The 40,447-nt window shown below is 65.1% G+C and carries 46 protein-coding genes, 2 tRNA genes and 1 pseudogene; 14 read left to right on the plus strand and 35 right to left on the minus strand.

Annotation, left to right across the window (positions count from 1 at the left end; genetic code table 11):
* The 10 genes and pseudogenes from VB716_RS13720 to VB716_RS13765 all read right to left on the minus strand — a co-directional run.
* Nucleotides 1-177 (minus strand): annotated as a pseudogene (locus tag VB716_RS13720) (low molecular weight phosphotyrosine protein phosphatase); the annotation flags it as partial.
* The gene (locus VB716_RS13725; RefSeq protein WP_323270762.1) at nt 170-853 is read right to left on the minus strand and encodes a HEAT repeat domain-containing protein; all 684 of its coding nucleotides are present in this window, start codon (nt 851-853) and stop codon (nt 170-172) included. The gene VB716_RS13725 and the pseudogene VB716_RS13720, both read right to left, overlap by 8 nt.
* A gap of 12 nt (nt 854-865) precedes the next feature.
* Nucleotides 866-1,714: a HEAT repeat domain-containing protein gene (locus tag VB716_RS13730; protein ID WP_323270763.1), complete on the minus strand. Its 849-nt coding sequence runs from the start codon at nt 1,712-1,714 to the stop codon at nt 866-868.
* Between the two features lie 145 nt (nt 1,715-1,859).
* Nucleotides 1,860-2,348, minus strand: a complete 489-nt coding sequence (gene cpcA, locus VB716_RS13735) for a phycocyanin subunit alpha (protein WP_197158794.1) — start codon at nt 2,346-2,348, stop codon at nt 1,860-1,862.
* Nucleotides 2,349-2,432: 84 nt separating this feature from the next.
* The gene (locus VB716_RS13740) at nt 2,433-2,951 is read right to left on the minus strand and encodes a phycocyanin subunit beta (protein ID WP_197158795.1); all 519 of its coding nucleotides are present in this window, start codon (nt 2,949-2,951) and stop codon (nt 2,433-2,435) included.
* A gap of 398 nt (nt 2,952-3,349) precedes the next feature.
* Nucleotides 3,350-4,201 (minus strand): phycobilisome linker polypeptide, encoded by an 852-nt coding sequence (locus VB716_RS13745; RefSeq protein WP_323270764.1) that lies wholly within the window; start codon nt 4,199-4,201, stop codon nt 3,350-3,352.
* A gap of 339 nt (nt 4,202-4,540) precedes the next feature.
* Nucleotides 4,541-5,029: a phycocyanin subunit alpha gene (cpcA, locus tag VB716_RS13750; protein ID WP_197158794.1), complete on the minus strand. Its 489-nt coding sequence runs from the start codon at nt 5,027-5,029 to the stop codon at nt 4,541-4,543.
* 84 nt (nt 5,030-5,113) lie between these two features.
* Nucleotides 5,114-5,632, minus strand: coding sequence for a phycocyanin subunit beta (locus VB716_RS13755; protein WP_197158795.1), 519 nt, complete (start codon nt 5,630-5,632; stop codon nt 5,114-5,116).
* Between the two features lie 405 nt (nt 5,633-6,037).
* Entirely contained in the window at nt 6,038-6,289 is a 252-nt protein-coding gene (locus tag VB716_RS13760) for a phycobilisome linker polypeptide (RefSeq protein ID WP_197158796.1), read from the minus strand.
* A 35-nt stretch (nt 6,290-6,324) separates the two neighbouring features.
* A complete protein-coding gene (locus tag VB716_RS13765; protein WP_197158797.1) occupies nt 6,325-7,170 on the minus strand; it encodes a phycobilisome rod-core linker polypeptide in 846 nt (281 codons plus the stop codon).
* Between the two features lie 271 nt (nt 7,171-7,441).
* On the opposite strand from VB716_RS13765, the gene VB716_RS13770 reads away from it, so the two are divergent.
* Entirely contained in the window at nt 7,442-7,918 is a 477-nt protein-coding gene (locus VB716_RS13770) for a hypothetical protein (protein WP_323270765.1), read from the plus strand.
* 5 nt (nt 7,919-7,923) lie between these two features.
* On the opposite strand, the gene VB716_RS13775 is transcribed toward VB716_RS13770, so the two are convergent.
* From VB716_RS13775 to psbB, 14 genes are all read right to left on the minus strand, one after another.
* Nucleotides 7,924-8,700 (minus strand): phycobilisome rod-core linker polypeptide, encoded by a 777-nt coding sequence (locus tag VB716_RS13775; RefSeq protein WP_197171775.1) that lies wholly within the window; start codon nt 8,698-8,700, stop codon nt 7,924-7,926.
* 158 nt (nt 8,701-8,858) lie between these two features.
* Nucleotides 8,859-9,461: a chromophore lyase CpcT/CpeT gene (locus VB716_RS13780; RefSeq protein WP_323270766.1), complete on the minus strand. Its 603-nt coding sequence runs from the start codon at nt 9,459-9,461 to the stop codon at nt 8,859-8,861.
* A gap of 11 nt (nt 9,462-9,472) precedes the next feature.
* Nucleotides 9,473-9,787: a hypothetical protein gene (locus VB716_RS13785; protein ID WP_231605567.1), complete on the minus strand. Its 315-nt coding sequence runs from the start codon at nt 9,785-9,787 to the stop codon at nt 9,473-9,475.
* The gene (locus VB716_RS13790) at nt 9,765-10,076 is read right to left on the minus strand and encodes a hypothetical protein (RefSeq protein WP_197158802.1); all 312 of its coding nucleotides are present in this window, start codon (nt 10,074-10,076) and stop codon (nt 9,765-9,767) included. The genes VB716_RS13785 and VB716_RS13790 overlap by 23 nt, the downstream gene beginning before the upstream one ends.
* Nucleotides 10,077-10,368: 292 nt before the next feature.
* Nucleotides 10,369-10,441, minus strand: a tRNA-Phe gene (locus VB716_RS13795).
* An 8-nt stretch (nt 10,442-10,449) separates the two neighbouring features.
* Nucleotides 10,450-10,962: a ComF family protein gene (locus tag VB716_RS13800; protein ID WP_197171783.1), complete on the minus strand. Its 513-nt coding sequence runs from the start codon at nt 10,960-10,962 to the stop codon at nt 10,450-10,452.
* A gap of 287 nt (nt 10,963-11,249) precedes the next feature.
* Nucleotides 11,250-11,531, minus strand: coding sequence for a DUF2470 domain-containing protein (locus VB716_RS13805; protein WP_323270768.1), 282 nt, complete (start codon nt 11,529-11,531; stop codon nt 11,250-11,252).
* Nucleotides 11,532-11,717: 186 nt separating this feature from the next.
* Nucleotides 11,718-13,001, minus strand: a complete 1,284-nt coding sequence (locus tag VB716_RS13810; protein WP_323270769.1) for an FGGY-family carbohydrate kinase — start codon at nt 12,999-13,001, stop codon at nt 11,718-11,720.
* Nucleotides 13,002-13,091: 90 nt separating this feature from the next.
* Nucleotides 13,092-14,363, minus strand: coding sequence for a methionine adenosyltransferase (metK, locus tag VB716_RS13815; RefSeq protein ID WP_323270770.1), 1,272 nt, complete (start codon nt 14,361-14,363; stop codon nt 13,092-13,094).
* Between the two features lie 31 nt (nt 14,364-14,394).
* On the minus strand, nt 14,395-15,228 hold the full coding sequence (locus VB716_RS13820; RefSeq protein WP_197158806.1) for an HAD family hydrolase: 834 nt from the start codon (nt 15,226-15,228) through the stop codon (nt 14,395-14,397).
* Between the two features lie 50 nt (nt 15,229-15,278).
* Nucleotides 15,279-16,352, minus strand: a complete 1,074-nt coding sequence (locus VB716_RS13825) for a 30S ribosomal protein S1 (RefSeq protein ID WP_197158807.1) — start codon at nt 16,350-16,352, stop codon at nt 15,279-15,281.
* A 115-nt stretch (nt 16,353-16,467) separates the two neighbouring features.
* Complete coding sequence (gene nrdR, locus VB716_RS13830; protein ID WP_323270771.1) at nt 16,468-16,971, minus strand: transcriptional regulator NrdR; 504 nt, start codon at nt 16,969-16,971, stop codon at nt 16,468-16,470.
* 202 nt (nt 16,972-17,173) lie between these two features.
* Nucleotides 17,174-17,269, minus strand: coding sequence for a photosystem II reaction center protein T (locus VB716_RS13835; RefSeq protein ID WP_006042122.1), 96 nt, complete (start codon nt 17,267-17,269; stop codon nt 17,174-17,176).
* Between the two features lie 24 nt (nt 17,270-17,293).
* Complete coding sequence (psbB, locus tag VB716_RS13840; protein WP_197158809.1) at nt 17,294-18,853, minus strand: photosystem II chlorophyll-binding protein CP47; 1,560 nt, start codon at nt 18,851-18,853, stop codon at nt 17,294-17,296.
* A 203-nt stretch (nt 18,854-19,056) separates the two neighbouring features.
* On the opposite strand from psbB, the gene VB716_RS13845 reads away from it, so the two are divergent.
* Both VB716_RS13845 and psbM read left to right on the plus strand, forming a co-directional pair.
* A complete protein-coding gene (locus VB716_RS13845) occupies nt 19,057-19,542 on the plus strand; it encodes a 2Fe-2S iron-sulfur cluster-binding protein (protein WP_323270772.1) in 486 nt (161 codons plus the stop codon).
* Nucleotides 19,543-19,626: 84 nt separating this feature from the next.
* Nucleotides 19,627-19,734, plus strand: a complete 108-nt coding sequence (gene psbM / locus VB716_RS13850; protein ID WP_197158811.1) for a photosystem II reaction center protein PsbM — start codon at nt 19,627-19,629, stop codon at nt 19,732-19,734.
* A 361-nt stretch (nt 19,735-20,095) separates the two neighbouring features.
* Here psbM and VB716_RS13855 read toward each other — a convergent pair whose 3' ends face one another.
* Nucleotides 20,096-20,944 carry a universal stress protein gene (locus VB716_RS13855; RefSeq protein WP_197158812.1) on the minus strand — a complete coding sequence of 283 codons (849 nt, stop codon included), beginning with the start codon at nt 20,942-20,944 and terminating at the stop codon, nt 20,096-20,098.
* Nucleotides 20,945-21,015: 71 nt separating this feature from the next.
* On the opposite strand from VB716_RS13855, the gene VB716_RS13860 reads away from it, so the two are divergent.
* From VB716_RS13860 to VB716_RS13880, 5 genes are all read left to right on the plus strand, one after another.
* On the plus strand, nt 21,016-21,507 hold the full coding sequence (locus VB716_RS13860; RefSeq protein ID WP_323270780.1) for an acyl-CoA thioesterase: 492 nt from the start codon (nt 21,016-21,018) through the stop codon (nt 21,505-21,507).
* 224 nt (nt 21,508-21,731) lie between these two features.
* On the plus strand, nt 21,732-22,865 hold the full coding sequence (locus tag VB716_RS13865) for a DNA-processing protein DprA (protein WP_322757647.1): 1,134 nt from the start codon (nt 21,732-21,734) through the stop codon (nt 22,863-22,865).
* Nucleotides 22,866-22,920: 55 nt separating this feature from the next.
* Nucleotides 22,921-23,826 carry a peptide chain release factor N(5)-glutamine methyltransferase gene (gene prmC / locus VB716_RS13870; RefSeq protein WP_323270773.1) on the plus strand — a complete coding sequence of 302 codons (906 nt, stop codon included), beginning with the start codon at nt 22,921-22,923 and terminating at the stop codon, nt 23,824-23,826.
* A 37-nt stretch (nt 23,827-23,863) separates the two neighbouring features.
* A complete protein-coding gene (locus VB716_RS13875; RefSeq protein ID WP_322758878.1) occupies nt 23,864-24,451 on the plus strand; it encodes an L-threonylcarbamoyladenylate synthase in 588 nt (195 codons plus the stop codon).
* Nucleotides 24,452-24,455: 4 nt separating this feature from the next.
* Entirely contained in the window at nt 24,456-24,611 is a 156-nt protein-coding gene (locus VB716_RS13880; protein WP_197158816.1) for a hypothetical protein, read from the plus strand.
* Between the two features lie 87 nt (nt 24,612-24,698).
* On the opposite strand, the gene VB716_RS13885 is transcribed toward VB716_RS13880, so the two are convergent.
* Both VB716_RS13885 and VB716_RS13890 read right to left on the minus strand, forming a co-directional pair.
* Nucleotides 24,699-26,423 (minus strand): sensor domain-containing diguanylate cyclase, encoded by a 1,725-nt coding sequence (locus VB716_RS13885; RefSeq protein WP_323270774.1) that lies wholly within the window; start codon nt 26,421-26,423, stop codon nt 24,699-24,701.
* 109 nt (nt 26,424-26,532) lie between these two features.
* Nucleotides 26,533-28,305, minus strand: a complete 1,773-nt coding sequence (locus tag VB716_RS13890) for an EAL domain-containing protein (RefSeq protein ID WP_323270782.1) — start codon at nt 28,303-28,305, stop codon at nt 26,533-26,535.
* A 175-nt stretch (nt 28,306-28,480) separates the two neighbouring features.
* Here VB716_RS13890 and VB716_RS13895 point away from each other — a divergent pair, with 175 nt between their 5' ends.
* Nucleotides 28,481-28,837 (plus strand): STAS domain-containing protein, encoded by a 357-nt coding sequence (locus VB716_RS13895; RefSeq protein ID WP_323270775.1) that lies wholly within the window; start codon nt 28,481-28,483, stop codon nt 28,835-28,837.
* Nucleotides 28,838-28,936: 99 nt separating this feature from the next.
* Here VB716_RS13895 and VB716_RS13900 read toward each other — a convergent pair.
* The 4 genes from VB716_RS13900 to minD all read right to left on the minus strand — a co-directional run bounded on the left by VB716_RS13900 (nt 28,937) and on the right by minD (nt 30,460).
* Nucleotides 28,937-29,008: transfer RNA gene (locus VB716_RS13900), tRNA-Thr, on the minus strand.
* A gap of 30 nt (nt 29,009-29,038) precedes the next feature.
* Nucleotides 29,039-29,260, minus strand: a complete 222-nt coding sequence (locus VB716_RS13905; RefSeq protein ID WP_197171801.1) for a response regulator transcription factor — start codon at nt 29,258-29,260, stop codon at nt 29,039-29,041.
* Nucleotides 29,261-29,337: 77 nt separating this feature from the next.
* Nucleotides 29,338-29,637, minus strand: coding sequence for a cell division topological specificity factor MinE (minE, locus tag VB716_RS13910; RefSeq protein WP_197158824.1), 300 nt, complete (start codon nt 29,635-29,637; stop codon nt 29,338-29,340).
* Nucleotides 29,638-29,641: 4 nt separating this feature from the next.
* Nucleotides 29,642-30,460, minus strand: a complete 819-nt coding sequence (minD, locus tag VB716_RS13915) for a septum site-determining protein MinD (protein WP_197158825.1) — start codon at nt 30,458-30,460, stop codon at nt 29,642-29,644.
* 128 nt (nt 30,461-30,588) lie between these two features.
* Here minD and VB716_RS13920 point away from each other — a divergent pair, with 128 nt between their 5' ends.
* The 3 genes from VB716_RS13920 to VB716_RS13930 are packed head-to-tail and all read left to right on the plus strand — an operon-like array spanning nt 30,589 to nt 32,863.
* A complete protein-coding gene (locus VB716_RS13920) occupies nt 30,589-31,611 on the plus strand; it encodes a phospholipase D-like domain-containing protein (RefSeq protein WP_323270776.1) in 1,023 nt (340 codons plus the stop codon).
* Complete coding sequence (locus tag VB716_RS13925) at nt 31,611-32,234, plus strand: chromate transporter (protein ID WP_323270777.1); 624 nt, start codon at nt 31,611-31,613, stop codon at nt 32,232-32,234. Before VB716_RS13920 ends, VB716_RS13925 begins: the two co-directional genes overlap by 1 nt.
* The gene (locus VB716_RS13930; RefSeq protein WP_323270778.1) at nt 32,234-32,863 is read left to right on the plus strand and encodes a chromate transporter; all 630 of its coding nucleotides are present in this window, start codon (nt 32,234-32,236) and stop codon (nt 32,861-32,863) included. The genes VB716_RS13925 and VB716_RS13930 overlap by 1 nt, the downstream gene beginning before the upstream one ends.
* On the opposite strand, the gene VB716_RS13935 is transcribed toward VB716_RS13930, so the two are convergent.
* From VB716_RS13935 to ctpZ, 3 genes are read right to left on the minus strand one after another with little or no spacing between them, the layout of a single operon-like run.
* Nucleotides 32,853-33,599 (minus strand): septum site-determining protein MinC, encoded by a 747-nt coding sequence (locus VB716_RS13935; RefSeq protein WP_197171804.1) that lies wholly within the window; start codon nt 33,597-33,599, stop codon nt 32,853-32,855. The two genes, VB716_RS13930 and VB716_RS13935, sit on opposite strands and share 11 nt — an antisense overlap.
* A 27-nt stretch (nt 33,600-33,626) precedes the next feature.
* On the minus strand, nt 33,627-34,877 hold the full coding sequence (locus tag VB716_RS13940) for an HD domain-containing protein (RefSeq protein WP_322758877.1): 1,251 nt from the start codon (nt 34,875-34,877) through the stop codon (nt 33,627-33,629).
* Entirely contained in the window at nt 34,877-36,172 is a 1,296-nt protein-coding gene (gene ctpZ / locus VB716_RS13945) for a carboxyl-terminal processing protease CtpZ (protein ID WP_416223848.1), read from the minus strand. The genes VB716_RS13940 and ctpZ overlap by 1 nt, the downstream gene beginning before the upstream one ends.
* Before the next feature lie 50 nt (nt 36,173-36,222).
* On the opposite strand from ctpZ, the gene petB reads away from it, so the two are divergent.
* Both petB and petD read left to right on the plus strand, forming a co-directional pair.
* Nucleotides 36,223-36,897 carry a cytochrome b6 gene (gene petB, locus VB716_RS13950; RefSeq protein WP_197158829.1) on the plus strand — a complete coding sequence of 225 codons (675 nt, stop codon included), beginning with the start codon at nt 36,223-36,225 and terminating at the stop codon, nt 36,895-36,897.
* Nucleotides 36,898-37,059: 162 nt separating this feature from the next.
* Complete coding sequence (petD, locus tag VB716_RS13955) at nt 37,060-37,542, plus strand: cytochrome b6-f complex subunit IV (protein WP_197158830.1); 483 nt, start codon at nt 37,060-37,062, stop codon at nt 37,540-37,542.
* Between the two features lie 134 nt (nt 37,543-37,676).
* Here petD and VB716_RS13960 read toward each other — a convergent pair whose 3' ends face one another.
* A complete protein-coding gene (locus VB716_RS13960) occupies nt 37,677-39,125 on the minus strand; it encodes a glycoside hydrolase 100 family protein (protein ID WP_197158831.1) in 1,449 nt (482 codons plus the stop codon).
* Nucleotides 39,126-40,447: the final 1,322 nt, after the last annotated feature.

Here is a 40,447-nt window from a genome sequence, read left to right on the forward strand (position 1 = left end):
GGCCCGCATCCTGGGGTCGGCCTGCCGGCCCACGTGCCAGCCGCCGGTGCCGGCCGAATCCACCACAACGGCCTGCTCCAGACCCTCGCGGGCCAGCAGATGCAGGAACACCCCCTCCGCAGCGGGGGAACGGCAGATGTTGCCGAGGCAGACGAACAGCAGACGCGGTTCAGCCATGCCGCGCCTCCAGACGGTGCAGGGCCTGCTCCGCCCGCAGTCGCACCACGGCCGCGGCCTCGGGAGGGCTCTGCCGGAGGCCCTCCAGCGCCTGGCGCAGCCGTGGCCGAAGCTCCGACGTGGGGTGCAGCCGGGCGGCCAGGGATTCCAGTCCCACCACCACCGCGTAGCGCACCACCCATTCGCCGTCGCCGCAGCTCGCCTCCAGGGCCCGCAGGCAACGCTCCGCGAGGGCGGTTCGGGGAGCTTCTTCCAGCCCCTGCATCTGCAACTGACCGAGTCCCCGGGCCGCAGCACGGCGCACGCTCGGTCCGATGTCCTGAGCCAGGGCGTCTTCGAGCACCTCCAGGCCCCGCACATCGCCGATGCCGGCCAGGGCCCGCACGGCCCAGGCGCGAGCGCCGTAGTTGTAGCCATCCAGGTTGTCGAGGATCGGCTCGACGGCCTGGGGTCCCAGGGCGATCAGGCCATCCACCGCGGCCACGGCGGCGCCTGGATTGTTGAAGCCGAGCACATCCACCAGGCAGGGGGCGGCGGCCGGGTGGGCGGCGGCGGCGAGGGCCTGGGTGGCCTGCAGCAACTCCAGAGCAGTGCTGGCCTGTTGCACCCGCTCGATCAGCTCGTGCGGGAGCAGGAGAGCGGTGGTTTCGCCCGTTGTTGAAGGGGAGATCGTCATCGGTTCAGGCTCTCAGAGCAGGGCATCCATCGCCTCCAGCACCGCCGCAATCTCAAAATCCACCTGGGTGGCGGGATCGTCGCCCTGCTCCACCAGGCCCCGCAAGGCAATCAGCTTGAGGCTGTTTTCCGCCAGGGTGGTGGCAATGGGCTGCAGGGCAGGCCGCCAGCCTGCCGCTCCCAGATCCATCAGGGCGGCGCGGCGCACCTGCAGCTGGGGATGCTGCAGCAGGACGACCAGCTGTTCCCCCCAGTGGGCCTCGCCGGTGAGCTGCAGCAGGGCTCGGCAGGCCGCGCTGCGAATCAGCGGACGTTCGTGCTCCACGAAGGGACGGATCACCGCCACCACCTCGTCGCTGGCCACACCGATGTCGCCCAGGGCCTCAAGCAGGGCCTCGCAGGGTTCCACCAGGCGGGGGCTGTTGCTCTGCTGGGCGCCGGCCCTCGCCGGTCCACTGGCCAGGCGTCGCCGCAGGGGCTCGACGGCAACGGCGGCCCTCAGGTCACCAAGGGCTCGTGCCGCCGCCTCCCGCAGACCGTCATCGGGGTCGTCCAGGGTCTCCAGCAGGTCGCCGATGGCCGGTGTGGCGGCTGAGCCGAGCTTGCCTAGGGCCCGGGCGGCGTTCCGTGCCACCGCGTTCTCCTCCACACCGGCTCCCGGGTCACGGGGGCGCCGCTGCTGCAGGGCGAACTGCAGCAGCGGCACGGTGTCGGGATGGCTGCTGCGCGCCCGCCCCAGCCACCAGGCGGCGTAGTACTGGGCCGAGGGATCGTCGCTGCACCGGAGGCGCCGCAGCGCTTCCGCCTCGTCGATCGGTTCGCCCTCCACCGGGATGGCCTGGGAATCGCCGCTGCCGCTCATGGCCCGCAGACTGCTGGTCAGATGCTGCCGATGCTGACAGCCGCAGCCTCCTGGCGAGGGGCCTGCGCAACAAAAAAGCCCCCCGTGAGGAGGGCGTTGGATCCTGGAGCGAACGAACCGAAGGGAACGAAGGCTCGGATCGGGATCAGACGAGGGCCGAGATGGCGTAGTCGATGTAGTTGTTGGCGATGACGCCGGCGTCGCCGGAGACGCCGTGGTTGGCCTTGATGTAGTTCAGGGCTTCGACGTACCAGGAGGGGGACAGTTCGAAGGTGCGGTTGATCTCATCGAGACCGGCGATCAGGTACTCGTCCATGGGGCCGGTGCCACCAGCCACGAGGCAGTAGGTGACCATGCGGAGGTAGTACCCGATGTCACGGGCGCACTTGGCCTTGCCACGGGCGTCAGACGCATAGTTGGTTCCCTGCATCTGGGTGGTGTAGGGGAACTTGCTGTAGACGGCCTGGGCAGCACCGTTCACCAGCTCATCGGCTTTGGCGGTGAGGGCCTTGGCAGCCTCAAGGGCATTCTTGGCGCGCTCGAAACGACCGAAAGCGGCGTTGAGCTCGGTGTTGGAGAGGAAGCGGCCCTGGGAATCAGCGGCGGCGACGGCTTCGGTAAGGGGGGTCTTCATTGAAGGGATTGAAGAAGAAGGGTGGACCTAAATCAGGAGGCTGCTGCCGAGGGCAACAGCCAGGGATCAGCGGAGCTGGTCGCCTCAGGCGACAGCAGCAGCGGCGCGATCGAAGTAGGTGCCGATCTCGCTCATCAGAGCGGAGCAGTCGCCGGGGGTGATGCCGTTGCGATCGTTGGCGATGCTGATGGCGGCGTCCTTCATCTTGCGGATGCCTTCAGCCACGGAAGCGCCAGGGACGCCCAGGGCGAGGTAGGTCTCACGCAGGCCGTTGAGGCAGCGATCTTCCAGCACGGAAGCGTCGCCGGTGAACACGGCGTAGGTGATGTAGCGGAGAACGATCTCCATGTCGCGCAGGCAGGCAGCCATGCGACGGTGGGTGTAAGCGTTACCGCCGGGGGCGATCAGGGCAGGCTGTTGATCGAAGAGATCGCGAGCTGCGTTGGTGACGATCTTGGAAGCGTTGGAGGTGATCCGGTTGACGGAATCCATGCGCTTGAAGCTGTCAGCAACGACCGACGACAGAGCGTCGATCTGACCAGCGTTCAGGAATTCGCCGCGGGCATCAGCCTGCGCAACAACCTTGGTGAAGGCGTCGAACATTAGTTAAAGCTCCTGTGCTCGACCTGTGAAGTCGGGACTGGGTGGGAAGGGGAAAAAGAGAGATGCGATGACCACATCCTCGATGAAATGAAATCCTGGCTTCGCTGACTGAAGCTCGGATCCATTTCCGGAAGTGCCACTGCGCCGCTGGAGGTGAACTCCTGTTCTGCGAGTGGATTCCTGAAGCTCGCGGGACAACCGCCCCTTGAACCTCCGCCATTTTGATCAGAATCCCCGGAGATTCCGGGATGCTTTACAAAGGGTCACCGCATGCGCCGCAGGGGGTCCACTCTTCGCCTTGCCTGGATCTGTGCTGTGGCCAGCAAAAAGGCCCGGAGCGTAAAGCTCCGGGCCGATCAGGATCGCGGGGTCTGGGTTGGACCGGAAACTCCAGGCGCTCAGTTCACAGGGGTGATGCTGGCGACGCGGCCGCCCTGGCGATGGATCCTCTGCTGGGCTTCCAGCATCTTGTCGAAGGTCACAAATCGCACGGTGCTGCTGCGCTTGTGCAGGCGGTAGTTGGTCAGTCCAGTGACTTCAATCCGATACACCCTGGCTTTCTGGCCGATCCCCTGGGCCATCTGGGTGATCGATTCATTGGCGACCTGGGTGGGCTGGTAGGCGCTGCCCCTGGCGTTGGGGCTCACCACCGGCAGGGCCCGATCCTGATGCAGGGCTTTGCCGAGGCGGAAGTTGGTGCCGGCGGTATCACCCTTCACGGAGGCGGCGGCACCACGGGCCAACTGCATCAGCCAGGAGAACTGCCGACCTTCCTGGCCGGCTGAGTAATCCCAGCCGTGGAGGTAAGGCACCACTTCTTCGCCAAAGCGTGCTTGATATTCGGAGCTATCGATGTAGGAATCGATTTCGGCGTCATACCCGTGCTCCTGCAGGATCGTGAAATGAGCCAGCATCTCGGCTTTGTTCTGGGGTGCGCGACCCAGAAGATGCTTGAAGTTCAGCTCAATGAAGTGATAGGGATTGCAGTTCTCAAAGAAACGCTTCCGGTAGAGGCCGCTCTTGGCGATCGTGCGCACCAGCTCCCGCACGCTGAGGTAGCCATTGCGAAACAGCGACTCTGCTCCGGCAAGGCGCTCGGATTCCATGACGTACTGGTGGCCCAGCACCTGCTGATAGACGGCCCGGATCAGGGTCGTCTTGTCGGCATCGGAGGCGTTGGACCAGTTTTCCTTGTTGCGGTCGTTGGCAAACCGATCGATGCCGAGATACGGAGCATTGACAAGCGTCATGGGGGAGGTGGCAATCTGAAGGGAGAGTGCAGCACACGCTGGGCGCACATTAGAAATCCTATGGTGATTCTTAGCGGTTCTAAGGAGTCAGCTCGAATCTTTACAGCCCTGTTGTGGCCTTGTTCGGATCGTGGCATCGCCGGTGGAAGCGGCATCCTGGAAGGCCTCTCCGTTTTCGGCTTCATTCCAAATCGGTTGCATCATTGCCTACGCAGTTGCCTACGCAGTTGCCTATGCAAATGGCCTGTGTCATTGGTTGCGCAACAAAAAAGCCCCCCGTGAGGGGGGCGTTGGATCCTGGAGCGAACGAACCGAAGGGAACGAAGGCTCGGATCGGGATCAGACGAGGGCCGAGATGGCGTAGTCGATGTAGTTGTTGGCGATGACGCCGGCGTCGCCGGAGACGCCGTGGTTGGCCTTGATGTAGTTCAGGGCTTCGACGTACCAGGAGGGGGACAGTTCGAAGGTGCGGTTGATCTCATCGAGACCGGCGATCAGGTACTCGTCCATGGGGCCGGTGCCACCAGCCACGAGGCAGTAGGTGACCATGCGGAGGTAGTACCCGATGTCACGGGCGCACTTGGCCTTGCCACGGGCGTCAGACGCATAGTTGGTTCCCTGCATCTGGGTGGTGTAGGGGAACTTGCTGTAGACGGCCTGGGCAGCACCGTTCACCAGCTCATCGGCTTTGGCGGTGAGGGCCTTGGCAGCCTCAAGGGCATTCTTGGCGCGCTCGAAACGACCGAAAGCGGCGTTGAGCTCGGTGTTGGAGAGGAAGCGGCCCTGGGAATCAGCGGCGGCGACGGCTTCGGTAAGGGGGGTCTTCATTGAAGGGATTGAAGAAGAAGGGTGGACCTAAATCAGGAGGCTGCTGCCGAGGGCAACAGCCAGGGATCAGCGGAGCTGGTCGCCTCAGGCGACAGCAGCAGCGGCGCGATCGAAGTAGGTGCCGATCTCGCTCATCAGAGCGGAGCAGTCGCCGGGGGTGATGCCGTTGCGATCGTTGGCGATGCTGATGGCGGCGTCCTTCATCTTGCGGATGCCTTCAGCCACGGAAGCGCCAGGGACGCCCAGGGCGAGGTAGGTCTCACGCAGGCCGTTGAGGCAGCGATCTTCCAGCACGGAAGCGTCGCCGGTGAACACGGCGTAGGTGATGTAGCGGAGAACGATCTCCATGTCGCGCAGGCAGGCAGCCATGCGACGGTGGGTGTAAGCGTTACCGCCGGGGGCGATCAGGGCAGGCTGTTGATCGAAGAGATCGCGAGCTGCGTTGGTGACGATCTTGGAAGCGTTGGAGGTGATCCGGTTGACGGAATCCATGCGCTTGAAGCTGTCAGCAACGACCGACGACAGAGCGTCGATCTGACCAGCGTTCAGGAATTCGCCGCGGGCATCAGCCTGCGCAACAACCTTGGTGAAGGCGTCGAACATTTAGTTAAAGCTCCTGTTCTCGACGTTCAGTGTCGGGATGGTGAATGGTCGAGGCGTGATTCCACGCACTCTGGTCAGCTGATCGGAGCCGCTCTTGGCGAACCCCTGTCAACAAGACCTGACCATTGTTGGACCCTGACCCCACCTGAATGAGGAGTGATTCACAAACGGTCACCACTGGCCAGATCGGCTGCGGTGCAGTGGCTCTGCTCCAGGGGGCGGGTTGGTCGGTTCGTGGTGGACAGCCGGACCTGACTGTCTTTGTATCGCAATGAACGTTGTGTCTCGCCATGGGATGGGTGCTCCGATGGGGATGGCCAGATCCGCGCAGCAAAAAGGCCCCCGTCAGGGGGCCTTGGGGCCGGGCAGTGCAGGGCACTGTTCGGATTGCAGCATGCGGAGGATTCAGCCTTTGGCTTTCTTGCGGGGCGCAGCTCCGCCGGCGCCGGGCAGGTCGCCGCCATTCACTGACACACTCGTCACCTTTCCGCCCATGCGGTTAACCATCTGAAGGGTCTCATTCATGCGGGTGTAAGGCACCTGCATGACGCAATCAGCGCTGCGTACGAAATCATTCTGAGCGAGCCCGGTCACCTGGATGGTGACCTGACGGCCGCTACTGAAGCTCGTGCCCCGGGAACCGGCAGAAACTTTCATGGTGGTTCAAACAGCGAGGGAATGGAAGTAAGCGATCAGTTCACCGGGGTGATGCTGGCGATGCGACCGCCTTCCCGGTGGATCTGCTGCTGGTACGCCAGCAGTTTTGCGAAGGGAATGAAACGCACGCGATTGCTGCGCTTGTGCAGACGGTAGTTGCTGAAGCCGGTGATCTCCACCCGGAAGGTGCGTCCTTCCTCGGACGCGCCTACACCCATGCGGGTCACGCCATCGGCCTGCACCTTCCGGAACACGGAGCCTTTGGCGTTGGGGCTCACCACCGGAACGGCAGCTTCGGAGTGGACGGCGGGGTTGAGGCGGGACTGATTCTTGAGGATGTCACCCTTGACCGAGGCCGCAGCGCCGCGGCTGAGCTGCAGCATGTAGGAAAACTGCAGGCCCTGCTGGCCAATGGAGTAGTCCCAGCCATGCAGGTAAGGAACCATCTCCTCACCGAAGCGGTTCTGGTATTCGGCGCTGTCGATGTACGAGTCAATCTCGGCGTCGAAACCCTGCTCCTGGAGAATGGTGAAGTGCTCCAGCATCTCTGCTTTGTTCTGGGGAGCGCGACCGAGCAGGTGTTTGAAATTCAGCTCGATGAAGCGATAGGCGTTGCAGTTCTCGAAGAACTTCTGGCGGTACAGGCCACTTTTGGCCACCTGACGCACGAACTCACGCACGCTCAGGTAGCCGCGCCGGAACAGGGATTCGGGACCCTCAAGGCGCTCGCTTTCCATGATGTACTGGTTGCCGAGCACCTGCTGGTAGACGGCCCGGATCAGGGTGGACTTATCCACCTCCGTTCCGTTCGTCCAGTTCTCCTTGTTTCGTGCATTGGAGAAGCGCTCGATGCCCAGGTAGGCAGCGTTGGCGAGAGTCATGGGCGTGAGGGGCCGGGGGGCGGAAGCGGACAGGCAGAAGACGGTGCCGAGGACGTCATCGGCAGACGTCCGGTGGCGTGGGAAGCCGCTGGCGGTTCTGACCAAGAGGCTTCAGCCGGATCCTATGGGGGCGGTTTCTCTCTCCGGGCTGGCTTTCAGAATCGTTACAAATGTTTCGCCCGCTCTGGCTGGCTCTCTGCCTGCGGCCTATCCCCTCTGGCCAGCCTGGGCAGGGCCGATACCATCCGCCCACATCTGCGAACTCCTCGTGATGGCAAAGGCTCCCGAGGCTGCCGATCCCGCCCTGCGACTTGCCGAGCAGCTTCAATCCCTGTCGCAGGTCGCTGAGACGCTCACCTATCGCCTTCTCGATCTGGAAGAGCGGCTGAATGCCCAGGAAGCCCGCAGCCTGGAGCGGCTGCAGGCTGAGAGCGCGGCGGCGGTCCATCAAGCCGAGGAAACGGAACTGCGCCTGCTGGAGACCGAAGATCGGCTGGAGCGACTGGAAATCCTGCTGGGTGGGGAAGAGGCGCGATCCAAGGCCGCACCCCCCGCCAGGCTGCAAGTGGTTCCTGCCGCAGTGGCCAGCCCGTCAGCCGCCAAGCCAGACACGGTCAGGCCAGAACCTGCCAGTGCTGATCAGGTGGTGATGCTCACCCCTGATCCCTGCCCGCCTGATCCGTTCCCGGCGGAGGAGGAACAGGCCTTCATGGATGACGAGGTTCCTCTGGCGCAACAAACGGCCTGATCCGTTCAGGGACCGGTGCTCAGCATGGCTCCGGCGGTGGTCAGCAGCACCCGGCCCACTTCTAGAGCACCCACGGCGGCCAGTCCCAGCCAGAGTCGCTGGGCCCATTCCGGAGGCTTGCCGCCCTTCCAGGACGGCGAGGTGATTTCGCCGGAAAAACGTGCTCCCGAGCCCAGTCCGCCGGCTGGGGCCCGGCGGTTCGTGGCTTCGCGCCAGTACTGGTCGTAACGCGGTGCCTGCTGGTTGAAGGGAATCGCGCCGATGGCGCGTCCTGGCAGCACCCGGTTGCGCTGATAGGGAACTTCGTCAAGACCAAAGGCCTCGAGATATTCCTGGGAGTCGAGCAGGGTGTCGATCAGGCCTGGAAGACCCTGTTCAGCGATCAGAATCGAGAGGGCAATCTGTTCCTGCTGGCCATGCACCGGCCGTCCCAGAACGCGGCCCACCATCTGCTCAACCACGCGGTAGTTGCTGTTGCAGCGGTAGAAGCCATCTCGGAAGGTCTGCGACAACAACAAGCCGCGAATGAAGTCGCGCGTGTTGATCAGGCCGTTGCGCAGCCGCGATTCCAGCGCCGCATCGCGGTCGACCCGGAAGGCATGAAAGAAGATCTGCTGATAGGCCCGCTCAATCAGAGCATCGACCTCTTCCCGGCTACGAGCGGCGGTTTCACTGGGCAGTCGCTGTGCCAGTCGCCCGGCATCCTGCTCGCTTCCTGTGGTGAATCCCTGGACTCTCGCGTTGATCGCGGTGGGGTTGGTGCTGAGAAGGGGCAGTGCCATGCCTGGTGAGAATAACGTGCTGAACGGTATGGGGCTTCTGGCGGAAATGGGTCCGTTCGGCGCGGCTTATTACATCGCTTCACGATTTCAAGATTGATGTCGCTCTTCTATGTTTCGTGAACCTTGTCCAGGGCTGACAGGACAGGCCCCCACAGTATTCAGGTCCGGAAGGTGTCGCCCCAGGAGGAAGGAATCTCGGCGCTGTAGTCGTGGGTGCGGCTGAATTCAAACGGGCCTGCCAGCGACCCCCACAGCTGTTCGTGGGTGCTGGGGTCATGGCCACGGTCAATGGTGCGCATGCCGCGGCTATCGATGTCAAAGCTGCTGACCAGGTAGGCGGTGCTGCCCTTGCGTTCCACCAGGCAGCGGCAACCCGGCTCCACCTCGCCCACGAATCCTTCGCCCTGTTCGCGCACCACGTAATTGCAACCTTCCAGGGGAAGCAGATCGTCGGCGACGATCTGGTCGCGTCGCTCGGCGTCGTCGATGGCACCCCAGAAGCGACGTTCATCGCGCAGGGCCTGGTTGCGGATGATCAGGCTTCCCTGCCGCTGCTCAGCCTGCAGCACCCGGATCCGGTACGGGACTGCCGGCGCAATGGCGTACGACTGCTCCAGCAGCAACGATCCCGGGGCCAGCTGCGGCAAGGGCCGGAAGTGGACCAGGATGTGGGCGTAGAGGGGGGGGTTATCGAATGCCTGGGCCTGATTGCTGAAGCCGGCGCTCAGCATGGCCACCAGCCGACCGAGAGAGCTGCTCATGACGTCAGACCTTACAAACCCAGGAGGCGAATCCGAAAGTCAGCCACCTGGCGGGCCATGGCCGGGCGGCTGATCATGAAGGGGTGGTCGCGGAGCTGGTCGAGCACCAGGTCAATCCTGTGGTTGGCGTCCTCTGGGCTGTTCCCCAGGGCCTTCCAGGCGGCATCGAAGCTCTGGGCGAAACTGTCGGCGTTGTCATACAACCGATCGGTGGCCAGTGGCGGTACGGGCATCAGCCTCGGCAGCAACCATCCCATTGTGCCCGTGCACCACGTGGCTGTTCCGGCGTCGGTGAAGCCTGCTTCAGCCGCCTGCTTGCGGGACATGGCGGGAGGCTTTGGGTTTGTCCAGGGCCTGGGGGCGATCGGCGGGGTCGCGGCGCAACTCCCGCTCCAGCATCTGAATGCGGCTCTCGCGTAGGCAGAACTTGCAGCCCCCGGTGGTCTGCAGATGCTTTTCCGGCGTGATCGTGATCAGCTTCACCGGGTGCAGACTGCAGCGGATCTTGATGGGTGTCTTGTAGCTCTTGTACACGATGTCGCGATAGTCGTAGCGCTGGCCGAAGCGGGTTCGTGCCCGTGCCAGGAAGGTCTCCTTATCGATTGGACTTCCCATGGTTCAGGGCTGCCTCTGCGGCATCAGGTGAAGACGGGCCGGTGCTGCTGGCCGGCAGGCCTCCAGGCTGCGAAGCCCCCGAGGTGGCGTCATGGGCAATTTTGTCGTGCTGTGAGAGGCGTTGTGGGTGTCGCGCTCCACGGGTCAATGGGTTGAATCAGGCTGAAGCCGTGGCGCTGAGGTCCAATGACTCCCTGCCAAGGGAGATCGGCGGCGATGGGGACTGTCTGTCCCTGGGTGGGGATCATCAACGCTTCCAATCGAAAGCGGTCGGAGTTGACTTGAAATGTGATGCCAGGACCCAGATTTGAACTGGGGACACGGCGATTTTCAGTCGCCTGCTCTACCAACTGAGCTATCCCGGCCCGTCGCCTCAGCGACCCGCAGATCTTAGATCACCACCCAACGCCGGCGTTCGGGCCAGGCAGAGCAGGCCGGCGACGCGCCAGCCACTCTCCTCCAGGGCGGCGGCGGCGGCGCAGGCGGTTGCTCCTGTGGTGAGGATGTCGTCGATCAACAGCACCGGCTGGCGCGGCCCCGACTGCACCGGTCTGACCTGGCTGCAGCGGAAGGCACCCGCCTGGTTGGCCAGCCGCAGGGCGCGGCCCAGGTGGTGTTGCCCCAGGGTGGGGCGGCTGCGCTCCAGGAGTGCTTGGCTGCGGCAGGCGAGCAACCGCTGCAGTTCGTCGCAGATCAGCGCCGGCAGGGGATTGCTGCGCCGTTTCCAGCTGGGAATGGCGACCAGCAGTGGCGGCTGCTTCCAGAGCGGCAGGCCCAGGCTCATCTGCTGCAACAGGCCGGCGATGGCGTCGCGGCTGGTGGCGCCATCGGCGTGCTTGCGCAGGTTCAGCAGCAGCTGGCGCAGCGGGCCGTCGTAGCTGCCCACTGCCCACCAGGGCAGTGGAGCACTCTCGTGCAGGCAGGGAAACCGCAGGTCCAGGCGCTCCTGGCAGGGGGCGCAGGGCCAGTGGTGCTGATCACCGCGGCTCTCATCGGTGCTGGCCCGGGCACGGCGGCAGAGGGGGCAACAGGGACGGCTGATCAGGTTGAGCGCCCGCTGGATCGGATCGGGCGGCGACAGCTGGGGGGAGGCACGATGGGAGGTGACCAGAACGGCAGCTGCCGGCGGCAGGCGAACTGGCGAAAGGATTCCCCAAGGCGGACCCAGCGGGTTCAGGCTTTGGTGTCCTGCTTCGGCAGGGCCCGCAGCATGGCCACCAGGGTGCGATGGGCATCCTCGCTGTCGCTGAGCTGGTGATCAAAGGCCACCTCCACCCTGGCTCCGTCCACCTCCAGCCGCATCGCATCGGGGTTCACCGCCAGCAGGCGGGCCTCGGTCGCTCCGCTGATACCGGCGTAGTGCCGGGCATAGGACAGCACCGCTTCGGCATGGTCTTCGTTCATGTGCTTGCAGATCCGATCGCTCACGGCGGTGGTGAGGGGGTCGGCGGCCATGGGACAACAGGTGGGTGGGGTCGGCCTGATTCTGGCGCTCGCGCCGGGCCCCTTCCCGGCCGGTTTCACGTCAGGCGGCACCGAAGCGCTGCCACAGCAGCAGGCCCAGGCGGATGGCGCTGAAGCCCACGTATCCCGCCAGCACCGCAAACAGGGCCATCGAGATCACGGTGCGCAGTCGTTCGTTCATGGGGCATCAGTGGGGGACGGGCCCAGTCTCAGACCCTGCCGGGCCAGGCGCGCCATGCCGAGGGCGGCCGACAGCGCCGGCCGGTTCAGCACGGTTCGGCCCAGCCGTTGCTGGCGCAGGGCACGCCACTGAGGATTGCGGGCCCCTCCCCCCAGCGTGATCACCCGCCGCACCGGAGGCAGGCCGAGGGTTTCCAGCCGTTGCCAGCCGGCCTGCTCAATCGCCGTGAGCCCCTCCAGCAGGGCCTGCAGGTAGAGCGCATCGCTCACAGGGCGGGGATCGAGCCGAGGCCTGAGCTCCGGATCGTCCACGGGAAACCGTTCGCCCGTCCCGGGCAGGGGCAGCAGGTTGAGGCCGCTGGGCCGCCCTGGATCGATCTGCCGGCTGAGGGCCGCGATCGTGGCGTCGTCGAAGAAGCGGCGCAGGATGCCCGCGCCCGCATTGGAGGCTCCCCCCACCAGCCAACGCCCCCCCAGCCGGTGGCAGCTCACCCCAGGCGCCCGGACCGGCACGGCACTGAACTGTTTCAACACCAAGGTGGTGCCCAGCACCGTGATGCCGTCGTCCGGGGCTGGGTCGGCGGCGAGCACCCCGGCGTTGCTGTCGGTGCTGCCGGCGATCACGAGGCAGCTGGCGGGCAGATCGAGGGCTGCCGCTGCGGCCGGCGCCAACGGGCCCAGGCGGGTGCCACTGGGCCGGATCTGAGGCAGGGCAGGGCTCCAGGCCTGCTGGTGGATCGCTCCGGCCCAGTGCCCGTCTCCTGTCGCCGAGTCTGGCAAGTGCCAGCCGAGGCGGAGGTTGTTGCCTTCCTCGCCCCAGCGCCAGTCGTTCAGCAGCCAGCCCATCAGCCAGTCGGCCTGATGACGCAGCCAAAGATCCGCAGGCCCGTAGCCCGCTGCTGCCGCTTGATCCAGCAGGCGCAGGGCCCGGGCCAGGCTGCCGCTGGGACTCGCTGCGGCGGTGCAGTCTGCGGCCAGGGTGGCTGATGCGACAGCTTTGTCTGGACAGGCCTGGTGGTACGGCAGCGCCTGGCCCAGCTGGCCTGCTGGCGGCTCACCATCGGGATGGCAGAGCAGCAGCGTGCCGGAGGTGCCGTCCACGGCAATCGCGCCGATCCGCTGGCGCCATGGCCGTGGCAGCCGATCCACCAGCGCGATCAGTCCGCTGCGCCAGCCGCCGGGATCCGGGAACGGAGCGGGGTAGGCGCAGGATTCGTCGGCCTGTCGCTGGCCGGCCCCATCGATCAGGGCAATCCGTAGGCCGCTGCTGCCCAGGTCCACGCCAAGCGACCAGTCCTGTGGGACTGGATCGTTGCCAGGCTCTGGCCTGTCGATGGGAGGATTCCGCGTTGACGACCGCTGAAGCCTGGATCAGGCGGCCGCCGCCACCAGATCCCGGGTGGCATGCTGGATCGTGGTGGCAATCGCGGCCACGTCTTCCCAGGGAAGGTTGAGATCCGTGCGGCCGAAGTGGCCGTAGGCGGCCACATCCTGGTAGAAGCGGCCGCCACGCTGAGCGGGCAGCTCCCGCAATCGGAAGGTTTCGATGATGGCGCCGGGGCGCAGATCAAAGTGTTCCTGCACCAGCGCCGTGAGGTTCTCGTCGCTGATGCGGCCGGTCCCGAAGCTCTCCACCAGGATGCTCACGGGGCGGGCCACGCCGATGGCGTAGCTGAGCTGCACTTCCACCTTCTTCGCCAGACCGGCGGCCACCAGGGCTTTGGCCACGTAGCGGGCCGCATAGGCGGCGGATCGGTCCACCTTGGTGGGGTCCTTGCCGGAGAAGGCACCACCGCCGTGGCGGGCATAACCGCCGTAGGTGTCCACGATGATCTTGCGGCCGGTGAGGCCCGCATCACCCTGGGGGCCGCCCACCACGAACTTGCCGGTGGGATTGACCAGGAAGCGGGTGGCTGGACCGTCGTCGGTCGCTTCCTTGCGGGGCTGGAGTGTCAGGCCGGCGGTGGCGGGAAGCACCACGTGATCCCAGAGATCAGCGGCAATACGCTCGCGCAGGGCGTTCTCCTCGCTGATGCCGTCGATCTCGGCGGTGTGCTGGGTGGAGATCAGCACGGTGTCGATGGCCACCGGCTGATTGTTTTCATACACCACGCTGACCTGGGTTTTGCCGTCGGGCAGCAGGTAGCCGATGGTGCCATCGTGGCGCACCTCCGCCAGGCGCCGCGCCAGCCGGTGGGCCAGGCTGATCGGCAGCGGCATCAGCTCCGGGGTTTCGTCACAGGCGTAGCCGAACATGATGCCCTGATCGCCGGCACCCACCAGATCCAGCGGATCACCGTCGTGGTCATCGGCTTCGTTCACGCCCTGGGCAATATCGGGCGACTGCTGATCAAGGGCCACCAGCACGGCGCAGCTGTTGGCATCGAAGCCGCCGGCGCGGGCGCCCTCGTAGCCGATCTCCTGGATCACACCGCGGACCAGGGTGTTGAAGTCCACCCGGGCGGTGGTGGTCACTTCACCGGTGATCAGGCAGAGGCCGGTGTTCACCACCGTTTCGCAGGCCACCCGTGAGGCGGGGTCCTGGGCCAGTAACGCGTCGAGTACCGCATCGCTCACCTGATCGCAGATCTTGTCGGGATGCCCCTCGGTTACCGATTCAGAGGTAAAGACGTAACGGCTCATCCCACGCTGGCTGATGGATCAGTCGAGCAGCTTATTCGGCAGTGCTGCAGCCTGAAATCGCGCTGCTCACAACGCTCGCCCCGTCCGTCCCCATGACGGCCAGTTCAGACCAGTGCTGCAGCTGGGGAAACAGGGGGTCCAGTGGTGGTCGTCGTTGCCAGCCGGCGGTGTACCCAAGGGCGGTGGGGAGCCCTGCCGCCAGAGCCATGCGCAGATCACTGTTGGCGTCTCCGATCAGCAGGCACTCGGCAGGCTTCACCCGCAACAGGTCGCACAGCCCATGCACCGCACCAGGATCCGGTTTGCAGGGCTGGTGATCGGCGCTCCAGCTGGCCGAAAAGAAGCCGCTCAGCCCGTTGTGATGCAGGAAATGGTGGATACCGGCGGTTCCGTCATTGCTGATCACACCGCAACGCAGGCCGGCGCCAGAGAGCGCCGTCAGCAGCTCCATCAGTCCGTTGGTGGGGAGCGCAGCGGCGGCACCCTCCCCATGCAGCCCATCGGTGTCGCTGAACACGGCATGCGCCAGCGCCAACGCCTCGGGCCAGCCGACCCCCACCTGGGCCAGGGCGGTGGCGGTGGAGATCAGATTGTGTTCGCGCGAAGCCACGGCCGTGGTGCCGGCCGGATGCACACCGTGTTGATCGAGTCCGTAGGCCCGGCGCAGCAGGGTCTCCAGTTCGGTGCTGCTGCCATCGTGGACCCGCTCCGGATGGACGGCGTTCAGGCGCTGCACCGCATGAAAAACCCTGGCCTCGGCCAGGGTGATCAACAGCGGTTCACTGTGGCTGAGGGTGCCGTCCTTGTCGAACAGCACCGCCGCGAAGCGGCCGAGGGGCTGGCCGCGCAGCGTCAGGTGGGCCATGGGCAAGGGGACGGATGCTGCGCGGTCAAGCAGAACGGAAACGGGGTGGCTCAGTCGAGGGTGACGCCCATGGGCTCGTTGTCTTCAGCCTGCTCGAGCAGCATCTGCTTGTAGCGGGCCGCCATTTCCTCGGCCTTGTCGAACACCTTCTGGGGGTCGGTGAGCATGTCGCCGGGTTCGGGCTCGAGGGCTTTGGTGGAGAGGGAGATCCGCCCACGCTCGGCGTCGAGGTCGATGATCATCACCTTCATCTGGTCGTTCACATTCAGCACCGTGTGAGGCGTCTCAATGTGCTCGTGGCTGATCTCGGAGATGTGCAGCAGGCCGCTGACGCCACCGATGTCGATGAAAGCGCCGTAGGGCTTGATGCCACGCACGGTGCCGATCACCACTTCGCCAACCTCGAGGCGATTCATCTTGCGCTCCACCAGGGCGCGGCGATGGCTGAGCACCAGGCGGTTGCGCTCCTCGTCCACCTCCAGGAACTTGAGGGGGAGGAAGTCGGCCACCAGCTCTTCTTTGGCCTTGCGGGTGCTGATGTGGCTGCCGGGGATGAAGCCGCGCAGACCTTCGACCCGTACCAGGGCACCACCGCGGTTGGTGGCGAACACCTCGGAGTGAATCGTGGCGTCTTCCTTCTGCAGCTGCCGCACCCGCTCCCAGGCACGCTGGTACTCGATGCGACGGATCGAGAGGGTGAGCTGGCCGTCTTCGTTCTCCTCGCTGAGGATGAAGAATTCGCGCACCTCCCCGGGTTCGAGCACATCGCTGAGTGCCTCGACCCGGTTGATCGACACCTCCTGCAGGGGCATGAAGGCAGCGGTCTTGGCGCCGATGTCGATCATGGCGCCCTTGGGCTCCATGGCGAACACGGTGCCGTTCACCACGTCACCGGGCTTGAAGTTGTAGTCGTATTTGCTGAGCAGTGCTGCGAATTCGTCCAGGGTGAAGCCCACGCCATCCAGGTCGCGGCTCACGGCACGGCTGCTGGGGTCATCGGCACTGGGCACCTCTTCCGGAATGCCCAGATCGAGTTCGGTGTCGGCGGCGAAGGCCTGATCCACGTCTGCAGCGATCTCGGCCGTGCTCTCCAGAGCGCTGGCTTCGGAAGGGGTTACGGTCATGTTGAAACGGCGGTCTGCCGGCGGCAGATGGGAAGGGAGCGTTGCGTCCGCCCGCCAGCGAAACCAACGCAATCTCCCAACCTACAGGCAGGTCGCCCCGTTCTGCCTTTCAGGGTCAGTTCACGGCCGCCAGGGAGGCCGGCTGCCGCGCTTCGGTGCTGCTCGTATCCCGTCGGCTGAGCCCATCGAGGGCCGCCACAAAATCGCTGATGCCCTGGAACTGGCGGTACACGGAGGCGAAGCGCACATAGGCGACCTCGCTCAGATCCCCCAGGCGTTGCAGGGCCAGTTCCCCGATCTCGGCACTGGGAACCTCGCGTCCACCCCGCTGCTGCAGGTGCACTTCGATCTCCTCCACCACACTCTCGAGGCAGGCCGGTTCGATACCGGTCTTCTCGCAGGCGCGGATCAGTCCATGCAACACCTTGTGGCGGCTGAAGATCTCACGACCGCCGCTGCGCTTCACCACGGTGATCGGTACGGTTTCGACCCGCTCATAGGTGGTAAAGCGAAAGCTGCACTCCAGGCATTCGCGGCGGCGTCTGACGCTCCGCCCGACATCGGCCGCACGGGATTCGAGCACCCGACTGTCCGTGTGTTGGCAGGAGGGACATTGCATCCCTGAAGGTGCGACGCGTATTTCTTTAGCTTAGACAGCGATCCTCTGATTCGGCAATAGCCAGCGGGGCGACAGATGCTGCCCGGTGTTGCAACAGTCACGGAACATTGCTCCAGATCGCATGGCTTTGCCAGGTGCTGCCAAGAAAAAACCCCCGCCGTGGCGGGGGTTGGAAAGCGACCCTGGAGCCGCAAGTGGACTCTCACTTACCGATCTTCGGGGGATCGCGGAAGGCGATGGCGAAGAACAGGGTGGCGATGGCCAGCGTGAGGATCAGGATGTAAGCGAAGCTCTCCATGGGTTACCTCGAAGGAACTGGCGGTCAGCTGAGCGGGGAGCCGGCAGGAGGTGCATAGCCCTCCGGCAGACGACGGGTGGAGCGGTCTCCCAGTTTCTGGAAGAGACCGAATTCCACCTGCTCGCCGAGATCGGGGTCGATGCCGGCGAACACATCGCGGTAGAGGGTGCGGGCACCGTGCCAGATGTGACCGAAGAAGAAGAGCAGTGCAAAGGTGGCATGGCCGAAGGTGAACCAGCCACGCGGGGAGCTGTGGAAGGTGCCATCGGAGTGGTAGCGCTCGAGGTCGAATTCGAAGGCTTCACCCAGTTGGGCCTTGCGGGCCAACCGCTTGACGTCTGCAGGATCGGTGTAGGTCTGGCCGTTGAGTGCGCCTCCATAGACCGTGGCGGTGACTCCGGTCTGTTCGAAGGAGTACTTGGCTTCAGCCCGGCGGAAGGGGATGTCAGCGCGGACGATGCCGTCCTTGTCCTGGAGAACCACAGGGAAGTTCTCGAAGAAGTTGGGCAGGCGGCGCACTTCGAGATCACGGCCCTCCTTGTCGGTGAAGGAGATATGGCCCAGCCAGCTGGTGGGCAGGCCATCGCCATTCACCATGGGACCGACGCGGAACAGACCACCCTTGGCAGGGCTGTTGCCGACGTAGTCGTAGAAGGCGAGTTTCTCAGGAATCGCGGCATAGGCTTCGGCCTTGCTGGCGCCGTTGTCGAGTGCGGTCTGAACCCGACGGTTGATCTCGGTCTTGAAGTAGCTCTGATCCCACTGATAACGCGTGGGGCCGAACAGTTCGACAGGGGTGGCAGCGGAGCCGTACCACATGGTCCCTGCCACCACGAAGGCTGCAAAGAACACGGCGGCAATGGCACTGGCCAGCACCGTTTCAATGTTGCCCATCCGCAGAGCCTTGTAGAGGCGTTCCGGGGGTCGGGTGGTGATGTGGAAGATGCCGGCGATGATCCCCACAATGCCGGCGGCGATGTGGTGAGCAACGATGCCACCCGGGTTGAAGGGGTTGAAGCCCTCTGGGCCCCAGGCGGGTTGAACAGCCTCCAGGTGGCCAGTGACGCCATAGGGGTCTGAGATCCACATGCCTGGACCGAAGACGCCGGTCAGGTGGAAGGCACCGAAGCCGAAGCAGCCGAGGCCGGCCAGCAGCAGGTGGATCCCGAAGATCTTGGGCAGATCCAGGGCCGGTTCACCGGTGCGTGGGTCCTGCCAGATCTCGAGATCCCAGAAGGTCCAGTGCCAGATGGCGGCGAGGAAGAGCAGTCCACTGAAAATGATGTGTGCCGCAGCCACACCCTCGAAGCTCCAGAAGCCTGGATCCACACCGGTTTCACCGGTGATGCTCCAGCCACCCCAGCTGCCGGTCACGCCTAGACGCGCCATGAAGGGCATCACGAACATGCCCTGGCGCCACATGGGGTTGAGCACCGGGTCAGAGGGATCGAAAATGGCGAGCTCATAAAGCGCCATGGAGCCGGCCCAGCCGGCAACCAGAGCGGTGTGCATGAGGTGCACGGCGAGCAAACGGCCCGGGTCGTTGATCACGACCGTGTGCACCCGATACCAGGGCAATCCCATGGGGGTTAGGTCCGGGGAAACAGGGAGCTGGCCGTCGCCCATCCGTCGATGGGGTTGGCCAGCAACGATTGACCCATTGGCTGAAAAGCCATTGAGACGATCAGTGCTGGTGATCGTAAGGGTTGTTCCCGGCCGGGCGGGAGCCTGAGTTACGGAGCGCAACTGCCGGTTTCAGAATGGGGGCTGAGCTGGATAGAAGCCCCATGCCCGTGATCCGATTCGTGCGTGAAGGTCAGGATGTGGAGTGTTACCCGGGTGAGAACCTGCGCGAGGTGGCCTTGCGCCAGGGGCTGGAGCTCTATGGCCTCAAGGGCAAGCTGGGCAACTGCGGCGGATGCGGCCAGTGCATCACCTGCTTTGTGGAGATCGTGGAGGGTCCGGAGAAGCCGTCGGCCCTGAGCCCGCTCACGGCGGTGGAAGAGCAGAAGTTGCGCCGCCGGCCCCAGGGCTGGCGACTCGCCTGTCAGACCCTCGTGAACCGCTCGGTGCTGGTGCTGACCCGCCCCCAGGTGGGTCTTCCCGATCGCGACGCTGTGCTGGCGAAGGTCAGCCAGCAACCACTGCCCGAGGGGCCCACCGCCTGGCCCGCTCCACCCGAGCCGATCGAATCCCCTGAGGAGATCGCAACGGAAGGCGCCGAGGCTGACGGCAACTTGGCTGACCTTCCCAGCGATCCGCTTGAGGGCTGAGAGGGCTGCATCACAACGAGCGATGAAGGGGCCGAAAAGAGTGCCGAATGGCGGTGATACCCTCCCAGGATCTCCAACACTGCCATGGAAACCAACGATCTCGGTTTCGTCGCCAGCCTGCTGTTTGTTCTGGTGCCCGCGGTGTTTTTGATCATTCTTTACATCCAGACCAGCAGTCGTCAGGGCGGCTGATCGGTCTTTGGGGTGATCTGAGCCTTAGTTCAAGCTGTCTTCAGGCGTCAGCAGGCCTGGCTGGCTCTCTACCAGCCAGGCCTCTGGCTTGCTTGGAGCCTTGATGCCCGTTTTGCCACTGGCATAGCTCTGGCGGTGGCCGAGGTTGCACGCCCTGGGTGGCCATGCTTGTTCTGGCCCCCGATTGGCGCTGGTTCCCTTGTCTGGTCTCTATCTGCTCGGGTCTGAGGAAGCACCGCTCCTGGTTTGCCGGCTGTCTTTCCGGACTCCTGCTGTGGCCCCGCTCAGTGCATAACTGCTCACGAAGAGGCAAGCGCTCAGCAGCAGAGGCCACGGCTGATCAATCCGACGGGCTCTGGTCTCAGCGGCGCCCTTCCGGTTCGCGAACCAGCAGCACCGGGGCTGGTGCGTGCACGCGGATGTAATCGCTCACCGAACTGCCCAGCAGTCTGTCGAGGTCGACAAGGGCTTGCGCCACCAGGGGTCTGCGGTCCTGGGAGGCGATCACCAGCAGATCTGCCTTGGCTTCCTCGGCGGCCGCGCAGACGGTGCGGCCGATGTCACCGGTGCGGTGCAGGGTCTGCATCTCGACGCCAAAGCCCCGGGCACGCAGCACGGCCTTTTCCAGCACCTCGTCCACCGGGCTCTTGCCGCCCCGCGATGGCGTGATGTCGTGCCGGGTCACGTGGACGCCGATCAGGCTGCCACCGGGGATGTCGCGCACCAGTTCACAGGCCATGCGCAGGGCGTCATCGCCGACGCCGGTTCCGTCCACGGTCACCAGAACGCGGTTGACGTGGCGCACATAGAGGTCGTCCCGCACCAGCAGCATCGGGCGGGTGGAGAGCTGGAAGACGTACTGGCTGGCGCTGTTGCTCAGGATCGACTGCAGACGTCCCAGGCCGCGGGAGCCCATCACGATCAGATCGGCATTGAGCTCATCGGCCACCTTCAGCACGGTCTGCTTGGTGTCCCCCTGGCGGATGATCGTGTTCACATCGCCGGGGTTGAGTCCAAGCCGCTGCACCGCTTCGGCCACGATCCCCGCAGCTTTCTGCCAGTGCTCCTGGAAGTCTTCGCCGGCCTGCTCGGGCACCACATGCAGCAGGTTGATCCGGGCTTGTCGGCAGGGGGGGATGTCGCGCAGCATGCGCACCATCTCCTCCACATGACCCTTGCCGGAATCGGCGATCAGAAGATTGCGGAACACAGGACAGGTCCAGCTCTGCGGCAGCCTATGGCCGATGGATGGGCAGACAGGGCCCCCTGGTGCAGACCGTGATGCAGAGACAAATCCCCGCCTCCGGGATCGAGACCGGCACCGCCCCCCATCGCGGATGGTGTCTGCGCCGTCGGGTTCTGCCCCAGCACACCGATCACGCTGGCGTGATGTGGCATGGCGCCTATCTGGCCTGGCTTGAGGAGGCGAGGGTGGAGGCGCTGGCGGCGGCAGGCCTGGCGTACCGGGATCTGGCGGCGCGGGGGCTGGAGCTGCCGGTGGTCTCGTTGACGATCGACTACCGCCAGGCCCTGTTGCATGGCGACACGGTGGAGCTCTGGAGTGAGGTGTTGCCCCGCAGTGGCGTGAGACTTCCCTGGCACAGCCGTTTTCTGGGTCCGGCGGGAGGACTTGCCGCCGAGGCGCGGGTCGAGCTTGTGCTGGTCGATCTCTCGGCAGGCCCGGAACGTCGCCGGCTGCTGCGTCGCCTCCCGGATGACCTGCACAAGGCGATCGAGCGCCTGGAGCTGGGCCCGAACCAGGTCGGTCGGTAGTACGTTTGTTCTCAGCGGCGAGCGGTTCGTTGGGGAAGTTGGTGACCGTTGTGTTTGGCGGCCCTGGCAAGCCGCCCCGAGCGTCAGGGGTGGCGGAGGTGACTCAAGCGGAGGTCCCGGCCGTTGTACGTCCTCGGCCTCTGCCTTCTGAGCAGCCTTCCTCAGAGCCTCTTTCTCCCGCAGAGCAGGCCTCGCCCCAGTCGTTCGCCTCGGGCGAGCGACTGATGGGTTGGCCGGCGCGCCGGCGGCTCTGGTGGCGGCTCTGGTGCCGCTGCCCAGGCCTGGGCTGGCAGCGATTGCAGGCTCTCGAGCAGGGCTGCGGGTCCCTGGAGGAGGCCTGGTGGGCGCCCCGCCGGCAGTTGGAGGCTCTACCCGGCTGGGGTGCTCGGCTCGCCGAGCAGGTGGTGGCCTTTCGGCTCTCCTGGGGAGACGATCCCCTTCTGCATCCGGCTTTGCACCGCCGCGAGGATCGCCGCCTGCTGCTGCCCGGCGATCCATCCCTGCCGCCGGCCGTGCGTTGGCTGGAGCGTCCGCCCCTGGCCCTGCACTGGCGCGGGAGGGGCAGTCTCTGGGCGCCGCTGCGGCGTCGACAGGCGGTGGCGGTGGTGGGCACCCGGCGGCCGTCCCTGCATGGCCTCAGCATGGCGCGGCAGCTGGGGGAGGCCCTGGCGGGAGCGGGCTGGCCAGTGGTGAGCGGCCTGGCTGAAGGCATCGATGGAGCGGTGCATGACGGTTGCCTGCGCGGCTCAGGAGCGCCGGTGGCGGTGCTGGGAACACCGCTGGACCGGGTCTATCCGCGCCATCACGACCGGCTCCAGCATCAGGTGAGCGAGCGGGGCCTGCTGGTCACCGAACAGCTTTCCGGTGCGGCGGTGCGTCCGGGCCATTTCGCCGAACGCAACCGCCTGCAGGTTGCCCTGGCCGCTGCCGTGGTGGTCGTGGAGTGCCCTGAGCGCAGTGGTGCCCTGCATTCGGCCGAACGGGCCTGGCGGGAGGGACTGCCGCTCTGGGTGGTGCCGGCCGATACGGGCAAGGCGTCTGCCGCCGGCAGCAACCGGTTGCTGGCCCGCGGCGCGACGCCGCTGCTGGAGCCCGGCGATCTGATTCGCCAGCTGGGGCCCGGCCCCCTGGCCCGCAAAGGCGCCGGGCTCCCCACAGCGATCGGCAGCGGGGCTTCGGCAGTCATCTGCTCGGAACCGGCCAAGGCCCTGCTGGAGGCGGTGGGGGCCGGTGCCTCGCTGGAGCAGCTTTGCCAGCGCCTCGACCGCCCGGCTGATCAGCTGGTCACCGCCCTGCTGCAGCTCGAACTGGCGGGGGTGCTGCAGGCTGAACCGGGCCTCTGCTGGCGACCCAGCTGAGGGGCGCAGCATCCTGGAACCAGTCGAGGCCGGCCGCGTCGCCGCTTGCCGTTGCGTGGCTCCGTCCAACCCCTTGCGCGTCAGTGCCACGGCCTTGCTGGAGTGGCGTCGCCGCTGCCTGGGGCAGGGAGGCCATGCGGCCGACCTCGACTGGTTGCTCGATCTGGCCGGAGGGGTGGCCTGGTCTGAACTGCAGGCCCTGCGGCTTCACCCAGACCGGCAGCTGACCCTGAGCCTTTCGCTTGAGGATCTCGCCGGGCTCTGGAACCAGCACCTCGCCACGGCCGTGCCCCTGCAATACCTGGTGGGCCTTTGCCCCTGGCGCGATCTGCAGCTCCAGGTCGCGCCAGGGGTGCTGATCCCCCGCCAGGAGACCGAGTTGCTGGTGGAGCTGGCCCTGGCGCTGAGCCCGCCAACTGACTCCTCCTTGCTCTGGGCTGATCTCGGCACCGGCTCGGGCTGCCTGGCCCTGGCCCTGGCGCGTGCCTGGCCCGCCAGCCTTGGTCTGGCGGTGGACCTGAGCGCTGAGGCCCTGGCGATCGCTCGCAGCAACTGGCAGCTTGGTGGCGTCCAAGAGCAGATCACCCCCCTGCAGGGCCACTGGTGGGAGCCGCTGCGGCCCTGGTGGGGTCGCCTCGATCTGGTGGTGGCCAATCCCCCCTACATCCCGAGCGCGGTTGTCGACACGCTCGATCCGGTGGTGCGCGATCACGAGCCCCGCCTGGCTCTTGATGGCGGTATTGATGGTCTGGCGGCCCTGCGCTGCATTGCCGCCAACGCTGCTGAGGCCCTGGCACCCGGTGGCCTGCTGCTGCTGGAGCATCACCATGATCAGAGTGCCGCCGTGCTGGCCCTGCTCGTCGCAGCCGCTCTGCAGGATGTGGAGGCAGCGGCGGATCTGGAGGGGAATCTCCGTTTCGCGCTGGCCCGGCGTGCCCCACAGCCGCCAGCTGCCCGCTAGACCCTTGGCCGTCGCGGTTTCCGTCCGCCATCCCGCCATGCCCCTGTTCGATGCCCCTGCCCTGGCGGCGCGATTGCAGCAGGGGGGCGCGGCCCTCCTCCCCACCGATACCCTGCCTGCCCTGGCGGCACGACCTGAGCACGCCGGCCAGATCTGGCGTCTCAAGCACCGGCCCCCGGACAAGCCGCTGATCCTGATGGCGGCGGATCTGGATCAGTTCCGCCGCAGCCTGCCTCTGGTCTGGCAGGAGGAGTGGCTCGCCCTGGCCAAGCAGGGCTGGCCGGGGGCCCTCACCCTGGTGCTGCCCTGCCGCGGCGCCCTGGTGGAGGCGCTCCATCCCGGCGGCCCCAGCCTCGGGCTGCGGGTGCCCGACTGTGCGGCCACCCGCTCCCTGCTGCGCTTGAGCGGCCCGCTGGCCACCACCAGCGCCAATCGCTCAGGGGAACCGGCGGCCACCACAGCAGACGAGGCGGCTGATCAGTTTCCGGATTTGCCCGTGCTGGCTCCCCTGCCTTGGCCGGCGGCATCGGGGCAGGCCAGCACCGTGGTGGCCTGGAGCGAACCAGGAGGCTGGAAGGTTCTGCGGCAAGGTGCTCTACTGCCCTCAGCGCTGCGGCACCCCTGACACGATGGCGATTCTGGCCCTGGTGGTGGTGCTGACCATGGCCGTGGTGCACTGGTTTCTGACCCCGCTGATGGGAATTGGCACCGAGCTGTTCAACCTGGCCCCCCTGGGTTGGTTGGTGCTGGCCGCCGCTGTCTGGCTGTTTGCAGGCGAACGCTGACCAGCCATCAGGAATCAGCTCGCGCCTTCTGCCGTTTCCCAACATCTATTCCTGAGTCGCCAGTCCCGAACAGAGGTGGCTGGTCCTTCACTTGGGACACCACTCCGAGGCTGTCTGCAGGCCAGTCTGTACGTAGCGGATGCAGTTGCGACCGGCTTCCTTGGCGGCATAGAGGGCTTCATCCGCTTCCCGCAACAGGGTGTCGAAGTTGCCGGAATCGTCATGGCACGATGCGATCCCAATCGAGGTGGTGATGCGCAACGTCGCGGCGGATCGCGATGGGGCTTCCGCTGGGTCGGCAGTCTCCAGCACGGGGATCGACAGGGCTGCAACGGCCTGGCGGAGACGTTCGGCAAGGGTCTCAGCCTGGCAACGGTCGGTGTTGGGGAGAAGGGCCAGGAATTCCTCGCCGCCCCAGCGGGCGAGGGTGTCGGTGTTTCGCAGTTCTGCCTGGCAGGTTCGGCTGAAGGCCACCAGCACGGCATCGCCCACCGCGTGCCCGTTCTGGTCATTGACAGACTTGAAGTGATCCAGATCGAGCATCAACACGGCCAGAGGGATTTGATGGCGCTGCCACCGCGCCAGTTCGTAACTGACCAGCTCTTCGAGGCTGCGGCGGTTGGGCAGGCCGGTGAGGCTGTCGGTGCGGGCCAGCAGCTCGAGCTCGGCGCTGTGACGTAGTACTTCCTCATCACTGATTCTCCGCAGTAAACGGGCATAGGCCAGACTCAGGGCCAGAAGCGCTGCGCTCAGGTACAGAACCACCAGCAGCGTCCATCCCTTGCTTTTCCCCAGGAATTCGTGGGTCTGGAGGGTCTTGTTCGGGATCTGGATGAGCAAGACCCAGGGCCAGTCTTTGGCTTCCATGGCCAGAATCCGCCGGCTCGGCCGGGTCGTGCCATCCAGTTGCTGGCCAGGGACTCGCCTGGTATTGAGTGGGTTCACCTGGGAAAAGATGAACAGGCCTTGCTTGTCCGTCCGCAGGGAGGCTGGAAAAATGTTCTGTTCGAACAAGATGCGCCGGATCGCGAGCCAAGCTTCAGGATCCGGTCGTGCACTCCAGGCATCGGAGCCACCGATGGGACCGGATGCTTTTGAGTTGCTGTTGATGGGCTGGCCCTGGGGATCAAGAATGGCCGTTAACACCGAGATGTTGTGCAGCTGCAGGATCCGGTGCTGCTCCTGCAGCAGAGGGTTGAGCAGAATGTGAACCAACAGGACAAACTCAACCTTCCCAGGTGAGCCACCCATTGGCACCGCCAGCTCCATCAGTGGCTGGCAGGCTTGGTTGGTCGCCTGGTCCTGGTACCAATGCACGGGGCTGACGACAAACTGGCCCGGATCCAAGGACCAGGCCTTGGCCAGCAAGGCGTGGTGGTCGTGAGTCAGGTTGGAGCATCGCTTGGACTCTTGCAGACCTGGCGCCAAGTCTGCTGGCCCCTCATGTACCACCGATCTGCCCTGACGGTTGACCAGGGTGAAGGAGCTGTAGCGCCCATAGGACTCCATGAACGTTCGGAAGATCCCGTTCAGGGGACGGAACCGTTCTGGTGTGGGGCTGTTCACGGCCTCCCGCACCAGGGGCAGCTGGCTGATTACGCGAATGTCGGCCAATGTTTCGAAGAAGCGCCACTCGATATCGCTCCTGGATTCCTGTAACGCCCCCTTGGCTTCTGCTGTCAAGGTGGCAATCTCTCCTTGTTCGATCGAGCGCACCAGCGGCCAGATTGCCAGGCTGACAAGCCCGCTCAGCAGGGCTGCGATCGGTAGGAAATCTCGCAGAAGCCGCAGGGGTGGCGCAGAACGCAACACATTCGGCTTCGAGAATATTGGCCAGCCCAGCTTCATAATCTCTCTGTACAAGCCTTCTCGTACCCCTCCCTGCCAACGGAGCTTAAGGTCATCGGCCCGGCGGGGGTATTTAGCGATCCCCACGACCATCTGATGCGGTCGCGGCGCTCATCATAGGCAGGACAGCCCCAGACAGCCACTCGGGCCTCCACTGTTCGGGCGGCAGGGGTTTGCCGATCAGATAGCCTTGAATCACCTGGCAGCCGGCATTGCGAAGCCACTGCAGTTCTTCAGAAAATTCCACGCCTTCGGCGACGGTTTCGAAGCCCATTTTTTCGGCCATGTCGAGCACGGAATGCACGATCACCTGAGCCTTGGGGTTGGTGTGGATGCCGCGCACGAAACTCTGATCCACCTTGAGCGTATCGAAGCTGAAGTGCTGCAGATAGGAGAGTGAGGCGTAGCCAGTGCCGAAGTCGTCGATGGCGATCTGGATGCCTTCCTTCTGGAGTTCCTGAAAACAGTGGGCCGTTGCCATGGTGTTCTCCACCAGCACGCTTTCGGTGAGTTCCAGTTTCAACAGGGCCGGGGGGATGCCAGCGCGCTCCACGATGCCCAGCAGCTTGGCCACGAACTCAGGTTCGAGAAGTTGATGGGCCGTCACGTTTACGGCAATCTGGATCGGTTGACCGCCTGCCTGCATCCACTGCTGGGTCTGTTGACAGGCGGTTTCGAGAATCCAGTCGCCCAGCTCCACGATGAAGCCCGAATGCTCCGCCAGGGGGATGAAATCGCAGGGGGGAACTGTGCCGTGCTGGGGTGATGTCCAGCGGATCAGGGCCTCGGCTGATTGGATCTTTCCCTGGCTCAGATTCAGCAGCGGCTGATACACCAGCTTGAACTCTCTGTTGGCCAGCGCACGGGAGAGGTCGAAGCGTTGTCGACTCAGCAGCTGGAACTGCCCCTCACGGAGGATGTTCACCTGCCGCTGCAGAATCTCGTAGACGCCATAGAGATCCACGGGATCGATGCTCTGCATCAGATTGCTCTCGGTGATCAGTCCCACCAGTTCGCCGGCATCATTGGCCACCACCATTCGCCTGATGCGCAGTTTCTGCATCCGATCCCGCACGGCGGCCAGGTCGTCGGCGGGGTGAATACAGGAGAGTGGCGTGCTCATCACCTCGTCGACCCGGGTTGTGCTGAGGGCGAGCGCAAGCCGGCGCATCTGGAGGATGTCGCGTTCGGTGAGAATGCCGATCGGGCGTTCACGGCTGGACCCACCCCGGCCGGGGATCGGTTCCGTCACCACAACGCAGCTGATCCCCCGCAGCGCCATGGTCTGAATGGCCTGGCGCAGCGTGTCCTGGGGGCGCACCGTCACGATGGCGGTGCTCATCACTTCCACAGCCTGTCGAAACCGCAGGAAGAACGTCTCCTTCAGCACACGATTGAGGCTGGTGATGGTGACGATGCCAACGGGGTGGTTCCGTTCGTCGACGATCGGCAGGTGGCGGATCCGCTGCCGGCGCAGCAGGCTCATGGTCGCCAGGATGTCGAGGCATTCATGCCGCTTCCTGCTGATCACCGGATGGGTCATCACCGCCCCCAGCCGGATCTGGTTGGGGGGCAGGTCGCTCAACGCCCACCGCACCGCGTCCCGTTCGGTGAGAATCCCGACCAGTTGCTGCCCCTCCAGCACCAGCACGCAGTTGCCGGTGAGCTGTTCCTCGTCCGTTGAGGCGTCGCTGGCCTCTTGAAGGCTGGAACGCATCACCTCCAGGGCCGCCTCCAGGCTTGCAGTGGTGGGCAGGGTGGGGGGAACCGGCAGGATCGCCCCCTCATGGTCAGGAAGCACCGGAGGCGGCAGTTCTTGGTCGTTGGCCATCGAACCGGTGGGCACCAAGGCAGTGGGGCCAGAAAGGTCTGTGATCATCCTGGCTTTTCATTGGCCCAGGGGTGTGAGCTGAGGCCGGCTGCGACGATGGTGGGCGCCACTGGCTGATCTTCTGGCATGCCGCTCCCCAGGTGCTGGCGGCCCCTGGTCCTTGACTGTCCGCACCGGGCGCCGAAGACCCATGGCTGAACTGCACATCCTTCGGCCGACGGGCTTCATCAACGCCGATACCGGTGCCGATCTGCGCGACCGTATTCACAGCCTCACGGTGGGCGATCCCCGCTCTGTGCTGATTGACTGCGGCGCCATCACCTTCATGGACAGCAGCGGCTTCTCCTGCCTGATCACCGCACTCAAGAGGCTGCGCCGGCAGGGGCGGGAGCTGTTCCTCTGCAGCCTCAACAGCCAGTTGCGGGTGATTCTGGAGACCACAGGCACCATCCAGGTGTTCCGGATCTTTCCCAGCAGTGCTGACTGCCTGCTTTATCTCGAGCAGGAGAACCAGGTGGATGGCGAGCGGTCGTCGCCTGCCAGTTGAGGGCCCGGACCCGAGCGATTGGGTCAGATCGTTCCTCGGGCCGCCACAGTCGGTGCTTGAACAGTGACTCCTGCACCGGACCTGTTCTGTGAGTGAGGAAGCCGGCTAACGGATTTGAACCGATGGCCTTCGCTTTACAAAAGCGCTGCTCTACCGCTGAGCTAAGCCGGCAAGGGCCGGGCCGTCTGGCCCGGGCAGACTTTATCGCTCCCCCAGCGCCCACAGGAGCAGTTGGGTGCGGTTGCGGCAACCGGTCTTGGCCAGCAGGTTCGAGATGTGGCTCTCGACAGTGCGCGGACTCACTACCAGTACAGCGGCGATGCCCTTGTTGCTGCAGCCACTGCGCAGCTGTTGCAGCACCCGCTGTTCCGCTGGAGTGAGCGGAAACAGGGGGAATGGAGCGGTGTTGGTGCAGAGAGCCATCGAGCCTGGTCGAGCTGTCTGCAGGATTCCCCAGCGCGGACAGGCTCAGCGTTGTGGCGGCTCAGCAATGCGCCGGGTCAGCCTTCCGCCGGCTCAGCAACGGCGGCCAGGGGGATGGAACGGGCCCGCTTGATCGGCAGGTTGGCCACCAGGGCTGTGACGCGGTCCTCGGTTTCAAGGCTGACATCGCCCCCTTCCACGTCGATCTCCACGTAGCGGGACACCACTTCAAGAATTTCGCTCCGCATCTTCTCGAGCAGCTCCGGGTTGAGGTCGCTGCGGTCGTGGGCGAGCACCAGCTGCAGCCGCTGCTTGGCCATGGTGGCGCTGGCGGGCTGACGACCCAGCAGTCGGTTGATGAAATCGCGCAGGGTCATCGGTTCAGAAAATCCGGGTCTGCATGAGTCGGCCGAGCTTGGCCCGCAGGCCTTGTCCCTCCTTGGCCGGATCGATCAGGGGGACGGTCTCGCCCCGCAGCCGCCGGGCGATGTTGTGGTAGGCCTTGGCGGCCGGTGAGCCGTTGCCGTTCAGGGTGAGCGGCTCGCCCCGGTTGGTGGAGACGATCACCTGCTCGTCCTCCAGAACCAGCCCCAGCAGCGGCAGGGCCAGGATGTCGGTGACATCGCTCACCGCCAGCATCTCCTGGTTGAGCATCATCTTGGGCCGCACCCGGTTGAGCACCAGCTGGATCGGCTCAATCCCCTGGGTGTTGAGCAGCCCGATCACCCGGTCGGCATCCCGCACGGCGGACACCTCCGGGGTGGTCACCACAATCGCCTCGCGGGCCGCGGCGGCGGCATTGCGGAAGCCATCTTCGATGCCGGCGGGGCAGTCGATCAGCACGATGTCGAAGCGCTCGGCCAGCAGGGCGACGATCCGCTGCATGTCCTCCGGGGTGAGCCACTCCAGCATCCGCGGGTTGCCCGCCGGCAGAAGAGCCAGGTTGGGTTCCTGCTTGTGCTTCACCAGCGCCTGCTCCAGGCGGCAGGTCTCGGCGAGCACCTCCTGGGCTGTGTAGACGATCCGGTTCTCAAGCCCCAGCAGGAGATCGAGGTTGCGCAGGCCGAAATCGGCGTCGAGCACAGCGGTGCGGGAGCCCTGGCGGGCCAGGGCGATGCCCAGGTTGGCGGTGAGGGTCGTCTTGCCCACTCCGCCTTTTCCAGAGCAGATCAGGATGATGCGCGTCGGGGCGGCGGTCACGGCACTGGCTGGCGTTGGATCAGGTTAAGGCCACCGCCAGGCGCTGGTGGTGCTGGCTGATGCGGGCCGCCGGAGCCGGACCCCGATAGAACGGGGTTCCTTCCGTTCCCCTTGCCCGGGATAGACGCGTGGCCGAATCGATAGCCGCATCGCCGCCGGTGACGATCCGCAGCCATCAGCACCTGATCGTGATGCCGGACGACGGGGCCGATGCGGTGGTGGCGCTGATCGACCAGGCCCGTTCGGAGCTGCGTCTCAAGCAGTTCAAGCTCCAGTCCGAGGCGGTGGAGCAGGCCCTGTTGCGGGCGCACCAGCGGGGCGTCCAGGTGCGGGTGATGCTCAACCCCCACACCTCCGGCGGCGACCGCTGGAACGATGAGACCTATGCCTGCCTTCAGAGCTGGGGGATTGCCGTGGCCTGGACCAGTGAGGCCTTTCCGGTGACCCATGAGAAGTCGCTGGTGGTGGATCGCGACTGTGCCCTGATCGCCACCTTCAACCTGTCGGATAAATATTTCACCCAGACCCGCGACTATGGCGTGGTCACCTACGCGGCCCCAGTGATCGAGCAGGTGATCGCTGGTTTCGAGGCCGACTGGAACCGCACCTTCTTCCAGCCCGATCTCTCCGTGGGCCTGGTGTGGAGCAGCATGCACAGCCGAGGTCAGATGGCCCGCATCGTTGACGCGGCCCGTCGCACCCTCTGGATCCAGCATCCCAAGTTCGTGGATGCGGTGATCCTGGAGCGCATCCTGTCGGCGCGGGAGCGGGGTGTGAAGGTGCGGGTGCTGTGCGGCGGCAAGCACGGCATCAGCGACTGGGACATCTACGACACCTTCTCCTCCTTGCGGGTGATGCGGCGCTTCGGGGTGAAGGTGCGCCGGCAGAGGCACCTCAAGCTGCACGCCAAGCTGATCCTGGTGGATGGGGCCTTTGCCCAGACCGGCTCCATGAATATCGACCGCAGCGCCTTTGATCTGCGGCGTGAACTCGGCATCGAGAGCGATGCCCCCGCGGTGGTGAAGCGCCTCAAGGCCACCTTTGAGGCCGACTGGGAGCAGGCCTGTAAATACGACGCTCCAGACCCGCTGGATCCGAGCCTGCATGAGGCGGGTGAGCTGCCGCCCGACCCCCACTTCGTGCACGACTGATGGGTGTCCCCCCTGAGGGTGTGCCCCTCCCTGCTCAGGATCCCGCTGACGAGGATCTCGCCCTGGCCCCGCCTCCCGGGCTTCGGGCCCTGTTCAGCGGCATGCTCCAGGTCGCCCTCTCCTCCTTCGGCGGTGGCCTGTCGGCCTGGAGCCAGCGGATCGTGGTGGAACAGCGCCGCTGGATGAGCAACGAGGCCTTCATCACCGGGCTCACGGTGGCCCGTCTGTTTCCGGGGCCGAATCAGATCAACATGGCCATCTACATCGGCACCAGGTTTCGCGGCCTGCCCGGGGCCCTGGTGGCCCTGGCCGGCATGCTGCTGGTGCCCTTCAGCCTGCTGATGCTGGTGGGGCTGGCCTATTTCCAGCTGCATGGGCTGCCGGCGGTGGATCGGGTGCTTGCCGGCGTGGTGGCCGCCGCCGCCGGCATGGCCCTGTCGATGGGGTTCAAGATCCTGCACACCTATCTGGGCGACCGCATGGCCCTGCTGCTGGCGGCCGTCACCTTCCTGGCCCTGACCCTGGGGCATCTGCGCCTCGTGCCGGTGGTGCTGGTGCTGGGTCCGCTGGCGATGGCCTGGTACTGGCCCCGCCCAGGCACAACCCCATCGGGCCCTCCCTGATGGTGCCGCTGATCTGGATGTCCCCATCGACCCGGCTTCTGGCCGCGGCTCAGGCCTGCACTCCCGCGTCCCTTTCGGATCTGGGCAGCCTGCTGCGCGTGATCGGGGAGTTTCTGTCGTTGTCGCTGTTCTCCCTGGGGGGCGGTAACACGCTGCTGGCTGAATACCACCATCTCAGCGTCGAGCAGTTCTGCTGGCTCACCAATGCCCAGTTCGCCGATCTCTACGCCCTGGCGGAGGCGGCTCCTGGACCCAGCTCCATGATCGTGGGCCTGCTTGGCCTGGGGGCGGCTCAGCGTGAGGGTCCCTTCTGGGCGTTGCTTTCGGCCTACGGAGCGGAATGCGCCATCCTGCTGCCCTCCACCCTGCTGATGGTGCTGGCCTGCCTGGGTTGGCAGCGCTTCCGCAACTCCCCCTGGCGTGTGTCCTTTGAGCGGGGTCTGGGGCCGATCACCCTCGGCATCCTGTTCGCGGTGGGCCTGAAAATCCTCCACACCGCCGATAACAACCCCCCCGGGGTTGTGGTGTCTGTGGTGGTGTGTGTGCTGATGCTGCGCACCCGGATCTCCCCCCTGTGGTTCATGGCGGTGGCCGGGGTGCTGGGCGGCTTCGGGCTGATCAACCGCTGAACCGCTCGGCTGCGCTCAGTCTCCCCCCGGGCCGCAGCAGCTGGGGGCCGGCGGGATCGATCCGGATCGTTCCGTCCATCAACCGGGCTTCCTCCGCCAGGCCAGGCGGTGGCGGCTCCGCTGGGCCACGGGCCACGGCCGCGGCGATGCGCAATTGCAGGGGGCGCAGCTGCAGGGCCACGATCCGGGCCCGGTCATCGCCCTGGCAGCCTGCATGGGCCACGCCCCGCAGCCGGCCCCAGACCAGCACGTCGCCGGCGGCACTGATCCGGGCTCCGGGGTTCACGTCCCCCAGCAGCAGCACCGAGCCGGGGGCCTGCAGATGATCCCCGGAGCGCAGGGTGCCCCGATGGATCAGGAATTCGAGCTCCGGGCCGGTTGTGGAAGCCGCGGCTGAGGCAGGGCTCTCGCCTGGACCGGCTCCGGGCTCAGCGTTCCGCAGTGGCGGTGGACAACCGCTCTCGACGCCGAGGGCGGCCGCGGCCACCAGGGTGTCGTCGCTGCGGCTGATGACCCGCAGCAGGCCATGCCCGGCCGTGTCCAGCAGCTCCTGGATGGCCCGCAGCTGCGGCAGGTTGAGGTTGAGATCGAGGGCTTCCAGTTCCACCCAGCCCGGTGGGGGTGAGGCCCCGAGGGCATAGCGCACCTCTTCGACTCCGTCGGCCCCATCGGGCGTGGTGTTCAGCACCAGCCGGTGGGGCTGGCCCGGAGCCTCCGCCAGGAACACCGCTGCCATCCGTTCCGGATTCGATTGCCGCGAAGGCTAGGTGTGCAGTTCCGCCAGGCGCTGCTGCAGGGGCTCGCGCACCTCCGCAGGATGGATCAGCCAGGCCTGCTCCACCGGTTGGATCAGGCTTCGCACCAGGGGCGATCGGGTTTCAAGCGCCTCAAGCCGTTCGCCATCCCAGAGCCGCAGCCCCCCTTTGTAGGGGTGATAGCCCCGGTTCTGGCTCTGCTGCAGACCGCAGCAGCGCTCCGCCACCAGCTGCTGCCGCCGGGCCATCCCCTGCACCTCGGCCAGCAGCTCCAGCCGCTGGGTGCTGGCCAGATCGCTCACGTCGGTGGCCTTGAGCAGGCGCCGATCCAGCAGGCGGGCACAGGGCTCCCTCAGTTCCTCGGGCCCCTCTTCCCGCCAGCGCAGCAGGTGATAGCCGCTGCGCAGGTCGTCGTTGGCCAGGTAGGTCTCCAGGTCCAGCGCGTCGCTGTGCCACAGCCAGCGGCTCATCACCATGTCGCTGAACACCTGCCCTGGACCCAGCCGCCGCGCCACGGCGATCACCTGGCTGAGCAGCCAGTTGCACACCACGTTGAGACGGTGGTTGTAGACGCTGCGATACATCAGCTGGCGCACCACCAGGTAATGCTCCACAGCCATCAGCCCCTTGGGGTGAAGGGCGAGGTTGCCGTCGGGCGCGAGCGTCAGGGCCGCCAGGATGCGCTCGAGATCGAGCTGGCCGTAGCGGATGCCGGCGCTGTAGCTGTCCCGCACCAGATAGTCGAGGCGATCGCAGTCGAGCTGGCTGCTCACCAGGGCCCGGATCGCCTGGCGGGGATAGCGGCCGTGCTCCAGCAGATCCGCCACCGCATCCGCGGTGCCGGCGCCCTCCGCATCGAGGCGCTGCCGCAGATCCGGGTGATTCCGCACCAGCCGTGCAGACCAGCGCTCGTGGCGCAGCCCGAACATGTCCTCGCCGGTGTGGCTCAAGGGGGCGTGCCCCAGGTCGTGGAGCAGGGCCGCGGCAAAGAGCACGGGCTTGTGCTCCTCCAGGGAGGGATCGTGGCGGATCAGCCGCTGCAGGGCCAGGCGGGCCAGATGCAGCACTCCGAGGGAGTGGGTGAAGCGGCTGGATTCGGCGCCGTGAAAGGTGAGGAACGCCGGCCCAAGCTGGCGGATCCGGCGCAGCCGCTGGAACGGTGCGGTGTCGATCAGGTCGATCGCCAGGGCTTCGGCCGGATCCTGCCGATCGAGCTGGATGGCCCCATGCAGGGGATCGTGATAGGTGCGCTGGCCGATCACTGGGTCTGGGTCGGCGCTTGTGCCTGCTGGATCTGGTGGGTCAGCAGCCGCTGGGCCTCTTCCAGCCAGGAGTCGTCCTCACCCCCCGGATCGAGCGGTTCCGGCGCCCCTAGCTCCAGATCAGGCCGAATGCCCTGGTTCTGGATGTCGCGACCATCCGGTGTGAGGTAGCGGGCCACCGTCACCGCCAGACCACTGCCGTCTCCCAGGGGAATCAGGGTCTGGATCAGGCCCTTGCCGAAGGTGCGGCTGCCCACCAGCCGGCTGCGCTCCTGGTCCTGCAGGGCGCCGGCCAGGATCTCGCTGGCACTGGCCGTACCGCCGTTCACCAGGGTGAGCATGGGCCCGTCGTAGAGCACGCCGAGATGGGCCTGCTGCCGGTCCCCGATGCCGCCGCGGTCTTCGGTCTCCACGATCACCGACCCATTGAGCAGGTCGTCGGCCACGGCGAGCCCGGCGCTCACAAGGCCGCCGGAGTTGTTGCGCAGATCGAGGATCAGGCCTTCGATGTCCTTGCCTGTCAGGTCGGCGATCGCCTGCTGCACCAGTTCCGGCACCGGTTCACTGAACTGGGTGATGCGCAGGTAGCCGAGGGTGAGGTTGCCCTGGCGCAGCCGTTTGCTGCGCACGGGCCGCAGGTCCACCTGGCGCCGCTCCAGTTCCACCTCCCGCTCCTGACCCTGCGGGTCCCGCAGCTGCACCAGAACGGTGCTGCCGGAGGGGCCCCGCAGCCGGGTTGCGGTCAGATCAAGTCCCAGTTCAGCGGTGTCGATGCCATCCACGGCCAGCACTTCCGTACCGCTGGCGATGTGGGCATCGGCGGCCGGAGAGCCGTCCAGCGGGGCGATCACGACGATCTGCTCGTCGGCGGCACGCAGGCCAAGCTGCAGGCCCACGCCGGTCACGGTGCCCTGTTGCGTGGCGGATTGCAGGGTGCTGAATTCGGCGGGTCGCAGCAGCCGGGTGTAGGGGTCGTCGAGGGGGGTCAGCATCGTTTCGATCGCCGCGTAGGCGTCCGCCGAGCTGCTGATCGGCTGTTCCAGGGCCTTCTGGCGCAGCCGTCGCCAGTGAATCGGCACGAAGCGACCGGGGTCCACGTAGCTCTGGTTCACCAGCCGCCACGCTTCCACCACCAGTTGCTGGGCGTCGTTCAGGGCCAGTGCCGCCGAAGTTGTCCAGGGCGTCAGCAGCAGGCTCAGCACCAGGGTGAGCCCCAGCCCGCGCCGCAGAAGGCGTTGCAGGCTCTGGGGCGGGATTCGGTTCGGCGGGGGGGGCTGCCGTTGCGCGCTCACGGAGGGTTTCGGGCGGTCGGTAGACTCTCGCAACCCAAGCCGCCCGCTGCATGGCGAATTCCTCTCCTGCCGCAAAGTCGTCACCTGTATACGACTGGTTCCAGGAGCGCCTGGAAATTCAGGCGATCGCCGACGACATCTCCGCCAAGTACGTGCCGCCGCACGTCAATATTTTTTATTGCCTTGGCGGCATCACCCTGGTCTGCTTCCTGATCCAGTTCGCCACTGGGTTTGCGATGACCTTCTATTACAAGCCCACGGTCGCTGAGGCCTACTCCTCGGTTCAGTACCTGATGACGGACGTCAGTTTTGGCTGGCTGATCCGTTCGGTCCACCGTTGGAGCGCCTCGATGATGGTGCTGATGCTGATTCTTCATGTGTTCCGCGTCTATCTCACCGGTGGTTTCAAACGTCCCCGTGAGCTCACCTGGATCACTGGCGTCACCATGGCCGTGATCACCGTGTCGTTCGGTGTCACCGGCTACTCGCTCCCCTGGGATCAGGTGGGCTATTGGGCCGTGAAGATCGTCAGTGGCGTTCCGGCAGCCGTTCCTGTGGTGGGCGACTTCATGGTCGAACTGCTGCGGGGAGGTGAAAGCGTCGGCCAGGCCACGCTGACCCGCTTCTACAGCCTGCACACCTTTGTGATGCCCTGGCTGCTGGCTGTCTTCATGCTCATGCACTTCCTGATGATTCGCAAGCAAGGAATCTCTGGTCCCTTGTGATCCAGCCCGGTCCAGGCCACCCTTGGCCTGGGCTCCGGTTTGCGAAGTGTTGCAATCCAGCAGGACTGGTCTGGCTTGCTGCCTCCCTCGAGCCTGTCTCCTTCCTAGCTTTCAACTCCAGGTTCACGCCGGCTTGCCGGCTCCCCTTTCACGGCCTCCGTCATGCACATCCTCAAGAAGCCTGACCTCACCGATCCCAAGCTGAGGGCCAAGCTGGCCAAGGGCATGGGCCACAACTATTACGGTGAACCAGCCTGGCCCAACGATCTCCTCTACATCTTCCCGGTGGTGATCCTGGGCACCATCGCCTGTGTGGTTGGGCTCGCCGTGCTTGATCCCGCCATGCTGGCGGATAAGGCTGATCCCTTTGCCACTCCTCTCGAAATTCTGCCGGAGTGGTACCTGTACCCGGTTTTCCAGATCCTGAGGGTTGTGCCCAACAAGCTGCTGGGCATTGCTCTGCAGACGATGGTTCCCCTCGGCTTGATGCTGATTCCCTTCATCGAGAGCTTCAACAAGTTCCAGAATCCCTTCCGTCGCCCGGTCGCCATGGCAGCGTTTCTGTTCGGCACCGTCTTCACGATTTATCTCGGCATTGGAGCCGCTTTGCCGATCGACAAATCTCTGACCCTCGGCCTGTTCTGATCAGCTGCTATAACGACGAGCAAACAGTCTGCTACTAATGAAGCCCCGGTAGATTCCGGGGTTTTTTCATGCAGCGAATTTGTTGCACGTGCATCGCTCGCTATCTGACCAGGCTGGGTTGCGCTGCTCTTTCTTCAAGGGGTCTCAATATCAATCAGGCTCACCTGGCTGGGGTTGACTCGCAGCATGTGGTGCAGCAGCAGAAAGCCCACGATCGTCCAGGTCTGGTAGGTACGTGCCTGCTGACCCACCCAGGTGCCGGTGGGTCCGTCGAAGTACTCGGCCCATTGCTGACGCGGCAGCTGGTTGAGCTGGGCCCAGTAGCACTCTTCCATCATGGCCCGCATCTGACCCATCAGCAGCACGTCCGCCTCGGGGTGGCGCTGCTCATGCAGAAGCACAGCACCGGCCAGATACCAGAGCAGACTGGGCCAGTGCCCGCCGTTGTGATAACTCCAGGGCCAGTTCTTTGGGTCTGATCCCGTTTTATTCATCCATTCGTCGGCCTCCATGGGGGGATGGCAGATGCGCATCGGCATCTGCGCCATCAGATGTTCGCGGTTGTGCAGCACCAGCCGGAACAGGGCCCGCTGCTGGGGTGCCGTGATCAGGCCGAACAGACAGGCGAGGGAGTTGCCGAGGCTGTAGAAGCGGAAGTCCGGCCGGCCGGTGCGCATATTGCCGATCAGGTAGCCGCCCCGGTTCTCGAGCCAGTCCTGCAGCCAAGGGGGGATCACCTGAGGCTGCACATTGAACTCGTTCTCGTGCTGGTGGTCGCCGTACTGCTCGGTGGGCCGGCGCCGCAGAACCTGTACCGTTTTGCTGGTCACCCAGTAGTGCTTCAGCAGGAAGGATCGCAGATCATGCATCCACTCCTGGGTGAGTTCGATCCGCTGATGCAGCAGTCGGCTCATGCGGTCACGCTGGGCCAGTTCCATCAGGTGGCAGCAGCTGCGCAGGCAGCCGTAGAGGAGCACCTCCACCTCCAGCGGGTTGCCCCAGACATCCATCGGACGATCAATCATGAAGGCACAGTCCGGCACGAACAGCACGGGCGTGCCCTCAAAGGTGGGATGCAGCACCAGGTCCAGCAGCAACTGCACGCCGCGTTGAACCTGCTGACTGGCACCGAATTCCATGTCACGGCTGCGCTTCACATACAGCCAGCAGAGGATGGGCCACCACAGGCTGGCGTCGACTGAGGTGATCCGTCCGATCGATCGCTGGCCGTAGTCGGCCAGCACGACCCCGTCCTGCTCCACAAAGCTGGTGGGAAACACACCGCGGGTCTTGATGTCGTTGCTCTGCAGTTCCAGCGAGACAGAGAGGAAGTTGCGCACCACCTCAAAACGGCCCTGCAGCAGCAGGTAAATCATCACCGGCACGTTGTCCCGCAGGAACACCTCGCCGTAATTGGCCTCTCCGGAGCGGCGCGGATGGTCGAGCGCGGCCACCGATCCCACCAGTTCACCCTTGACCCTCACCAGGGTGCGCTCGAAGTGCTCCTGGGCGCGGATCACCACGGCGTCTTCCTTGGAGCTGGGCCGAACCCTTTGGTGCTGTTGGCTGAACGGTCGGGACACGGGCCTCCATGGGAGCTTGGGCCAACGGTAGAAACGTTGTACCGGCCATGAACCACGGCTGGAACAATTCAGGAATGCATGGGGCCTGATCGCTGCAGCAGAGCTTTCCATGCGCACAGCTGCTTCGGCGCAGCCCTGCAAGGTTCAAGAAGGAGGTCTCAGGTCCAAGAAGGAGACCTCAGGGCCAGGGCTGGATCCGTAGCTTGCGATGTGGTCCAGGCCTGGATCGGGAGCTTGGACTTGGGTTGTGTCTGCGACTGCAGCTGTCTTGGCATGCAACAAAGGTTCAGACGTCCCTGCCCCGCTCGCGTCTGAGTCTGAGCGGAGGTCCGCCCAGCCTGTCGACCAGATCAGGGTGCTCAGGGGTTCCGGGTTTTGTCCGACCATCCCTGCCTTCCCCTTTCTCTGTTTCCTGCCTGTTCCCCTCTGGCGCTTGATTCGTCGCTGCTCCAGGCCCCTGTGCCTTCCAATGAAGATGCTTCGGCCGGCGCCGGTCCGGCTGAGCTGGCTTTCAGAGGTCGGGACTGCCAGGCAAGCGGTGAAAGGCCCCATCAGTGGGAGCTTGCGCAATCGAAGGTGTATGGGGTATGGTTTTGGACTGCGCAGCACACCGGGAGCGAGAGCGCCGGTGGAAACGCAGAGTCTTCGGTGCCGCGAGGCACTGAGGGCGAGTGCCATTTGCCTGGAAGGGTGAAGGGTGCGTGCTTACGACGAAGGAGGCGCGAGCCACCGGTGTTGTAGGTTTCCTGAGTCGCTGAGAGGCGACGTGCCGAGACGACCCGGAGCCGAGAGGCCAAGGGAGTGGAGGCAGCACCTGGACAATTGAAAAGTTTAGGAACTGACGCTTCTACCGCGTCATTCTGATCGGATCGAACGGTTCTGAGTTTGCAGTGGACCAGCCTTGTGCTGGCGCCAGTGTGGAGTCAAAGCCAGTTGGATGCGGTGTCGAGGATGACGAAACGAGCGGTAGAGGTGTGAGGTCCCGTCAAACATTTTAAGCGACGGGAACCTGCAGTGATGTGGTGCTGCCTTGAGGTCTCACGCCTTGGGTCAGAACCGGGTGAAAACCAGCTGTGGGTGACTGAAGCGAACCGGATCTGAGATCTGGGAAAGTCACGGGATTGTGAAGCGAACCATCAGGAAGAATCTGTTCGGAGAGATCCAGATAGAGAGGTCTAGACGGCAAGCGAAACAGTTGTGTGCACTCTCGAACCCTTTCGGTCAGTCGAAAGGTGGTCCCAACTGAAGACTGTGCGCCAGTGCAGGATTTGGGTGAGCGACAAACTTCTCTGCGATGAAAGCTCAAGCGAAAGTTTAGAGCT

Origin of the sequence: Synechococcus sp. CCY9201 (genome assembly GCF_034931105.1) — a bacterium.
Classification (GTDB): Bacteria; Cyanobacteriota; Cyanobacteriia; order PCC-6307; family Cyanobiaceae; genus CBW1002.

Bases quoted from the DNA above. Each gene is read 5' to 3' on its own strand.
- VB716_RS13725 (WP_323270762.1), bottom strand. From the start codon at position 853: ATGACGATCTCCCCTTCAACAACGGGCGAAACCACCGCTCTCCTGCTC.
- VB716_RS13730 (WP_323270763.1), bottom strand. From the start codon at position 1,714: ATGAGCGGCAGCGGCGATTCCCAGGCCATCCCGGTGGAGGGCGAACCG.
- cpcA (WP_197158794.1), bottom strand. From the start codon at position 2,348: ATGAAGACCCCCCTTACCGAAGCCGTCGCCGCCGCTGATTCCCAGGGC.
- VB716_RS13740 (WP_197158795.1), bottom strand. From the start codon at position 2,951: ATGTTCGACGCCTTCACCAAGGTTGTTGCGCAGGCTGATGCCCGCGGC.
- VB716_RS13745 (WP_323270764.1), bottom strand. From the start codon at position 4,201: ATGACGCTTGTCAATGCTCCGTATCTCGGCATCGATCGGTTTGCCAAC.
- cpcA (WP_197158794.1), bottom strand. From the start codon at position 5,029: ATGAAGACCCCCCTTACCGAAGCCGTCGCCGCCGCTGATTCCCAGGGC.
- VB716_RS13755 (WP_197158795.1), bottom strand. From the start codon at position 5,632: ATGTTCGACGCCTTCACCAAGGTTGTTGCGCAGGCTGATGCCCGCGGC.
- VB716_RS13760 (WP_197158796.1), bottom strand. From the start codon at position 6,289: ATGAAAGTTTCTGCCGGTTCCCGGGGCACGAGCTTCAGTAGCGGCCGT.
- VB716_RS13765 (WP_197158797.1), bottom strand. From the start codon at position 7,170: ATGACTCTCGCCAACGCTGCCTACCTGGGCATCGAGCGCTTCTCCAAT.
- VB716_RS13770 (WP_323270765.1), top strand. From the start codon at position 7,442: ATGGCAAAGGCTCCCGAGGCTGCCGATCCCGCCCTGCGACTTGCCGAG.
- VB716_RS13775 (WP_197171775.1), bottom strand. From the start codon at position 8,700: ATGGCACTGCCCCTTCTCAGCACCAACCCCACCGCGATCAACGCGAGA.
- VB716_RS13780 (WP_323270766.1), bottom strand. From the start codon at position 9,461: ATGAGCAGCTCTCTCGGTCGGCTGGTGGCCATGCTGAGCGCCGGCTTC.
- VB716_RS13785 (WP_231605567.1), bottom strand. From the start codon at position 9,787: ATGTCCCGCAAGCAGGCGGCTGAAGCAGGCTTCACCGACGCCGGAACA.
- VB716_RS13790 (WP_197158802.1), bottom strand. From the start codon at position 10,076: ATGGGAAGTCCAATCGATAAGGAGACCTTCCTGGCACGGGCACGAACC.
- VB716_RS13805 (WP_323270768.1), bottom strand. From the start codon at position 11,531: ATGGCCGCCGACCCCCTCACCACCGCCGTGAGCGATCGGATCTGCAAG.
- metK (WP_323270770.1), bottom strand. From the start codon at position 14,363: ATGAGCCGTTACGTCTTTACCTCTGAATCGGTAACCGAGGGGCATCCC.
- VB716_RS13820 (WP_197158806.1), bottom strand. From the start codon at position 15,228: ATGGCCCACCTGACGCTGCGCGGCCAGCCCCTCGGCCGCTTCGCGGCG.
- VB716_RS13825 (WP_197158807.1), bottom strand. From the start codon at position 16,352: ATGACCGTAACCCCTTCCGAAGCCAGCGCTCTGGAGAGCACGGCCGAG.
- nrdR (WP_323270771.1), bottom strand. From the start codon at position 16,971: ATGCAATGTCCCTCCTGCCAACACACGGACAGTCGGGTGCTCGAATCC.
- VB716_RS13835 (WP_006042122.1), bottom strand. From the start codon at position 17,269: ATGGAGAGCTTCGCTTACATCCTGATCCTCACGCTGGCCATCGCCACC.
- psbB (WP_197158809.1), bottom strand. From the start codon at position 18,853: ATGGGATTGCCCTGGTATCGGGTGCACACGGTCGTGATCAACGACCCG.
- VB716_RS13845 (WP_323270772.1), top strand. From the start codon at position 19,057: ATGCCCGTGATCCGATTCGTGCGTGAAGGTCAGGATGTGGAGTGTTAC.
- psbM (WP_197158811.1), top strand. From the start codon at position 19,627: ATGGAAACCAACGATCTCGGTTTCGTCGCCAGCCTGCTGTTTGTTCTG.
- VB716_RS13860 (WP_323270780.1), top strand. From the start codon at position 21,016: ATGCAGAGACAAATCCCCGCCTCCGGGATCGAGACCGGCACCGCCCCC.
- VB716_RS13865 (WP_322757647.1), top strand. From the start codon at position 21,732: ATGGGTTGGCCGGCGCGCCGGCGGCTCTGGTGGCGGCTCTGGTGCCGC.
- VB716_RS13875 (WP_322758878.1), top strand. From the start codon at position 23,864: ATGCCCCTGTTCGATGCCCCTGCCCTGGCGGCGCGATTGCAGCAGGGG.
- VB716_RS13880 (WP_197158816.1), top strand. From the start codon at position 24,456: ATGGCGATTCTGGCCCTGGTGGTGGTGCTGACCATGGCCGTGGTGCAC.
- VB716_RS13895 (WP_323270775.1), top strand. From the start codon at position 28,481: ATGGCTGAACTGCACATCCTTCGGCCGACGGGCTTCATCAACGCCGAT.
- VB716_RS13905 (WP_197171801.1), bottom strand. From the start codon at position 29,260: ATGGCTCTCTGCACCAACACCGCTCCATTCCCCCTGTTTCCGCTCACT.
- minE (WP_197158824.1), bottom strand. From the start codon at position 29,637: ATGACCCTGCGCGATTTCATCAACCGACTGCTGGGTCGTCAGCCCGCC.
- VB716_RS13925 (WP_323270777.1), top strand. From the start codon at position 31,611: ATGGGTGTCCCCCCTGAGGGTGTGCCCCTCCCTGCTCAGGATCCCGCT.
- VB716_RS13930 (WP_323270778.1), top strand. From the start codon at position 32,234: ATGGTGCCGCTGATCTGGATGTCCCCATCGACCCGGCTTCTGGCCGCG.
- VB716_RS13935 (WP_197171804.1), bottom strand. From the start codon at position 33,599: ATGGCAGCGGTGTTCCTGGCGGAGGCTCCGGGCCAGCCCCACCGGCTG.
- petB (WP_197158829.1), top strand. From the start codon at position 36,223: ATGGCGAATTCCTCTCCTGCCGCAAAGTCGTCACCTGTATACGACTGG.
- petD (WP_197158830.1), top strand. From the start codon at position 37,060: ATGCACATCCTCAAGAAGCCTGACCTCACCGATCCCAAGCTGAGGGCC.